At 62.7% G+C, this 46,209-nt stretch carries 42 protein-coding genes; 17 read left to right on the top strand and 25 right to left on the bottom strand.

Features of this window, described 5'->3' with window-relative positions:
* Positions 1-197: 197 nt before the first annotated feature.
* Positions 198-1,166 carry an SDR family NAD(P)-dependent oxidoreductase gene (locus tag ANI01nite_RS12935; RefSeq protein WP_141358453.1) on the bottom strand — a complete coding sequence of 323 codons (969 nt, stop codon included), beginning with the start codon at positions 1,164-1,166 and terminating at the stop codon, positions 198-200.
* 219 nt (positions 1,167-1,385) lie between these two features.
* Between ANI01nite_RS12935 and ANI01nite_RS12930 the strand changes: the two genes are divergently transcribed.
* Positions 1,386-1,967: a DnaJ family domain-containing protein gene (locus tag ANI01nite_RS12930; protein WP_141358451.1), complete on the top strand. Its 582-nt coding sequence runs from the start codon at positions 1,386-1,388 to the stop codon at positions 1,965-1,967.
* Between the two features lie 61 nt (positions 1,968-2,028).
* Here ANI01nite_RS12930 and rpsN read toward each other — a convergent pair whose 3' ends face one another.
* From rpsN to ANI01nite_RS12890, 8 genes are all read right to left on the bottom strand, one after another.
* Entirely contained in the window at positions 2,029-2,334 is a 306-nt protein-coding gene (gene rpsN, locus ANI01nite_RS12925) for a 30S ribosomal protein S14 (RefSeq protein ID WP_038990287.1), read from the bottom strand.
* A 3-nt stretch (positions 2,335-2,337) separates the two neighbouring features.
* Positions 2,338-2,508 carry a 50S ribosomal protein L33 gene (gene rpmG, locus ANI01nite_RS12920; RefSeq protein ID WP_013349910.1) on the bottom strand — a complete coding sequence of 57 codons (171 nt, stop codon included), beginning with the start codon at positions 2,506-2,508 and terminating at the stop codon, positions 2,338-2,340.
* 2 nt (positions 2,509-2,510) lie between these two features.
* Positions 2,511-2,747 (bottom strand): 50S ribosomal protein L28, encoded by a 237-nt coding sequence (gene rpmB, locus ANI01nite_RS12915; RefSeq protein ID WP_013349911.1) that lies wholly within the window; start codon positions 2,745-2,747, stop codon positions 2,511-2,513.
* Positions 2,748-3,075: 328 nt separating this feature from the next.
* The gene (locus ANI01nite_RS12910; protein WP_141358449.1) at positions 3,076-3,576 is read right to left on the bottom strand and encodes a MarR family winged helix-turn-helix transcriptional regulator; all 501 of its coding nucleotides are present in this window, start codon (positions 3,574-3,576) and stop codon (positions 3,076-3,078) included.
* A gap of 341 nt (positions 3,577-3,917) precedes the next feature.
* Positions 3,918-4,715 (bottom strand): ABC transporter permease, encoded by a 798-nt coding sequence (locus ANI01nite_RS12905; RefSeq protein ID WP_038990285.1) that lies wholly within the window; start codon positions 4,713-4,715, stop codon positions 3,918-3,920.
* 1 nt (position 4,716) lies between these two features.
* A complete protein-coding gene (locus ANI01nite_RS12900; protein ID WP_052253594.1) occupies positions 4,717-5,640 on the bottom strand; it encodes an ABC transporter permease in 924 nt (307 codons plus the stop codon).
* Complete coding sequence (locus tag ANI01nite_RS12895; RefSeq protein WP_141358447.1) at positions 5,637-6,770, bottom strand: ABC transporter ATP-binding protein; 1,134 nt, start codon at positions 6,768-6,770, stop codon at positions 5,637-5,639. The genes ANI01nite_RS12900 and ANI01nite_RS12895 overlap by 4 nt, the downstream gene beginning before the upstream one ends.
* 118 nt (positions 6,771-6,888) lie before the next feature.
* Positions 6,889-8,112 (bottom strand): ABC transporter substrate-binding protein, encoded by a 1,224-nt coding sequence (locus ANI01nite_RS12890; protein WP_141358445.1) that lies wholly within the window; start codon positions 8,110-8,112, stop codon positions 6,889-6,891.
* A 210-nt stretch (positions 8,113-8,322) separates the two neighbouring features.
* On the opposite strand from ANI01nite_RS12890, the gene ANI01nite_RS12885 reads away from it, so the two are divergent.
* The 4 genes from ANI01nite_RS12885 to ANI01nite_RS12870 all read left to right on the top strand — a co-directional run bounded on the left by ANI01nite_RS12885 (position 8,323) and on the right by ANI01nite_RS12870 (position 13,385).
* Positions 8,323-8,790: an Lrp/AsnC family transcriptional regulator gene (locus ANI01nite_RS12885; protein ID WP_066141175.1), complete on the top strand. Its 468-nt coding sequence runs from the start codon at positions 8,323-8,325 to the stop codon at positions 8,788-8,790.
* Positions 8,787-10,166 carry an aspartate aminotransferase family protein gene (locus tag ANI01nite_RS12880; protein WP_141358443.1) on the top strand — a complete coding sequence of 460 codons (1,380 nt, stop codon included), beginning with the start codon at positions 8,787-8,789 and terminating at the stop codon, positions 10,164-10,166. Before ANI01nite_RS12885 ends, ANI01nite_RS12880 begins: the two co-directional genes overlap by 4 nt.
* Positions 10,167-10,323: 157 nt before the next feature.
* Positions 10,324-11,382 (top strand): ImmA/IrrE family metallo-endopeptidase, encoded by a 1,059-nt coding sequence (locus ANI01nite_RS12875; protein WP_038990281.1) that lies wholly within the window; start codon positions 10,324-10,326, stop codon positions 11,380-11,382.
* A gap of 80 nt (positions 11,383-11,462) precedes the next feature.
* Positions 11,463-13,385 (top strand): acyl-CoA dehydrogenase family protein, encoded by a 1,923-nt coding sequence (locus ANI01nite_RS12870; RefSeq protein ID WP_141358441.1) that lies wholly within the window; start codon positions 11,463-11,465, stop codon positions 13,383-13,385.
* Here the strand turns inward: ANI01nite_RS12870 and ANI01nite_RS12865 are convergent.
* The 3 genes from ANI01nite_RS12865 to ANI01nite_RS12860 all read right to left on the bottom strand — a co-directional run bounded on the left by ANI01nite_RS12865 (position 13,382) and on the right by ANI01nite_RS12860 (position 16,725).
* Positions 13,382-14,635 (bottom strand): HNH endonuclease signature motif containing protein, encoded by a 1,254-nt coding sequence (locus tag ANI01nite_RS12865; RefSeq protein WP_255314537.1) that lies wholly within the window; start codon positions 14,633-14,635, stop codon positions 13,382-13,384. The genes ANI01nite_RS12870 and ANI01nite_RS12865 overlap by 4 nt on opposite strands.
* A gap of 66 nt (positions 14,636-14,701) precedes the next feature.
* Positions 14,702-15,136, bottom strand: coding sequence for a hypothetical protein (locus ANI01nite_RS17035; RefSeq protein WP_255314536.1), 435 nt, complete (start codon positions 15,134-15,136; stop codon positions 14,702-14,704).
* 62 nt (positions 15,137-15,198) lie between these two features.
* A complete protein-coding gene (locus ANI01nite_RS12860) occupies positions 15,199-16,725 on the bottom strand; it encodes a PucR family transcriptional regulator (RefSeq protein ID WP_121867224.1) in 1,527 nt (508 codons plus the stop codon).
* 111 nt (positions 16,726-16,836) lie between these two features.
* Here ANI01nite_RS12860 and ANI01nite_RS12855 point away from each other — a divergent pair, with 111 nt between their 5' ends.
* The 5 genes from ANI01nite_RS12855 to ANI01nite_RS12835 all read left to right on the top strand — a co-directional run bounded on the left by ANI01nite_RS12855 (position 16,837) and on the right by ANI01nite_RS12835 (position 22,173).
* Positions 16,837-18,339 carry a CoA-acylating methylmalonate-semialdehyde dehydrogenase gene (locus tag ANI01nite_RS12855; protein ID WP_066141190.1) on the top strand — a complete coding sequence of 501 codons (1,503 nt, stop codon included), beginning with the start codon at positions 16,837-16,839 and terminating at the stop codon, positions 18,337-18,339.
* A gap of 5 nt (positions 18,340-18,344) precedes the next feature.
* On the top strand, positions 18,345-19,709 hold the full coding sequence (locus ANI01nite_RS12850) for an aspartate aminotransferase family protein (protein WP_141358439.1): 1,365 nt from the start codon (positions 18,345-18,347) through the stop codon (positions 19,707-19,709).
* A 60-nt stretch (positions 19,710-19,769) separates the two neighbouring features.
* Positions 19,770-21,128: an FAD-binding oxidoreductase gene (locus ANI01nite_RS12845; protein ID WP_141358437.1), complete on the top strand. Its 1,359-nt coding sequence runs from the start codon at positions 19,770-19,772 to the stop codon at positions 21,126-21,128.
* A gap of 38 nt (positions 21,129-21,166) precedes the next feature.
* Positions 21,167-21,604, top strand: a complete 438-nt coding sequence (locus tag ANI01nite_RS12840) for a hypothetical protein (protein ID WP_141358435.1) — start codon at positions 21,167-21,169, stop codon at positions 21,602-21,604.
* A 92-nt stretch (positions 21,605-21,696) separates the two neighbouring features.
* The gene (locus ANI01nite_RS12835) at positions 21,697-22,173 is read left to right on the top strand and encodes an HtaA domain-containing protein (protein ID WP_141358433.1); all 477 of its coding nucleotides are present in this window, start codon (positions 21,697-21,699) and stop codon (positions 22,171-22,173) included.
* 60 nt (positions 22,174-22,233) lie between these two features.
* Here the strand turns inward: ANI01nite_RS12835 and ANI01nite_RS12830 are convergent, their stop codons facing one another.
* Positions 22,234-23,184 carry a hypothetical protein gene (locus ANI01nite_RS12830; protein ID WP_141358431.1) on the bottom strand — a complete coding sequence of 317 codons (951 nt, stop codon included), beginning with the start codon at positions 23,182-23,184 and terminating at the stop codon, positions 22,234-22,236.
* An 82-nt stretch (positions 23,185-23,266) separates the two neighbouring features.
* Positions 23,267-24,079, bottom strand: coding sequence for a shikimate 5-dehydrogenase (locus tag ANI01nite_RS12825; RefSeq protein WP_141358429.1), 813 nt, complete (start codon positions 24,077-24,079; stop codon positions 23,267-23,269).
* 141 nt (positions 24,080-24,220) lie between these two features.
* Here ANI01nite_RS12825 and arr point away from each other — a divergent pair, with 141 nt between their 5' ends.
* Positions 24,221-24,631 (top strand): NAD(+)--rifampin ADP-ribosyltransferase, encoded by a 411-nt coding sequence (gene arr, locus ANI01nite_RS12820; protein ID WP_038990273.1) that lies wholly within the window; start codon positions 24,221-24,223, stop codon positions 24,629-24,631.
* Between the two features lie 74 nt (positions 24,632-24,705).
* Here arr and ANI01nite_RS12815 read toward each other — a convergent pair whose 3' ends face one another.
* The 4 genes from ANI01nite_RS12815 to ANI01nite_RS12800 all read right to left on the bottom strand — a co-directional run bounded on the left by ANI01nite_RS12815 (position 24,706) and on the right by ANI01nite_RS12800 (position 29,305).
* A complete protein-coding gene (locus ANI01nite_RS12815) occupies positions 24,706-26,118 on the bottom strand; it encodes an aldehyde dehydrogenase family protein (RefSeq protein WP_121867228.1) in 1,413 nt (470 codons plus the stop codon).
* A gap of 25 nt (positions 26,119-26,143) precedes the next feature.
* Positions 26,144-27,574 (bottom strand): APC family permease, encoded by a 1,431-nt coding sequence (locus ANI01nite_RS12810; protein WP_073708001.1) that lies wholly within the window; start codon positions 27,572-27,574, stop codon positions 26,144-26,146.
* Between the two features lie 108 nt (positions 27,575-27,682).
* Positions 27,683-28,606: an AraC-like ligand-binding domain-containing protein gene (locus tag ANI01nite_RS12805; RefSeq protein ID WP_038990270.1), complete on the bottom strand. Its 924-nt coding sequence runs from the start codon at positions 28,604-28,606 to the stop codon at positions 27,683-27,685.
* A gap of 105 nt (positions 28,607-28,711) precedes the next feature.
* On the bottom strand, positions 28,712-29,305 hold the full coding sequence (locus ANI01nite_RS12800; protein ID WP_038990269.1) for a TetR/AcrR family transcriptional regulator: 594 nt from the start codon (positions 29,303-29,305) through the stop codon (positions 28,712-28,714).
* A gap of 130 nt (positions 29,306-29,435) precedes the next feature.
* On the opposite strand from ANI01nite_RS12800, the gene ANI01nite_RS12795 reads away from it, so the two are divergent.
* The 5 genes from ANI01nite_RS12795 (at position 29,436) to ANI01nite_RS12775 (ending at position 35,395) form a co-directional block, all read left to right on the top strand.
* The gene (locus ANI01nite_RS12795) at positions 29,436-31,358 is read left to right on the top strand and encodes a primary-amine oxidase (RefSeq protein ID WP_141358427.1); all 1,923 of its coding nucleotides are present in this window, start codon (positions 29,436-29,438) and stop codon (positions 31,356-31,358) included.
* Positions 31,342-31,794 (top strand): hypothetical protein, encoded by a 453-nt coding sequence (locus tag ANI01nite_RS12790; protein ID WP_141358425.1) that lies wholly within the window; start codon positions 31,342-31,344, stop codon positions 31,792-31,794. Before ANI01nite_RS12795 ends, ANI01nite_RS12790 begins: the two co-directional genes overlap by 17 nt.
* Before the next feature lie 276 nt (positions 31,795-32,070).
* A complete protein-coding gene (locus tag ANI01nite_RS12785; RefSeq protein WP_141358423.1) occupies positions 32,071-33,516 on the top strand; it encodes an NAD(P)/FAD-dependent oxidoreductase in 1,446 nt (481 codons plus the stop codon).
* Complete coding sequence (locus ANI01nite_RS12780) at positions 33,516-33,884, top strand: cupin domain-containing protein (protein WP_141358421.1); 369 nt, start codon at positions 33,516-33,518, stop codon at positions 33,882-33,884. Before ANI01nite_RS12785 ends, ANI01nite_RS12780 begins: the two co-directional genes overlap by 1 nt.
* A gap of 20 nt (positions 33,885-33,904) precedes the next feature.
* A complete protein-coding gene (locus tag ANI01nite_RS12775) occupies positions 33,905-35,395 on the top strand; it encodes a gamma-aminobutyraldehyde dehydrogenase (RefSeq protein WP_141358419.1) in 1,491 nt (496 codons plus the stop codon).
* Positions 35,396-35,404: 9 nt separating this feature from the next.
* Here the strand turns inward: ANI01nite_RS12775 and ANI01nite_RS12770 are convergent, their stop codons facing one another.
* The 3 genes from ANI01nite_RS12770 to ANI01nite_RS12760 form a co-directional block, all read right to left on the bottom strand.
* Positions 35,405-36,433, bottom strand: a complete 1,029-nt coding sequence (locus ANI01nite_RS12770; RefSeq protein WP_170214648.1) for a CDP-glycerol glycerophosphotransferase family protein — start codon at positions 36,431-36,433, stop codon at positions 35,405-35,407.
* Between the two features lie 109 nt (positions 36,434-36,542).
* A complete protein-coding gene (locus ANI01nite_RS12765; protein WP_170214647.1) occupies positions 36,543-37,598 on the bottom strand; it encodes a metal ABC transporter solute-binding protein, Zn/Mn family in 1,056 nt (351 codons plus the stop codon).
* 68 nt (positions 37,599-37,666) lie between these two features.
* The gene (locus ANI01nite_RS12760; RefSeq protein WP_141358413.1) at positions 37,667-38,920 is read right to left on the bottom strand and encodes a YibE/F family protein; all 1,254 of its coding nucleotides are present in this window, start codon (positions 38,918-38,920) and stop codon (positions 37,667-37,669) included.
* 184 nt (positions 38,921-39,104) lie between these two features.
* Between ANI01nite_RS12760 and ANI01nite_RS12755 the strand changes: the two genes are divergently transcribed.
* On the top strand, positions 39,105-40,247 hold the full coding sequence (locus ANI01nite_RS12755; protein WP_141358411.1) for a CPBP family intramembrane glutamic endopeptidase: 1,143 nt from the start codon (positions 39,105-39,107) through the stop codon (positions 40,245-40,247).
* A gap of 89 nt (positions 40,248-40,336) precedes the next feature.
* Here the strand turns inward: ANI01nite_RS12755 and ANI01nite_RS12750 are convergent, their stop codons facing one another.
* The 4 genes from ANI01nite_RS12750 to ANI01nite_RS12735 form a co-directional block, all read right to left on the bottom strand.
* The gene (locus ANI01nite_RS12750; RefSeq protein ID WP_073707992.1) at positions 40,337-41,467 is read right to left on the bottom strand and encodes a baeRF2 domain-containing protein; all 1,131 of its coding nucleotides are present in this window, start codon (positions 41,465-41,467) and stop codon (positions 40,337-40,339) included.
* A gap of 140 nt (positions 41,468-41,607) precedes the next feature.
* On the bottom strand, positions 41,608-42,717 hold the full coding sequence (locus tag ANI01nite_RS12745) for an NADH:flavin oxidoreductase/NADH oxidase (protein ID WP_141358409.1): 1,110 nt from the start codon (positions 42,715-42,717) through the stop codon (positions 41,608-41,610).
* Positions 42,718-42,776: 59 nt separating this feature from the next.
* Complete coding sequence (mgtE, locus tag ANI01nite_RS12740; RefSeq protein ID WP_255314535.1) at positions 42,777-44,087, bottom strand: magnesium transporter; 1,311 nt, start codon at positions 44,085-44,087, stop codon at positions 42,777-42,779.
* Positions 44,088-44,549: 462 nt separating this feature from the next.
* Positions 44,550-45,959, bottom strand: coding sequence for an L-serine ammonia-lyase (locus ANI01nite_RS12735; protein WP_141358405.1), 1,410 nt, complete (start codon positions 45,957-45,959; stop codon positions 44,550-44,552).
* Positions 45,960-46,209 lie beyond the last annotated feature (250 nt).

Here is a 46,209-nt window from a genome sequence, read left to right as displayed (position 1 = left end):
AGTTCGCTACGGTTCATAGCCAATGTATGGTCCTCCTGGACTAGTGATCCAAGACCCTCTTCCGGGCCCGGACGCCGCGCGGTCGCACGGACTTATCAAGAGTTGAACTTACCAGCTGGCGGCGACAAAAAGTGCATCATCATGCGGATTCTGCTGAATTTTTAGCCAAATCAAAGGTGTGAAAGTTCACCCGGGACCTACAGCGCGAACGGATCGAGTCCCTCATTTGCCTTCACGAACAGCTCCCAGGCTTTGCCTTGCAGCTCTTTGCCGCGGGTCGCTTTCGCCGGGCTGGCCAGTACCGTTGGGCCCTTCGTCAGGAATTTCGGCCCCAGGTAGCAGCCTCGTGGCGCGGCATCCAATTCAGGTGCCAAGGCCGCTTCGACCAAGGCCACCGCTCCTTCGTGTTTGCCCTGCGCGAAACCAGCCTGCAATTGGCCGATCAGCCGCTTGGCGTAGTCCGGCTCATTGATGCTGGGCACCTGCGGGGACAGCCCGGAGAGCGCATATCCCGGATGGATCGCCAGCGCACGAGCCGGCAGTTCCAGCTGGCGCAGCCGGTGGTCCAGGGCCAGGGTGAACGCCTGCACTGCCGCCTTGGACTGCACATAGGCGCGGTAGGGATGGTAATCGCGGGCCAAGGCCAGATTCTGCGGATCGGTGGCCAGCATACGTGTGGACATCGACCCCAGGCCGATGAACCGCATCGGCTGGCTGAAGCGGTCGGCGAGTTCGCCGGCCAATCGTGCGTGTCCGATGAAGTTGGTGCTCATAGTGAGCTCATAACCGAGCAGGCCCCCTTGGCGTTCCCGCGGCGCCCGGATGATCCCGGCGTTGGCGATCAGCGCGTCCAGTGGCCGATTGCGCAGCTCTGCCGCCAGCCCCATGGCAGATTCAATGCGTGAGGAGTCGTACTGCATGAATTCGACACGGGCCTCCGGCACGCGCCGCCGGATCTGCCCCATCGCATGTTCTGCGCGGCTCTGGTTGCGGCAGGCAAGAATGACCTGAGCACCGGCCTGCGTCAAGCCGAGGCTGGCGAAGAAGCCGAGGCCGCTATTCGCGCCGGTCACTACGACGGTCTTGCCGTGACCCAGTGTCGCCCACCGCTTCCGGTTCGCGTAGATGTCGGCTGCGGGTTGCGGGTAGGGGGTCGCTGGCTTCATGGTTACACGCTACTACAGGGCGGGCCCTCGAATGCCGGTGGGACATGGCAATTGAGCCAAACCCGCAGACACCTCGCAGCAGCACGTGGTGCCCATGATCTTCGGCGATCCACGCGGACCCGCGGGGATTGATTTTATTCGCCCAGCTCCTGCGTGGATTGCTCTGGAAAGCCTGCACGCGCATTGCCGGGTTCCAGCCCGCGGTGGGATCATTGGAAGATGGAGCATAACGAGGATGCCGCGCTGAATGCGGCCCGGTACAAGATGAAGCAGGACAGCGAGCCGCTGCCCGTGGATGAGTATGCGCAGGCCACCGGGATGGCTCCCGTTGAGAAGCAGAAGACTCCCCTGCAGCTGCATGCCGAGGACGAAGCCTGGGAGGTGGCCAACTCGGTGCTCGATGAGGCCTTCGCCCGCGGCGACTTCGACAATCTGGCTCTCGCCGGACAGAAGATCGACCACATCACCAGCAACGATGATCCCGACTGGTGGCTGAAGTCGATGATGCGCCGCGAGCAGCTCACCGGTCTAGGACCACCTGCGCTGACCTTGCGGGTTGAAGATGAGCAGATGGAGCAAACTCTGGACCGCTTGCCCACCGAGCGTGCCGTGCGGGAGCATATCGAGGATTTCAACGCCCGCATCATTGAGGCACGGCGCCAGCTGCTGGGCGGACCCCCGGTGATCACCGCGTTGCGCGATTCCACTGCCGAGGTGCTTGGCTGGCAACAGCGCCGCGCGGAGAAACCGTCGCCAGCGGAAGAGAATGCACCGCCAAAACGCCGGTGGTGGAGGCGTTAAATGGCGAAGCCGCCCTCCCGAAACGGGAAGGCGGCTTGCTAAGTCAAAAGACTTGCAGGTCTTACCAGGAAGACTTGGTGATGCCCGGAAGCTCACCACGGTGTGCCATGTCGCGGAAGCGAACACGGGAGATGCCGAACTTCTGGAAGGTACCGCGTGGGCGACCGTCGATGGCGTCGCGGTTTCGGACGCGCACTGGCGAAGCGTTGCGTGGAAGCTTCTGCAGGCCTACGCGTGCAGCTTCACGAGCTTCGTCGGTTGCGTTTGGATCAACCAGGGTCTTCTTCAGTTCGAGGCGCTTTGCAGCGTAACGCTCGACAATGACCTTGCGCTGTTCGTTCTTTGCGATCTTGGACTTCTTGGCCATGTCTTAGCGCTCCTCTCGGAATTCTACGTGCTTGCGGACTACCGGGTCGTACTTCTTCATGACCATGCGGTCAGGGTTGTTACGACGGTTCTTACGGGTTACGTAAGTGAAACCGGTTCCAGCGGTGGACTTCAGCTTGATGATCGGACGTACGTCCTTATCCTTCTTTGCCATGTTTAGAGCTTCACACCCTTCGCAATCAGGTCAGCAATAACAGCGTCGATACCGCGAGCATCGATTACCTTGATGCCCTTGACCGACAGGGTCAGGGTCACCTTACGGCGCAGCGAAGGCACGTAGTAGGTCTTCTTCTGGATGTTCGGATCGAAACGACGCTTGTTGCGACGGTGCGAGTGGGAGATGCTATGTCCGAAGGCCGGAGTAGTACCGGTTACCTGGCAAACAGCTGCCATGATCACTCCTCAGTTAGTTAGTAGTAAAATTCGGCGGTACTCGCGCACAGTGCCCATACCTAAATATCGACACGGCTTGATGCGTTATGAGTCCCGCCAACCAGTGAAACACCGTTAATACTGCACACTAGGAAGGTAACCAGGCTGGGTGAGAACCAACCGAAGAGCCTTAAAGTATGTAAGTCGGTGAACTTCGCAACCGGTCGAGCAATTTCCCCGTACTCAGTTGGCCACGATATTCGGTATTACGGGCAACGCGCCGTTGTTCTGCCGTTAGACGGCATAGCAACACACGCGATTAACGCCTGATTAGCTTATCGAGAATTTCTCAGTGTTCCAAATCGGAAGTCTCCGCGTTCAGGATCCAATGATCGGCATCGAGCGATGTCGTGATCTTGCGCGTGATCCGCGTGAGATCTTTAACATCCTTGTCATCAAGGGTATCGAAGAGCAGCCCGCGCACCGAGGCGACGTGATGAGGCGCCATGTGCTGCACAGCTTCCCACCCTTCTTGCGTTAATGAGGCGATTTTCACACGGGCATCTTCTGGGGACTGCTCGCGGATCACCCAGCCGCGCTTCTCCAGCTTCTTCACCACATGCGACAGCCGCGACAGCGAGGCGCTGGTATGCGAGGCCAGTGTCGTCATCGTCAGCTGGTGGTCCTTGGCCTCGGAGAGCATGGCGAGCATGTGATAGTCGAAGAGCGTGATGCCGTCCAGGCTCTGCAGATCGGAATCCAGGGCAGCCGGCAGCAAAGTCATGACTGCATGCAGTCCAAGCCAGGCGTCGCGTTCAGGCTGGGAGAGCCAAACTGGCTTATCACTCATGAAGTTTCCAATCGTTTCGAGAACTGCAATTATCGGGTTGGGAATGTATCAAACAGTAGGGTACGTACTGTAAAGCTAAGTATTTACTATATGTCAGATGCCCATAATTCAGCTCTGTACCAACATTTCCATCCGCTAGCCATCCTAATGGGCTCTCGTCTCGGGCGCTTCCCGCTGGCACGCTTCCTGCGTTGAAGCGGAAGAACTGCCACCGGCCTAAGCGCTTGGCCCGGTCCGTACCAGAATCCTTAATGCCCTCATGAATTTGGCGGACCGGCACGCAGGGCATGCCAAAGGCCCGCGCTTCTGGAGCACGGTCCATTGGCACGACCTCGGGGCAGCTAGGAATTTTCCAGCTGCTTCTTCTTGCGGTAGCTGATTACCTGCCCGATGACCACCACCAGCAGGGCGAGGATGAACATCGCCGAGCCAATGACATTCGCCTGGGCCGGAATGCCTCGGGTCGCTGCCACATAGATGAATTTCGGGAAGGTCTGGAAGGTGCCGGAGTTGAAGTTCGTGATGATGAAATCGTCGAAGCTCATCGCGAAGGACAACAGCGCGGCGGCCACGATGCCCGGCAGCAGCAGCGGGAAGGTGACCTTCCAGAAAGCCGTGCGCGGCGAGGCATAGAGATCGGCGGCCGCTTCCTCCAGTCGCGGGTCCAGCGAGGAAACCCGCGCCCTGACCGTGACGATCACGAAGGACATGCAGAACACGATGTGGGCGATCACGATGGTGGTGTAGCCCAGTTCCCAACCGAGGTTCAGGAACTGCGCCAGCAGCGACGCGCCGAGCACCACTTCCGGCGTCGCCAGCGGCAGGATGATCAGCACGTCGGTGAGCTTGCGGAAACGGAACTTATAGCGGACCAGGCCGATGGCGATCAGCGTGCCCAGGGCGGTGGCGACGATGGTGGCCACCGTGCCGACCTGCAACGAGTGAACCAGCGACTCGCACACTGCCGGAGCGCCGCAGGGGTTCTGCCAATTCGACAGGGTGAAGCCGCGCCATTCCAGGTTGGTGCGGCCTGCATCGTTGAAGGAGAACACGAAGATGTAGGCGATCGGGACCAGGAGGTAGATGAAGGCTAGCCCGCCGACGGCGGGAATGAACCAGCGTCCGATTTTCTGCTTCATGCTACATCAGCTCCTCGGTGCCGAAGCGGCGGATATAGATCGTGACCAGGATCAGGATCGAGACCATCAGCACGAAGCTCAGGGCCGAGGCGCCCGGGTAATCAATGACCTTGAAGAACCTGGAGTCGATGACCTGGCCGATCATCGTCGTATTGCGGTTATTGCCCAGCAGGGCCGCGTTGACGTAGTCGCCGGCGGCCGGGATGAACGTCAGCAGGGTGCCGGCGAAGACGCCAGGGGCGCTCATTGGCAGGGTCACCTTGAAGAACGAGGTCATCGGGCTGGCGTACAGGTCCCCCGAGGCTTCGAGCAGCCGGGTGTCCAGCCTGCCCAGGTTCGCGTAGATCGGCAGCACCATGAAGGGCAGGAAGTTATAGGTCAGGCCGGCAACCACCGCGATCGGCGTGGCGGTCAGGTGCCCGTCGGCCGGCAGGATCGCGAGGAACTTCAGTGTCTGCGCGATGAACCCCTCGTCGGCCAGGATCTGCTTCCAGGCCTGGGTGCGCAGGATGAAGCTGGAGAAGAACGGGGCGATCAGCAGCACCAGCAAGATGCCCTGCAGCAGCGATTTCTCGCGCAGGCGGACCGCCACCAGGTAGGCCATCGGGAAGCCGATGAGCAGGGCCAGCACGGTGGCGATCAGCGCGAAGCCGAAGGAGCGCAGCAGCTCGGGCCAGTAGGCGGCGAGTACCGTGGCGTAGTTGCCGATTTCGAAGCCCGGCACGAACTCGCCGATTTCCGCGCCTTCGGGCTTCACATACAGGCTCATCGCCAGCAGCACGAGAACCGGAAGCGCGAAGAACAGGGCGAGCACCAGCATGCCAGGCGCGATCAGGTAGACGCCGGTGCGCCCCTTGCGCCGTTCCGCCCGGATCTCCTCGCGGCTGCGCAGGTCTGCGATCCCCTTCCTAGTCATCAGCGTCATGTCTGGTCCACCCCCGCGTCCTCATGCTCGGCGCCGGCCAGGCCGAAGGAGTGCTGCGCCTCCCAGGACAGGTGCACGGTGTCGCCCTCGGCGGCCTGCTGCTGGCCGCGGTTCTGCGCGAAGGTCCCGATGGTGCCGATCCCGTCCACCTCGACCAGGTATTCGGTGGTGGTGCCGGTGAAGGACACGTCGATCACGGTGCCTGTCAGGCGGTTCTCCCCCGCAAACCCCTCGCGCGAGATTGAGATCTTCTCCGGGCGCACGCCGACGACCACTTCGCCCGAAGTCTGCACCGCGCGGTCAGCCGGCAGCAGGATTCTCTGCCCATTGACCAGGACGCTGAGAATCCCTGCCTCCTGGCCCGTGACCGTGCCGCGCATCAGGTTGGACTTGCCCAGGAAGTTCGCGACGAACGCGGTCTTGGGCAGTTCGTACAATTCGCGCGGCGGACCCATCTGCTCGATCCGCCCGCCATTCATCACCGCGACCACGTCGGCCATGGTCATGGCCTCTTCCTGGTCGTGGGTGACGTGGATGAAGGTCAGGCCCACCTCGGTCTGGATGTTCTTCAGCTCCAGCTGCATCTGCCGGCGCAGCTTCATGTCCAGCGCACCGAGCGGCTCATCGAGCAGCAGCACCTGCGGGCGGTTGACCAGCGCGCGGGCCAGGGCCACACGCTGCTGCTGGCCGCCGGAGAGCTGGATCGGCTTGCGGTTTGCAAGATGCCCCAGCTCCACCAGCTCTAGACCGGCCTTCGCCTTGTCCATAGCCTGCTTGTCCTTCTTGCGCTTGAGCCCGAAGGCCACGTTCTCCAGCACGCTCATGTGCGGGAACAGCGCATAGGACTGGAACACGGTATTCACCGGACGCTGGTGGCTGGCCAACCCGGTCACGTCCTGCCCGCCGATCGAAATGCTGCCCTCGCTGGGAGCTTCCAGGCCGGCGATCATGCGCAGGGTGGTCGACTTGCCGCAGCCCGACGGACCGAGCAGGGCGAAGAAGGTGCCCGATGGAACCACCAGGTCGAGCTCCTTGACCGCCACGAAGCTGGAAAAGCGCTTGGTGATGCCCGACAGGTGCAGGTCCGCACCGGTGGCAGTGGTTTCAGTACGCGGTGCCAAGATTGTCATGCCCCTATCACTTCCTGGAACTGGTTCTGGTCAACGGTTGGCGCCGAACGGCGAGGCGCCTGGACTGCGCCTCTGCGCGTGCAGATGTCGGCTCGTTGTCTCATGGAATTCCCCGCTTCTAGGCGCCGATGGCACTCTGGAATTCAGAGTTCAACGTGGTCTCTTCATCCGCCTCCAGCGAGCGGAAGACGTGCGCCTTGGCCAGATCGGCGTCGGTCGGGAAGATCAGCGGGTTGCTGACCAGTTCCGGGTCGATCTTCTCCATTTCTTCCTTGGCGCCGACCACCGGGCAGATGTAGTTCACGTAGGCTGCGACCTCCGCGGCCACGGCCGGGTCATAGTAGAAGTCCATGAGCTTCTCGGCGTTGGCCTTGCGCGGCGACGCGACCGGAACCATCAGGTTGTCGCTCCACAGGGTGCCGCCTGCTTCGGGGAGCACGAACTCCCACTGGTCGTCGTTCTCGAAGTTCATCTGCACGATGTCCCCGGACCAGACAATGCCGGCGATCGCATCGCCGGAAACGAAGTCCTCCTTGTAGGAGTTGCCCTTGACCTGGCGGATCTGGCCGTTGTCGATGTTCTCGCGCAGCACGTCGGTCGCGGCGCCGAATTCGCTTTCGCCCCACTGGCCGGCGATGTCCACGCCGTTCTGCATCATCAGCAGGCCGATGGTGTCGCGCATTTCGTCGAGCACGGTGACACGGCCCTTGAGCTTCGGATCCCAGAGGTCCTCGACGGACTTCAGGCCCTTCGGGAACGCCTTCTTGTTCCAGGCGATGCCGGCATATCCGGACTGCCAGGTCAGCGAGTGCTTGCGCCCCGGGTCGAAGTCGACTTCCTTCAGGCTCGGCAGCAGGTTGGCGGAGTTGGGGATGTTCGCCAGGTCCAGTTCCTGGACGTAGCCCTGGCGGATGATGCGCCCGGCCATCCAGTCGGTCAGCGTGACGATGTCCTGGCCGATGTCCTGCCCGGCCCTGAGCTGGCCCTGCACCTTGCCGTAGTAGGTGTCGTTGCCGTCGATGTCCTCGCGGTAGTTCACCGCGATGCCGGTCTTCTTGGTGAAGGCATCGAGGGTCGGATAGGTCTTCTTCTCATCGTCGTAATCCAGGTACAGGGTCCAGTTAGCCCAGTTGACCGTCGGATCGGTTTCGGAAATGTCCTTGATCGACGGGGCTGCTTGCGTGCTGCTGCCACCGGTGCCGCAGGCCGCGAGCAGCCCGGTCAGGCCCAGGGCGCCGGCGACGGAAAGCACCGAGCGGCGGGAGTAGCTGCGCTGGCTCATGGCCTGGACGAGTGCGCGGATCTGCGGGTCTTGCGGAAGTCGGCGTTGCGAGTGCGACATGGCTGGAGTCCTAACGACGAATGTGATCGGCCACACATGAGAGTGTTGACGTTCATCCTGCCAGCAATACGCAGGTGCAACAAGACCTGAACGCAAGTTTCCTTGTAAAAATTGCGTTACTAAAACTGAAATCTTTCGAAAATACCCCTTTCGCAACTGATTCAGTGAAGGTAGGGTCTGTGGAAAGTCCCTTAGACCTAGGAGGTCGATATGACGCTGCCCTCGCATACAGCGCAGGCCATTGATGAAATTTCCAAAGAGATCATCGAGCAGCTGCAGGAGGATGGCCGGCGCTCCTATGCCGCCATCGGCAAGGCAGTCGGCCTGAGCGAAGCGGCTGTACGCCAGCGCGTGCAGAAGCTGGTCGAGAGCCGCGTCGTGCAAATCGTCGCAGTCACCAATCCGCTGGAATTGGGCTTCACCCGCCAGGCCATGATCGGCATCGTCGCCGCCAATGACATCAGCGGCACCGCCGACCGGATCGCCGAATTGCCGGAGGTCGACTACTGCGTGGTCACTGCCGGCAGCTCGGACATCCTCGCCGAGGTCATCTGCTCGAACGATGAAGACCTGCTGCGCGTGATCGGAACGATCCGCGGGCTCGAAGGCGTGGTCAGCACCAATACGTACACCTATCTTTCACTCAAAAAACAGGAATACAACTGGGGAACACGATGAACACACCACGTGGTACCGATCGCCAGCAGGCCGCTCGCGATCACCTATGGATGCATATGGCCCGGCACTCCGGAATTTCCAACGGTGCGCAGGTGCCGATCATCTCGCGCGGCGAGGGGCACAAGATCTACGACGATGCCGGTCGCGAATACTTCGACGGCCTGGCAGGGCTGTTCGTGGTCAACGCCGGGCACGGCCGCGCCGATTTGGCCGAGGCCATGGCCAAGCAGGCCGAGAAGCTGGCCTTCATGCCATTGTGGTCCTACGCCCATGAGCCGGCGATCGACCTGGCCGAACGCCTGGCCAGCTATGCGCCGGGCGATCTGAACCGCGTCTTCTTCACCACCGGCGGCGGCGAAGCTGTCGAATCCGCCTTCAAGCTGGCCAAGCAGCATTTCAAGATGAAGGGCAAGCCGGGCAAGACCAAGGTCATTTCCCGCGCTCTGGCCTACCACGGCACCCCGCAAGGCGCGTTGGCCATCACCTCGCTGCCGGATATGAAGACCCCGTTCGAACCGCTGGTGCCCGGCACCTTCCGCGTGCCGAACACGAACTTCTACCGCGCCCCGGAGGTGTTCGCCGACAACGAGAAGGACTTCGGGCTGTGGGCCGCAGAGCGTATTCGCGAAGCCATCGAGTTCGAAGGCCCCGACACCGTGGCAGCGGTGTTCCTGGAACCGGTGCAGAACTCCGGTGGCTGCTTCCCGCCGCCTCCTGGATACTTCGACCGGGTGCGCGAAATCTGCGACGAGCACGACGTGCTGCTGGTCTCCGATGAGACCATCTGCGCCTTCGGCCGCATCGGCTCCATGTTCGCCTGCAATGACTTCGGCTACGTCCCGGACATCATCACCTCGGCCAAGGCGCTGACCAGCGGCTATGCCCCGCTGGGCGTAATGGTCGTTTCCGACAAGCTGTTCGAGCCGTTCACCAAGGGCGACACCACGTTCTACCACGGCTACACCTTCGGCGGGCATCCGGTGGCCGCGGCGGTGGCGATGGCGAATCTGGACATCTTCGAACGCGAGGGCCTGAACGAGAACGTCAAGAACAATGCCGACGCGTTCAAGTCCACGCTCTCCAAGCTCACCGACCTGGATATCGTCGGCGATGTGCGCGGTGCCGGGTACTTCTACGGAATCGAGCTGGTCAAGGACAAGGCGACCAAGGAAACCTTCAACGACGCCGAGTCCGAACGCCTGCTGCGCGGGTACCTGACCCCGGCACTATGGGAGGCCGGACTGTACTGCCGCGCCGACGACCGCGGCGACCCGGTCATCCAACTGGCTCCGCCGATCACCATCGGGCAGCCGGAGTTCGACCAGATCGAATCCATCCTGCGCACCGTGCTGCAGGAAGCGGCCAGCAGGATCTAGGTGCGACAAGGCCCGCAGGTATCGCCTGCGGGCCTTTTGCACTAGTCAGAGCGTGTTACTTCACGAAGCTACGCCCAATTGGTACTTTGTGGCATAGGCCACTAGTCTGAGGTCATTAGACGATTAAGATCGCCTTTTGGAAGATTGCAGGAACCTCATGACTTTGGAACCGACCAGAATCAGGCTGGCACGCGAACGTGCGGCGCTGAGCCGGTCCGCCTTGGCCGCCTCGCTGGGCATTTGCGAGCGCGAACTAGCTCGTGCTCCCGAGGATCTTTCCCTTGCGCTGGCCGATGCGCTGGACTGCGCGCCGCAGTACTTCCGGCTTCCCGCCACCCGGGGCATCGACACCGAACGGATCTTCTTCCGCTCCCCTCGCCGCACCAGCACCGCGCAGAAGGTGGCAGCCGCCGCCCTGGGCCGCAACGGCGTGGAGCTCTACCACCTGATCACGCGGAACTTCCGGCTCCCGCAAACCGAGATCCCCGAGCTGTGCGGCTTCACCCCGGAAGATGCGGCAGCGCAGCTGCGCACCGAATGGGATCTGGGCTGCGGCGCGCTGCCCGATCTGCTGCACCTGCTCGAATCCCACGGGGTGCGGGTGCTGAGCCTGCCTGCCTCGCTGGACGCGGTCAAGACCTTCAGCTTCTGGGAAGACGGACAGGCCTTCATCTTCCTGGCCGCCGGCAGCCGCAATGCGCAACGCCTGGACATGGCCCACGAGCTGGGGCATCTGCTGATGCACTCCTCGCTGGGCGAGAACCGCGAGCAGATGGCCACCGCCGAGCGCGAGGCCGATGAATTCGCCGCACGCCTGCTGCTGCCCTCCTTGTCCCTGCAGGTCAGGGTTTCGGACTCGCTGCAGATCCCGCAGCTGCTGGTTCTCGAAGAGCACTTCGGGGCACCTGCCACGGCGATCCTGGCCCACGCCCGGGCCTGCGGCCTGCTGGGCGACGGCACCTACCGCTGGCTGTCCCAGGAGCTGGCTCTGGAACCGGCCGCAGGGCACCAGCAACTCGTCTCCCGGGTGTTCTCGCTGGTCTTCCCCTCGCTGCAGCTCGATCATCGGGCCAGCACCGCACGGATCGCCCGCGAATTGGGGCAGACCGCAGCGCAGATCCATGAGCTCACCTTCGGGCAGGCCTACGTGGTGCTCGACGGCGGGAACCTGCATCAAGCCGGCGAGGGAATCCGCGGCCACCTGCGCGCGCTCTAGCAACCCCGCGGATTCGGGGCTACGCTGGTGCCACCAGGCGATGGCGCCGCGGCCGATCGCCGAGCCAAAAGGGGATCGCCATGCAAGCCAACGCCGACACGTCCCGGCAAATCGCCGAGGAATCCCGCGAGCAGTTCAACCGCCCCAGCTTCGCCAAGGGCCTGTACATGGGGGCCGTGGACTTCTCGCTGATCGAACCGCTGCCGGGAGCCGTGCACCCGGAACGCGGCCAGGCCTTCCTGCCGCAGCTCGAAGCGGTGCTCGATTCCATCGACCCGGAACGCATCGAAGCCGAGGCACGCATCCCCGATGAGTACATTGCCCAGCTGCGCCGCATCGGCGCCTTCGGCATGAAGATCCCGATTGAATACGGCGGGCTGGGGCTGAGCCTGCTGGACTACGGCCGGGCACTCATGCGGGTCGGCGTGGTGTGCCCCGCGCTCGGCGCGCTGCTTTCGGCCCATCAGTCCATTGGCGTCCCCGAGCCGGTGAAGTCCTTCGGCACCGAGGAGCAAAAACGCGAATACCTGCCGCGCTGCGCGGCCGGAGCAATCAGCGCCTTCCTGCTCACCGAGAATGATGTCGGTTCGGACCCTGCCCGGTTGGGCACCAAGGCCCGGCTCAGCGACGACGGCACCCACTATCTCCTGGACGGCGCAAAGCTGTGGACCACCAACGGGGTGGTCGCCGAGCTGCTGGTGGTGATGGCCGCGGTGCAGCCGCACGAGGCCGCGGGTGAAGAGCCGGCGGGCCGCGGAGGAATCACCGCCTTCATCGTCGAGGCTGATACCGAGGGCATCGTCGTGGAGAACCGCAACCAGTTCATGGGCCTGCGCGGCATCGAGAACGGGGTGACACGCTTCCGCGAGGTGCGCGTCCCGGTGGCCAACCGGCTGGGCAAGGAAGGCTCGGGACTGAAGATCGCGCTGAGCACCTTGAATACCGGGCGCCTGTCCATTCCGGCGATGTGCGCCGGGGCCGGCAAATGGTCCACAAAGATTGCCCGCGAATGGTCCGCGGCGCGAGTGCAGTGGGGCAAGCCGGTCGGCAAGCACCAGGCCGTCGCCGGCAAGCTCGCCTACATTGCTGCCAGCAGCTATGCGCTGGAAGCGGTTTTCGAGGTTTCGGCCCGGCTGGCCGATGCCGGCACGAAGGATATCCGCATCGAAGCGGCCCTGGCCAAGCTCTGGGCTTCGGAGGTCGCGTGCACGATCGCCGATGAGCTGTTGCAGATCCGTGGCGGCCGCGGCTTCGAGACCGCCCGGTCCCAAGCGGCGCGCGGCGAGCGGGCGGTGCCGGTGGAGCAGCTGTTGCGCGATCTGCGGATCAACCGCATCTTCGAGGGCTCCACCGAAATCATGCACCTGCTGATTGCCCGCGAGGCGGTGGATACCCACCTGCAGGCCGCGGGAGACCTGGCTCGTGCCGGGGCGAGCATAGAGGAAAAGGCTCGGGCCGCGGCATCCGCGTCGGGATTCTATGCCCGTTGGCTGCCCAAGCTCGCCGTGGGCGCAGGCTCGGTGCCGACGTCCTATTCCGGGCATGGCCCCTTGGCGAAGCATCTGCGCTATGTGGAACGGACCTCGCGCCGGCTCGCTCGGCAGACGTTCGCCGGCATGGCACGCTGGCAGGCAGGCATGGAAAAGCAGCAGGTTTTCCTCGGCCATATCGTGGATATCGGCGCGGAGCTGTTCGCCATGTCCGCCGTGATTGCCAAGACCACCGCGCTGCCGCAGTCTCCTGCTGCACAGCGCGACTCGGCGCAGCGCCTTGCCCTGGCCTTCTGCGAGCAAGCTGCGCAACGCTGCGAGATGCACTTCGAGAAGCTCTGGAACAACACGACGCATTCCGACGGGCAGCTCGCCGCCGACCTGCTGGACGGCAAGTTCCAGTGGCTGGAAGAAGGGGTCCGCGATGCCTCTGAAGGCACCGGTATCTGGATCGCCCAGTGGTCCGATGAGGTTGGCGAGGATGTGCGCTGGCCGTATGGGAAGGAGTCTTAAGGCTCGGCGATTTCGACGTCCAGCAATCCCGCACGCCACCGCGCAGTGGTCTCCTCCGCCAACGCCTCAGCCTCCAACGCCTCGGCCGGAGTCATGAAATACGTATTGATCCGCAATTTCTGCTCCGGATCCAACTCCGGCGGCAGCAGCACCATCGGCCGGCTGCCAGGGATTTTCACCGCTTGGAACAACCCGCAATGCCTGGCCGTATGGTGAATCAAGCAATTCAACACCGCAGACTTGATATCAGTGCGCCCGCCCTTCTCCCACGGATCCAGATGATCCGCTTCGCATCTTTGTGCAGGCATGCTGCACCCAGGATACGAACACCCCCGATAGGCTGCCCGCAAAGCACGCACCTGCGCCTTGGAAAACAACCGCTGTGTCCGCCCCAGATCCAACGGCAGGCTCTTGCCGTTGAGCACCACCGGCAAAATCCCCGCAGTGCACAACGCTGTCCTGGCCTCGCCCGGGGAGAGCAGGATCCCCGAGGAAGTCACCGCGAAATCCTCCATTTTCCGTTGCAGCTTCTCCCAATCAAGAATGATGCTCACCTGCGAGCTGGCCAGCCCGGCCTGCTGGTCCGGCGGGCTGCCATTCGGTTTCCGTTCGCTCATCAGCAAAGCCATGAAACCGACAAGCCGCCGCCGCTCGGGTTTCAGCTCTTCCCATTCACCGCTTGCCGGCTCCGGTTCGGAACTATCACCTTCTGGTTGGTGGTCCTCGTCTTCGCCTTCTGGCCGATGATCGTCCGCCTGGGAATGGGGATCCTCTGCGTCTGGATTGAGTCCTTCTTCCGGCGGGTCATCCTCGATGTCCTCGACGTCCTCGTCACCGGGTCTGCCTTTCGCCCAGTCGGGCTTGCTGCCCTCATCATCCCAGCCATTGGTGTCCTCACCGGTGAACTGGGCATCCACGTCTTTCAAGCCCTGCCGGTTGCCGGCAACCGTGGAAGGATTATCCAGATTCGCGAAATACGCATCGATGTATGCGGATTGCGAAGGAAGAACACGGACGAGGTATTCCACCAGGCCTTTGCGCATGCCTCGCTTGAAGATCCCGATCCCGTCCAGCAAGGCCTTGAGCGGGCGCTTGCCGGCCTTGACCTGCGCGACCAGGTCGTTGATGTGCTTGCGCGCCGATTTCGGCTCCGACCGCAGGAACGCCGCGGACTCGGCCTGCAGCTGCTGCTTCTTCGCTTCGGCCGCTTTGCCTTCGCCCAGGTCCTTGCGCACCGAATGCAGCTTCATGGCCGCCGAGGCGACCAGCCGCGGATCAATGTTCGGGTCCTCGAACTGCACGGCAAGTTCCGGCAGTCATGGTTCGGTTGGTTGTCCTGCTTCGTCTACGCCGCCGAGCAGGCAGTCGGCCTGCACCAGCCGGGCGGCCGCCGTGCTGCGCGGGATATCCAGCCAGCCGGTCATCAGCCCTTTGGCATCCTTGAAATGCGTGCGCCCCGTGGTGGTGCGCCCCTTCGCCGCTTCGATCTCTTCGATGGTGGGGTCGGGTCCGAGATCGGTGATGGCCTGGAAGGATTCCTGGTCGAGCTTGTGCGCACCGGTACTCCGCAGGGCGGCAGCCGAGTGGACCTGGGTGCGGGTGAGTTCTTGGGCCATGTCTTCGGTGAGCAGCGCGAAATAGGCGGCCTGGCCGGCGGTGAGTTCGCCTTTGGCCAGGCGCCGGGTCGCTGAAGCGAGCAACGCTTTGGCGTTGGCCAGGTCCTTCAGTGCTTGCGCGATGTCTCTGCTCATGGAAACCAGCTTGCGCCCGAAACGCCATGCCGCTGGTACGCCGGGGCGGAATGTGGAAAACCTCAGCCGTGCATGCGGTACCAGAGCAGCGCGACCTGCAGCGAGGCCCGGGATTCGGCGGAGTCCAGCTGCACCCCCAGCTTTGCTTCGAGCTTGGCCAGCCGGGAATACAGGGTCGGCCGCGAAAGGTAGCCGGCCTTGGCCAGTGCGGTCTTGTTCCCGCCGTGGGCCAGATAGAGATCGAGCAGGTCGAGTCCCTGGTGATCGACCGGGTTGAGCAGGCCGGCGAGCTCGGCTTGCGCGAAGGAACGCATCCGCGGGTCGCCGCCCATGGCCGAAAGCACCCCGCGCAGGCGCAGGTCGGCGAAGCGGTAATAGGGCTGGGCGCGGGTGGGCAAGTGCGGGACGATCTGCGCGACGTGCGCGGCCTCTTCCAGCCCGGCGATGCTGGTGGCCAGCGTGCCTTCGGGGCCCACCCCGATGGCCACCGGGGCGGTGAGCTGCTCGGCCAGCCGCCGGGTGAAGCCCTGCAGGGTGGAGTCCACCAGTTCGCGGGCGCGCAGCGGCAGGATCAGCCCCAGATACCCGGGCTTGAGCGAGCCGGCCAGGATGCCCAGGTGCTGGGCGTCGGCAAGCTGGTCGAGCACTTCGAGCAGGGCGCGGTCGGCCAGCTGGGTTTCGGTGGGCGTGCCGGATCCGGCCAGCGAGATGACCACCGGGACGTAGTAGGGGGCGGCGGCCAGGCCCAGGGCCTGGGTGCGGATGGCGATGTCCTTGTCGCTGTAGCTGTGCCCCGACTGCAGTTCGTGCAGCGTGGAGGTTCGGGCCTGGTAGAGCAGTTCGCGCTGGTCGCGGCCGGAAAGCCGGGCGATGGTCAGCGCCTGGCCGGCACGTTCCAGGACCAGGGCGGCGCGGTCGTCGTCATCCAGCACGGCCGGGACGATCAGCCGGCCCCACCTGCTGCGCACCGCCCCGACCGGGGTCTGCAGCCAGTTCTCGGCGCCGGTGGCGCGCCCGGTGTGCTCCAGGTAGCCGACGAAACGGGAGCGGGTGATCCAGTCTTCCAGTTGCGCGCCGGACTCGGCGAGCACATGGTGGCGGACATCTTCGAGCACCACGGGAGCCGAGAGCAGCTGCGCGGTGCGGGCCACGATCTGCGCCTCGTCGGCCTCGGTCAGCGAGAGCCCGGTGTAGATTTCGTGCACCGTGCGGGAGAACTGCACGGCCTCGAGCTGCTCGGCCACGAGCTTCTGGTGGATGACCTCGGTGATCGACACGAAGCGGGTGGTGGTGCGCAGGGCGATGACCGGCAGGCCTAGGTCGGCGACATCCAGCTCGGCGCCCGACAAGTCCTCGATGATCACCCCGACCGCTCCGGCCTCGCGCAGCGCGGTGATGAAGGCGCGCACATCGCTCACGTTGCGCAGGGTGGTGAGGATCAGCTCGCGGCCCAGCAACAGGTCGATGTTCTCGGTGGATTCGGTGACGTGCACCCAGCGCAGCTGCGCGTCCATCCCGGCGGCGCAGAGCACCTGGGGGTCGGCGGCCTGCACCACCGGCAGGTGCAGCACGTCGTTCACCGTCAGCATTTTTTACACTCCGTCATCGATAGTGCTTAAATCATGACACAGTGATGGTGTTGCCCCTCACATCCATGACCCATGATGAATGCAGGCACCCAACTTCGAAAGGCCGATACGATGACCGCAACGCTGACCGATACCCTGCAGCACTGGATCAACAACACCAGCTACTCCGCCGATGACCGCACCGGCAAGGTCTACAACCCCGCCACCGGCGAGGTCTCCCGCCACGTGGCGCTGGCCTCCAAGGCCACCACCGAGCACGCGATTGCCGCCGCCGCGGACGCCTTCCCGGGCTGGCGCGACACCTCGCTGGCCCGCCGCACCGCGATCATGTTCAACTTCCGCCAGCTGCTGGCCGAGCGCAAGGGCGAGCTGGCGGCGATCATCACCGCCGAGCACGGCAAGGTGCTGGATGACGCGCTGGGCGAGGTAGCCCGCGGCCTGGAGGTCGTCGAGCTGTGCTGCAACGCCCCTTACCTGCTCAAGGGCGAGTTCTCGCAGAACGCCTCCACCGGCATCGACGTGCAGTCCCTGCGCCAGCCGGTCGGCGTCTCGGCCATCATCTCCCCCTTCAACTTCCCGGCCATGGTGCCGCTGTGGTTCTTCCCGGTGGCCATTGCCGCGGGCAACACCGTGGTGCTCAAGCCATCGGAGAAGGACCCGTCGGCCGCCAACTGGCTGGCCGAGCTGTTCACCGAGGCCGGTCTGCCCGAGGGCGTGCTGAACGTGGTGCACGGCGACAAGGAAGCGGTGGACACGCTGCTGACCGATCCGCGGGTGAACTCGGTGTCCTTCGTGGGCTCCACCCCGATCGCGCAGTACGTCTACTCCACCGGAACCGCCCACAACAAGCGGGTGCAGGCCTTCGGCGGCGCGAAGAACCACATGCTGGTGCTGCCGGATGCCGACCTGGACCTGGCCGCCGACATGGCGGTCAACGCGGGCTTCGGCGCGGCCGGCGAGCGCTGCATGGCGATCTCCGTGGTCGTCGCGCTCGACACCATCGCCGATGAGCTGGTAGCCAAGATCGCCGAACGCGCCAAGACGCTGCGCGTGGGCGATGGCACCCGCGGCTGCGACATGGGCCCGCTGATCACCGGCGAGCACAAGGCGAAGGTGGCCGGCTACATCGATGCAGGCGTCGCTGCCGGCGCCGAGCTGGTGCTCGATGGCCGCACCGGCACGGTGGACGCCGATGGCGAGGGCTTCTTCCTGCACCCGACGATGTTCGACAAGGTCGGCACGGACATGTCCATCTACACCGAGGAGATCTTCGGCCCGGTGCTCTCGGTGGTCCGCGTGGACAGCTTCAACGAGGGCATCGAGCTGATCAACTCCTCGCCGTACGGCAACGGCACCGCGATCTTCACCAATGACGGCGGCGCGGCCCGCCGCTTCGAGGACGAGATCCAGGTGGGCATGGTCGGGGTCAACGTGCCGATCCCGGTCCCCGTGGGCTACCACTCCTTCGGCGGCTGGAAGGCCTCGCTGTTCGGCGACCAGCACGCCTACGGCCCGGAGGGCTTCAAGTTCTTCACCCGCAACAAGGTGATCACCAAGCGCTGGCTCGACCCGAGCCACGGCGGCATCAACCTCGGCTTCCCGCAGAACGACTAGGACCCATGACTACCGAAATCAGCGACATCACCAGCGACCAGATCGCTGCAGGCCAGCGCGCCTACGAGCTGGACCGCGAGCACGTCTTCCACTCCTGGCAGGCCCAGGGTCCGTTCACCCCGATGACGATCCTCAAGACCGAGGGCTCGTACGTGTGGGACGGGGAGGGCAACAAGCTCATCGACCTCTCCAGCCAGCTGGTGAACACGAACATCGGCCACCAGCACCCGAAGGTCATCGCCGCGATCCAGGAGCAGGCGGGCAGGATCGCCACGATCGCCCCGCAGCATGTGAACGACGCGCGCTCCGAGGCGGCCAGGCTGATCGCCCAGCACACCCCGGGGCAGCTGGACAAGATCTTCTTCACCAACGGCGGGGCGGATGCGGTGGAGCATGCGGTGCGCATGGCGCGGCTGCACACCGGCAGGCACAAGGTGCTCTCCGCGTACCGCTCATACCACGGCGGCACCCACCTGGCGGTGAACATCACCGGCGACCCGCGGCGCTTCGCCTCGGACCATGGCGCGGACGGCATCGTGCACTTCTTCCCGGCCTACCCGTACCGCTCCTACTTCGGGTCGGCAACGGAGGCCGAGGAGACCGAGCGCGCGCTGAAGCACCTGGAAGACACGATCATCCTGGAGGGCCCGTCGAACATCGCCGCGCTGATCCTGGAGTCCATCCCGGGCACCGCAGGCATCTACCTGCCGCCGGCCGGCTACATGGCCGGGGTGCGCGAGCTGACCCGCAAGTACGGCATCGTGCACATCGCCGACGAGGTCATGGCCGGCTTCGGCCGCTCGGGCGAATGGTTCGCGGTCAACCACTGGGACATCGTTCCGGATCTGCTCACCTTCGCCAAGGGCGTGAACTCCGGCTACGTGCCGCTGGGCGGCGTGGCGATCAGCCCGGAAATCTTCGAGACCTTCCGCGAGCGGGCCTACCCGGGCGGGCTGACCTACTCGGGCCACCCGCTGGCCTGCGCGGCCGCGGTCGCCACCATCACCGCGATGGAGGATGAGGGCATGGTGGAAAACGCCAAGCGCCTGGGAGAAGAGATCATCGGGCCGCGCCTGGCGCAGTTCGCCGCCGAGCATCCTTCCGTGGGCGAAGTGCGCGGAACCGGCGTGTTCTGGGCGATCGAGCTGGTGAAGAACCGGGAGACCCGCGAGCCGCTGGCCGCCTACGGAGGCAGCAGCCCGGAGATGAACCAGGTGGTTGCCGCCGCGAAGGCTGCAGGGCTGCTGCCCTTCGCGAACTTCAACCGGCTGCACGTGGTGCCTGCGATGAACATCGAGGACTCGGTGCTCATCGAGGCGCTGGATCGCCTCGAGCAGGCCCTGGACGTCGCCGACACGTTCGTTCAATAGCACCTGACTGGCAGGACAGCACAGCTGTCCTGCCAGTTGCGCATTATCAAGGAGATCGAGATGACCACCCTCGCAACGAGTCCCGTGCTTGACGCCCATCCCCGGGCCTCGATCGATGAGCAGGATCGCAGGCAGGCCAGCGTGGATCGCTCGGGCTATGTGCCCGAAACCTATGCCGACGGGGTGATCTTCGCGCAGGACATCGACGATGTGGTGCTCGCGATGAAGCTCGCCCATGAGCATGGGGCCATAATCGTGCCGCGCGGGGCAGGTACCGGGCTGGCGGCAGGTTCCAGCGCGCAGGCTGGGCAGATCGTGCTCGATCTGTCCCGGATGGACAAGATCCTTCAGATTGATCCGGTGGAAGCCACCGCAGTGGTTCAGCCCGGGGTGATCAATGCGGCGGTGAACCATGCGGCCGGCGAGCATGGGCTGTTCTATGCACCAGATCCGGCCAGCACCGCGATCTGCTCCATCGGCGGGAATATCGCCACCAACGCCGGGGGCATGTGGTGCGCCAAGTACGGGGTGACCCGCGAGTCGGTGCTCAGCTTGCTGGTGGTGCTGCCCGACGGGCAGCTGCTGCGCACCGGGCGGCGGACCATCAAGGGCGTGGCCGGCTACGACATGAATGCGCTGATGATCGGTTCGGAAGGCACGCTGGGCATCGTGGTCGAGGCGCTGCTGCGGCTGCGCCCCAAGCCCAAGCATACTTCCACCCTGGTCGCCTATTTCCCCGATGAAAATGCCGCGGCAAAGGCCGCCTCGGCGGTGATCGCCGAACGGCTGACTCCCTCGGTGCTGGAGCTGATGTGCGGCAAGACCTTGAAGGCGGTGGATGCGACGCTGGGAACGGATCACCAGTCGCGCGGCGGCGCCTTGCTGCTCGCGCAGACCGATGGCTACGGCGCGCACCTGGAAATGCAGGCGCTGCAGGAGGCGATTGCCCCGCTGGCCGGGCATATCGAGATTGCCCGCGATGAGGCACAAGCCCAAGCGCTTATCGAAGCGAGGCGCCAGGCCATCCCGAGCATGGAGCTGCTGGGCACCGCCTCGATCTGCGATATCGGCGTGCCGCGGCACCGCTTGGCCGAGGCGTTCGCCGGCCTGCAGCGCATCGAGGACGAGCGCGGAGTTTCGATCTTCACCATTGCCCATGCCGCCGACGGCAACCTGCATCCGATCATCGTGGTGCCCGAAGGACAGTCGATTACCAGTGGCGCGCCGAAAGCCGCGCTGGGCGACATGTTCCACCTTGCCCAGTTGCTGGGCGGCACGCTGACTGGCGAGCACGGCATCGGCCTGCTCAAGCAGGATTGGCTGGCCGAGGAGCTGGGCGAGACCTCGCTGGCATTGCAACGACGGCTGCGCGCGGTGTTCGATCCGCGGGGCATCTTGAACCCGGGGAAGGCGATCTGACTCTGGAAGTCAGGCGCTGACGTGGGTAGGGTAAGTACATGGATGAGTATCTACCAGTAGCCTTCGGTCTTCCGCTCATGTCCGTGGCGTTGTCCGTGGTCCTCCTGCTGATCGCGGTGCCCCTGGCAATCCACGCACTGATCCGCCGGAGGGCGTTCGCCGGCTTGCGTGACGGGGAGCAGACCTATGCCCGGCGCTCGTCCATTCGCACCGAGTTCATTTCAGCCGGACTTGCAGCAGTCGCTACAGCCGTCTTCCTGGTCATGGGGATCACCGGCTACAGCACCGCGATGAGCAATCTCGAAGCAAATATCCACAAGGAATACTCGCCGACCAAGCTGGATATCAAGTATTGGAACGGGTCGTGGGCCACTGCGGACATCACCCTCCCCGATGGCACCAGCTACGAGGACGCCCAGATCTCCATGCAGGCCGAATACCGCCCGCTCGTCGAGCCCAAGATGACGAAGGATTAGCTGGCAGAGAACTGCGAACCCGGATCTGACTTCAGTGTGAAATACTGGCCACAGCATTTATTCACGCCGATATCCTGTGGAGGGAAAAGACCATGATCGGAAGTGGCGCGCCAGCAGGCGATCCGTTCCAGCCGCATCTTGAATGGGGCCTGAAGGCTTCGTTCGTGAGCTACATTTCTTCCCTCGCCGACGGACGCATCGAGGCCGCCAACGGGGTGTGGCAGGCAGGCAACGCGTTGGCGTTCCCTGTCTCCCCCGCTACCGAGGTTCCGGAGAATGAAATCTGGTTCAACGGCCGTGTTTCCTTCTCCGGGCACGGAGGCATGATGAAGCTGGATGTCATTGAGCCGCGCATCGTGAACCACGATGACCGCATCACCCTCACCATTGACGAGGCCGGCGAGCGCGTAGCCATTGCCGAGCTTACCGAAACCAGCGTTTCGAACGCTTTTGGCTTGGTCAAGACCCGTTTCTCGGCGGTGCTCACCGAGGCTGGCTCGAAGCTGTTCAACGGCCAATATCCTGCCGGACAGCAGATGGAAGAAGTTGAGGTTGTGCTGCGCGGTTAGCAGCTGACCAGCGGTGAGGGCCCGGCGCGCAAGCACCGGGCTCTCTTGCTTGCTGACCGGTCAGGCGCTGGGAGCCTCTTCCAAAGAACGCAGGTAGGCAAGCCCTGGATGTCCTTCCAACCCATGTGCTCCACGTACTGCCCAGACTGCGGCTACGGCAGCGTATAAACCACCGGTACCTCCTAGTATCAGCGGCTGGGTATCCGGGAACTGCATGATCATCGTGCCCGTTGAGCTGTCGATGTCCATGCTGCTGGCTCCGTGGAAGTAGAAGCTTAGCCAAACGCCATCTTGGCGTCGGCAGATCACCCGGTGATTCGTGATCACTGCTAACACCTCCTGCTGCTCACGCCACTGTTCCTTTGCCAACGCTTCGGCTTGAGTACGACGCGTTCTGTTTCCCCACGCCATAGCCAGTACGCCAACTGCGACGAAAGTTGGATGCCCCATCAGGAATCCCGAACTCTGCATGTAGGTGACATCGGAACCGTAAAATCGCGCATAGTTGGCGTTGGCGGCGCAAATTACAAGTTCATTCGACTCCGTAACAACGTCCCATGGCGGGTCTTGAGGTCGCCATGTTCCGTCATAAAGGTCGCCCGCCAACTGGGCGGCAGCAATCTGTGCCCGCGCAAGCTCCGCTCTTTCATTCACGATCACCATTTCGGATTTCGTGTAGTGTCCCTTAGAACGGCGAAATGCCCGCCAGGCAAGTCGCATCTTCCCGAACGAAGTCATCAAGAAGAAGAGTCCAACACCGAACAGAATAATCGAGCCGAAAGCCATCCCGGCTAGGGCAGTGTTGTCAATCGTGTTGGTGAGCGAAAACGCATTGAGCAGAAGCAACCAACTGGCGCAGAAGAAGAGTAAGGCAGAAGCCACACGGAATATCCACGGCCGGTGGCGCTTCCAAGCTGAATAGTTGTCGTGCTCCATTTCCTTGAGCGTTGATAATTTGCCGCGCAAACTGGCCACCCCTCTGTTGCCTTGACTCTGTTCAGCTGGTTCCAATCACTTTATTCGTGTCACTGGAAAGTTTTCTACCTACTCCGTCTGCAATTGCCGAAATTGGCGCGGAACCGTAGCCTCGTTCCTACTGCCGCGAGAACTCCGACGCGCGCATAACTTGTTCTTCGGTCAGCGGGTGCCCGGTGTACTTCTCGAACTGCGCCGCGGCTTGCAGCGCGATGACCTCGGCTCCGGTGATGACCTGCTTGCCAGCGTCTCGTGCGTTACGTATCAGCGGCGTTTCGCTGGGGAAGGCGACCACGTCGAAGATGCTTTGTGCCGAAGCAATATGCTCAGCGGTGAACGACAGCGTTTCGGCATTCTCCCCATCCATGCCCAATGGAGTGACGTTGACCAGGATCTGGTGGCCTGGAACTGGATCTGCCGAGGCGTGGCGGTAGCCGTACTTGTCGGCCAGCGCTTTGCCTGCGTGCGCATTGCGTGCCAGCACCGTCACGTCGCTGAATCCGGCCTCGCGGAAAGCGGCAACCACTGCCTTGGCCATGCCGCCGGAACCGCGCACCAGGACGCTGCTTCGCGCATTCAATCCATGGCGGTCAATCAGGGCGGCGATCGCTTCGAAGTCGGTATTCGATGCCACGAGCCGGCCATCGTGATTCACAATCGTGTTGACCGAATCGATGGCAGCTGCAGAAGGCTCGATTTCGTCTACCAGTTCCATGACTTCTTCCTTGAACGGCATCGAGACCGAGCAGCCGCGAATGCCCAGGGCACGTACCCCGGCGATTGCTCCTGGCAGGTCCTCGGTGGAGAAGGCCTTGTAGATGAAGTTCAGGCCGAGCTCGTCATACAGGTAGTTGTGGAAACGCGTCCCGATATTCGATGGACGCCCGGAGAGCGAAATGTAGAGGGACATGTCTTTGTTCAAAATGGGCACGCGGGGATCTCCAGTGGTGGTGGCCGGTTCACCTCCAATATACGTGCACTGACTGGTGCATCCCGCAAAGCCGCAACGGCAATCAGGGCACGCTTGGGTTGCTCTTTCGCGCTGCCAGTGCATCGGCTAAGCTCAGTGCGCATGAGCCAAGATCTTGACCAGGGACCTTTTTTCCACGGCACCAAGGCAGCATTGCGCCCCGGGGATCTGCTATCTCCCGGTTTCCCCTCGAACTATCGGCCCGAAGTCATCATGAACCACATCTACTTCACCGCATTAGCCGATGGCGCAGGATTGGCAGCCGAAATCGCTGCATTGGACGGCACTGCGCACGTGTATGAGGTGGAGCCGACCGGGCCATTTGAAAATGACCCGAATGTCACGGATAAGAAATTTCCGGGCAATCCCACCCGGTCCTACCGCAGTGCGCATCCGGTCCGTGTCATCCGTGAGGTCCATGGCTGGACGCGCTTGTCGCCCGAAGCGTTGCAGGACTGGCGTGAACGCATCGCACGGCTCACGAATGATCCAACAGCCGAGATCATCAATTAGCCAATGCATGGGCGGTGCCCGATGCCTGATCGGCACCGGGCACCGCCCGTGGACGTTGGATCGGCTGGCCTATATCAGCCCTTGATGATCTGCGGCTGGGCCAGCGACTTCAAGCCGTCCAGACCGAATTCCAGGCCATAGCCGGACTGCTTGGCGCCGCCAAACGGAATACGCGGATCAATGGTGCCGTGGGAGTTGATCCATACGGTGCCCGCCTGGATCTGCGCGGCAACTTCCAGTGCCTGCTCGCGGTTGCTGCTCCACACCGAGGCGCCGAGGCCTACTTCCAGGGCGTTGGCATGCTTGATCGCTTCGGCGGTGTCCTTGACCTTGATGATCGGCAGGGCCGGGCCGAACTGCTCCTCGACCACGAGGCGGTTGGACGGGTCGATGTCGGCAATCAGCGTGGTCGGGTAGAAGTAGCCGGCGGCGTTCTCGTCCGGGTTGGCACCGAGCAGCACCTTCGCCCCGGAATCCACGGCGTCCTTGACCAGGGAAGCGACGATGTCGTACTGGGCCTTGTTCTGCAGCGGGCCGAGGACGTTGTTCTCATCGAGGCCCACACCCATCGGCATCTTCGCGGCCACATTGGCCAGCGCGTCGCAAACCGCATCGTAGATCGATTCCGGCACGTACAGGCGCTTGAGCGCAGCGCAGGTCTGGCCGGTGTTGATGAAGGCACCCCAGAACAGGTCTTCGGCAATGGCCTGCGGGTCGGCGTCTTCCAGCACGATGCCGGCGTCGTTGCCGCCCAGTTCCATGGTCAGGCGCTTCACGGTATCGGCCGAGGAGCGGATGATGGCCTTGCCGGTAGGAGTGGAACCGGTGAACATGATCTTGGCGATGTCCGGATGCCCCGAGAGCTTCTCGCCAACCTCGCGTCCGCCGGCGACGATGTTCAGCACGTCGGCCGGCAGCACTTCGTTGAGCACATGGACCAGCGCGAGGACCGAGAGCGGGGTGTATTCGCTGGGCTTCATCACCACGGTGTTGCCCATGCGCAGGCTCGGGGCCAGCTGCCAGATGGAGATCATCATTGGCCAGTTCCACGGGCCGATGGCACCGACGACGCCCAGTGCGCGGTAGTGCTTGGCGGCGTAGGTTTCGCCGTCGTCCACAACGACTTCCGGCTCGACCTCATAGGCGGTGGCGGCGCGCAGCCAGGCGGCAGCTCCGCCGACCTCGAAGCGGGCGTTCGGGCCGTTCAGCGGCTTGCCCTGCTCGCGGGAGAGCAGTTCGGCCAGTGCCTCGGCATTGGCTTCGATATTGTCGGCCGCGGCGTTCAGCAGGCGCTTGCGCTCCTCATGGCCCAGGGCATCCCATGCCGGTTGGGCGGCCTTAGCCGAGGCGACCGCGGCGTCGAGGTCCGCGGCGCTTTGCTCGGCGACACGGCCAACCAGTTCACCGGTTGCCGGGTCCAGAATTTCGGTGCCACCGGTTGCCGGCTGGATCGCGTCCAGCAGTTCTTGGGCGTTTGCGTAAGCCATCTTTGAGCTCCTTGGTTCTAGGTGGTTAGCTGACGGGAAGTTCATCGGCCATGGGCGCACGCCGTGTCGACGAGCGGACGACCAGTGCCAGTACCCAGGCGATGACGCCGGGCAGGATCACGATGCCTTGCAGGACATAACCGAGCATTCCCGGTTCTTCCATGCCAAGCAAGATGTCGAAGTTGATGACGATTTGCGCGAAGACGTAGGCCAGCGCAATGCCGGAGACGAGCGGGGCGATCACCCGGGTGGCCAGGGATTCAGAGGATTGCTTGCGCTTGAAGTATCCGATGACGGCAAAGGAGGTCAGCGCCATCAGCAGCACCAGGCCATAGGCCGCCGAGTTGGTCATCCAGGTGAACATCGTGAACACGACGTACATCGGGTCCTTGCCTTGCGAGATCACCGCGAAGATGGCGATGACAACCAGCCCGAGGGTTGACTGCGCCAGCGAGCCGGCCACCGGCGCGTGGGTGGTGCGCGAGGTGATGGCAAGGAACTTCGGCAGGGCCCCGCCGCGGCCCATGGCGTAGAAGTAGCGGGCGATGACGTTGTGGAAGGCCAGCAGCGCGGCGAACAAACTGGTGATGAACAGGATGTTGGCCAAATCGACGAACCATGCTGGGGCGTTGGCGCCGAAGAAAGCGAAAATCAGGTCAGGGCCGAGTTCCGCCGAAGCGCCGATGACGTTCGAGGCACCTTCGCCGACGGCTACGGCGAAGGCCGAGAACGCGTAGAAGCAGGCGATGATGACGACCGCGATCATCGTGGCGCGCCGGGCGGTGCGCGCCGGATCCTTCACCTCCTCGTTGTAGATGGTTCCGGATTCGAAGCCCATGAACGCGGCGATGGTGAAGGCCATGACCGCGCCCATGCCCGGCGCGACAGCGTCGGCCACGTTGAAGGATGCGGCCGGCTGCGGCGCCTCGGGTGCGAAGGCGAAGGCCATGATGTTGTAGATGATGACGACGAGGAATTCAGCGGCGACGACGATGCCCAGCACCTTGACCGAGAAGTCGACCCGGTTCATGCCGAGGAAGCCGACCACTGCCCAGGCCACCAGCGCCATGGCCCACCACGGGATGGCGGTGCCGAAGGAGGCGTTGGCGAAGGATGCGGCGGCGAACCCGAACATTCCGTAGATGCCGATCTGCATGAGGTTGTAGCTGACCAGCGCGACCATCGCGGCGCCGACGCCCGCTGCTCCGCCCAGGCCTTGGGCAATGTAGGCGTAGAACGCTCCGGCGTTCGGTATGTAGCGGCTCATCGCGGTGTAGCCGATGCTGAAGACCAGCAGTATGGCACCGATGATGAGGAAGGACAGCGGCACCGATTCCATGCCGGTCACCGCGTAGTTGGTGGTCACGCCGCCAGCCACGGCGGTGAGCGGTGCGCTGGCGGCAATGATCATCACGACCAGAGCCGGCACCGTGAGCGTGCGTTGTTCGAGTCCCATTCGATCCCCCATTATCCGAGTTCTTGGATATCAGCATCCCGGAGTCCTCGAACTTTTCGTTGGCATTGAGCGCAGGACCATTGGCACCGCGTGCACTTCCGCTGCGTCTCAGGCGGCGTCGCGGTATTTGCCCGGGGTTGAACCGAATTCTTTGGAGAACATGCGGCTGAAGCCCGCGGCATCGGCAATTCCCACCCGGGATCCGATGGCCTGCACTGGCAGGTCGGCCATGAGCGGGTCGCGCAGCAGGCGCGCTGCTTCGCGCATTCTGAGATGGCGGATGAGCGCGGCGACGCTGAGCGGCTGGTGCTCGAACAGGGCGTGCAGGCTGCGTACGGACATGAAGTGGGCGGCCGCGATGCGGGCCGGTCCCAAATCGGCGTCGTCCAGGTGCGCGTTGATGTAGCCGGTGACCAATTCGCGTTGGCGCAACTTGGCGTCCCCATGGCATTCGGCGCCGAGCGCGCCGCCCAGTGCGGTGGCCAGCAGATCCACGGTGTTGCGGGCCAGCTGGTAGCCGCCGAATTCATCCCACTGGGAAAGGTTGGATCCGAGGTGGCGCAGCAGCGGTGCGACGGTCCCCGACAACGGGTGCGATTCCTTGAGCGCAACCGCGGTCAGCTGGCCGACCTGCTGCTGCGACAAGCGGAAAAGATCATGCGGAACCAAGGTGACCAGCACCGATGCAGGTTTCTCGAAGGCCAGAGTGTACGGGCGCTGGGTATCGTAGATCGCCAGGTCCCCGGGTGCCAGCAAGGTTTCGCGGCCGTCTTGGATCAGCAGCCCATAGCCATCGAGCTGGTAGGAGATCTTGTAGAAATCCCCGTCGCCGCTGGCGCTCAGGTCCTCGGTTCGCTTCACCGCGTGGGGTTTGGCATGGATGCGCATCAAGCCGATCTCTCCGAGCATGTTGGCACCCAGCGTAGCGGTGAAATGTCCGCTGGAAATCTGCTCGCTGCGCAGCTTCACGAAGGCGTCGGAAATGAGCCGCGACCACGCGGTGAACGAATCGACGTGCTGAAGTTGATACATGCCTGCCTCCCCATCGAAGCCCAAGGAACTGTGTCGGGCATCACGAATGAGAGTACGCCGAGTGCGCCGAAAAGTCACTTTTTTCGTCGTGCGGAGAATATCCAGCTACTCCGCTGCGCGCAGGCTGCGCAAGGCCTCCAGGCGGTACTGCAGCTGCGCTTCGAGCGCGTCGGCGGTATTGACTGCTTCGTCGAGCACGCTGCTGGTTTGCGCGCCCATCAGGAAATTGATCATCGAGTCGCGCGCCACGGGTGCCGTGGGGTGGTCGGGGCCGAGGAGCTGCTCAAGCCATTGGTCAACCAGCGTGCGCCAGCGGTCCATGGTTCCCGCATTGACCGCCGCCAGCGCCCGATCCCCGAGGGCCAGATGCCAGAAGTGCACCGCGATGCGCGCTTCATTTCGCCGCAGCTCATCGAGCGGAAGCACTTCCCGGGCAAATGCCTCGATGGCCGCGATTCCCGTTTGCCCCTGGCACTTGCGGGCAATGCGCTTGTCGGTCGCCTCGGCGACATAGCGGAAAGTCGCTACCAGCAGCGCATCGCGGGTTGGGAAGTAGGGCTTGAAGGCGCCGTTGGAATATCCGGCGGCAGCAGCCAGGTCGCGCAGGTTGAGTTTCTCGATCCCCTCCCGGGCAATGAATCTCCATGTGACCTCGACGATCTCCCGGCGACGCTGATCATGGTCCACGATTTTCGGCATGCCTCAAGATTAGCGATGAATCATTTATTTCCGCCAAAGGCTTGCGCCTTTGCGAGTCCGCCCGTATTCTCTACAACCAGAGAATAATAAATGCTGCAGATCACATTTCAGCACTAAAGGAGCCGGTCTCATGCCAACCACCACCGCCACGGATTTCACCCTGCTCAGCGAAGCAGAGGTTGCCGCCGCCAAGGACTTGCTGGTCAGCAACCAGCTGTTCACCGAGAACACCCGCATCGCCTACATGGGCCTGGAAGACCCGCGCGCCGACCGCCCCGGCCGCTTTGTCCGCGTGATGCTCATGGACAAGCTGGCCAACTCCCCCAAGGATGTCGTCCTGGACCTGGGCGCCCAGGGCGTGCACTCAAGCGTCGATCTGGATCCGGCCAAGGTGGGGCAGATGCCGGTGCTGCTGGAGGAATTCGAAAAGGTCGAGTCCATCCTGATTGACGATCCGCAGTGGGCGGCCGCTTTGGCCAAGCGCGGGCTGAAACCGGAACAGGTGCGCGTGGCCCCGCTGTCCGCAGGTGTGTACCACGACGAGTACCCGCAGGAATCAGGCCGCCGCATCCTGCGCGGGCTGGCCTTCCGCCAGGACTTCGCCGAAGACTCCGCATGGGCCCACCCGGTTGACGGGCTCGTGGTCTACATCGACACCATCGCCGGGAAAATCGACCAGCTGCTGGATCTGGGCATCGTTCCGGTGCCCGAAACCCACGGCAACTACACGGACCCGGAACTCACCGGCCCGGTTCGCACCACCCAGAAGCCCATCGAGATCACCCAGCCTGAAGGCCCAAGTTTCACGGTGAGCGCCGGCAACCATGTCGAGTGGGAGAAATGGTCGCTGGACATCGGCTTCGACATGCGCGAGGGTCTGGTGCTCTACAACATCGCCTTCAACGACAAGGGCGTGGAACGCCGGATCCTGGACCGCGCCTCCATCGCGGAAATGGTCGTGCCCTACGGGGATCCGTCCCCAGTACGCAGCTGGCAGAATTACTTCGACACCGGCGAATACCTCATCGGGCGCCTGGCCAACTCCCTGGAGCTCGGCTGCGACTGCCTGGGCGAAATCCACTACATCTCCCCGGTGGTCACCGACGCCGATGGCAATGCGCAGACGATCGCCAACGGCATCTGCATGCATGAGGAAGACGCCTCGATCCTCTCCAAGCATGCCGATGACTGGTCCGGAGTGAAGTACACCCGGCGCAACCGCCGCCTGGTGATCAGCTTCTTCACCACCGTGGGCAACTACGACTACGGCTTCTACTGGTACCTCTACCTGGATGGCACCATCGAATTCGAGGCCAAGGCCACCGGCATCGTCTTCACCTCGGCCATGGGCGACGAGCGCTTCTCATCCGAGATGGCTCCGGGGCTGACCGCGCCGTTCCACCAGCACATCTTCGGCGCCCGCCTGGACTTCGCGCTGGATGGCGGCCCGAGCCGCGTCATCGAGGAAGAAGCAGTCCGCCTGCCGATCAGCAAGGAGAATCCGCGCGGCAACGCGTTTACCCGCAGCCACACCGTGCTGGCCACCGAGAAGCAGGCGGTGCGCGACAACAACCCGACGGCCGGGCGCACCTGGGTGGTCACCAACCCCGAGAAGCAGAACTACCTGGGCAAGCCGGTAGGCTACAAGCTGATGTCCCAGGGACTCCCGACCCTGCTGGCCGCCGAGGGATCCTCCATCCACAGCCGCGCGGAGTTCGCTTCCAAGGCCCTGTGGGTGACCAAGCGCCATGACAGCCAGCGCTACCCGACCGGCGACTTCGTGAACCAGAACCCTGGCGTTGACGGCATCGGCTCCTGGATCGAGGACGACAAGAACATCGATGGCGAGCAGATCAGCCTGTGGCACACCTTCGCGCTGACCCACTTCCCGCGCACCGAGGACTGGCCGATGATGCCCGTGGACAAGGTCGGATTCACCATCCGCCCCGAAGGATTCTTCGACCGCTCCCCTGTGCTTGACGTTCCAGCCCCGGTCCAGCACGGCTGCTGCGCCACTACGGAATCCGACGGCTGCTGTGGCAGCGGCGACTAGTCTCACTGCCAGGGTTTCCGCCGGGCACCGCGCGCTGGGCATCGGCTCGCTGTGCCTGGCGGCGGCCCACCTGCTGGTGCTGGCAGTGCTGCCGCACACGCTGTGGTGGACCCTGGCCTTGCTGGCAATGGCGGTCTGGTGCGTCAAATGCTCCTGGTGCGTGCTGCGCGGCGGCTCTCCCATGAGCCTGCTGGTGATGAGCGCGCTGATGGGCGCTTCGCACGTGGCGATGGTGATCGGGATGCCCTGGTTCACCGGCCATCACGGAGCCCATGCGGGGCATGGCACGCACCATGCGCCGGTGATGCTGGGCATCGCGGCTGCCGAATTCCTCGTGATGTTCGGCGCCGCTTGGCTCAGCCGCCACACCGCAGGCAGCGTCCCACGCCGTGCCGATCAACCGGATAGCTCAGAACCCGCGGCTCTTCCCGCCTAGCCAGACCCGGTCTTGAATGCAGCACTCCGCTGTTCTCAAGGCCGGGTTTCTGCCTGCTCCCGGATCTTGACAACCCCGAGATGCACCGGCTTAGATGAGTAATGAATCACATTCAATTTGTGTTCAACTTTTCCGAGAAGAGGGATAGCCTTGACCGCCGACAGGCACTCATCTGGCATCCTCGGTGCCCAGCAGACCACAAAGCCGCAGGGACCATTGGTCGTTCCCCTGCATCGATAGCGTCCACCGAACCAGCTATCTTCGAGGAAAGTACCAATGGCCACCAACAATGAACTGACGTTCGACAGGCATGAAGCCGAAGTCTCCCCCGCCCTGATCGCCCGGGCACTGGCAGATGCCAAGCGCACCAGCTACTGGCTGGACAATAGCCAGCGTCCCACTCCACATCCGGCACTGCACGGGTCAATCGCCACCGACCTGCTGGTTATCGGTGGCGGCTACACCGGATTATGGACCGCGCTTCAAGCCAAGGAACGGGATCCTGCCCGCAAGGTGGTGCTGATCGAGGGGCAGCGCTTGGGCTGGGCCGCGTCGGGTCGCAATGGCGGATTCTGTGAAGCATCGCTGGTCCACGGCGAAGCAAACGGCGCAAACCATCTGCCGGAAGAAAACGAGCTGCTCGCCGAGCTCGGGGCGCAGAACCTCGACGAGTTCGAAGCAACGGTGCAGCGCTACGCCATGGACGTGGACTTCATCCGCCAAGGCTCGATCAACGTGGCCACCGAGCAGCATCAGATCGCTTGGGTGGCCGAGGAAGCTGAAGCCCCGGGCGTCGACTACCTGGACGCCGACGCGGTCAAGCAGCTGATCAACTCCCCGGATTTCCTGGCCGGCTCCCGCGACAATCATTCCACCGCGCTGATCGACCCGGCCAAGCTCGTCTGGGAACTGGCCCGCGTGTGCCGCGAACTGGGTGTTGAATTCTACGAGCACACCCACGCCTTGGAGATGGAGAATACCGGCACGCAGGTCCAGGTGCTCACCGCCGACGGCCAGATCACCGCCCAGCGCGTAGCCCTGGCCACCAACGTCTTCCCCTCGCTGCTCAAGCGCCACCGCGCACGCGTCATCCCGGTCTACGATTACGCGCTGATGACCGAACCGCTCACAGCCCAGCAGCGCGCAGCCATCGGCTGGGCGGACATGGTGGGCCTGGCAGATCTGAACAACCGCTTCCACTATGCCCGCCCCACCATCGATGCCGAGGGGAACTTCCGCATTCTCTACGGCGGCTACGACGCGGTCTACCATTTCGGCGGCAAGGTCCGCTCCAGCTACGACACCAACCAGCGGACCTTCGAAAAGCTGGCCGCGCATTTCTTCGGCAGCTTCCCGGACCTGATGGATGTGAAGTTCTCCCACGCATGGGGTGGCGCCATCGATACCTGCTCGCGATTCTTCTCGTTCTTCGATCTGGCCTATGGCGGCAAGGTCGCCTACTGCGCAGGCTTCACCGGCCTCGGTGTGGGCGCCACGCGGTTCGGTGCCAAGGTCATGCTGGATCTGCTCTCGGGGAAGAAAACGCGGCTGACCGAATTGGAACTAGTGCGCACCAAGCCGATCCCTTTCCCTCCCGAGCCTGCCGCATGGGTGGGCGTGAAACTCATGACCAGCCAGCTGGCCAAAGCCGACCGCAATCACGGCGAGCGCTCGGCCTTCTTGAAGCTGATGGACAAGATCGGAATGGGGTTCGATTCCTGATGCCCGCAAAAGACCTTCGAGCCAGTATCGTCCAGGCCGGCGATGCGGAGCTGAGCCACGAACCGATCGGCGAAGACCAGCGGGCTGACGGTCAGGCACCCGCGACCACAGGCTATGCGGTACTGGGCACCCTCGGGAATGCGGAAGTCGGCATCTGGGAGATGTCTGCCGGAGCCATGCGGGATATCGAATCCGACGAATATTTTGTTGTGCTTTCCGGCCGCGCCACCGTGCAGATCCTGGAAGCCGACGGCTTCGGCGCCCAGGAACTCCGGCTGGTTCCGGGCAGCATTGCCAGGCTTCATGCTGGCATGAGAACACAGTGGACTGTCACGGAAACCCTGCGCAAGTTCTATTTCACCCTCTGAGCATCCCTAGGAGAATCCACATGGCCTACTACGATAGTTCCCTCGGACACCAGTTCATCAACGGCCAGCAAGTCCGCGGGCTCGGCCCCGTGCTGGAACGCGTGAATCCTGCCACCGGGAAAAAGCTGCTGGACGTCGATACCGCAAGCCTTGAGCAGGTTGACCAGGCGGTGCACGCGGCAGCCGAGGCCTTCACAACCTGGTCCAAGCTCACCCCGGGCGAGCGTGCCGACCACCTGCTGGCCTTCGCCCGCGAACTTGAGCAGCATGCCGATGAGATTGCCGCGGTGGAGACCGCGCAAACCGGCAAGAGCATCCGCATGTCCACCCAGTTCGATGTGCCCGGTTCCATCGACAACGTGAACTTCTTTGCTGGCGCCGCACGCAACCTGCAGGGCTTGGCAGCCGGGGACTATGCCGGGAACACCACCTCGATGATTCGCCGCGAAGCCATCGGCGTGATCGGCTCGATCAGCCCCTGGAACTACCCGTTGCAGATGGCTGCGTGGAAGATCCTGCCCGCGATCGCCGCCGGCAACACGATTGTGCTCAAGCCCAGCGAGCTGACCCCGGGCACCTCGGTCCTCTTTGCCCGGGCCGCCAAGGATGCAGGGCTCCCGGACGGGGTGATCAATATTGTGGTTGGCGACGGGCCCAGCGTCGGCGCGCCATTGGTGCGCCACCAGCTGGTGAAGATGACCTCGTTCACCGGCTCCACCGCGGTGGGCCTGAAAATCATGTCCATGGCCGCCGAGAGCGGTACCCGGGTGCATCTGGAACTCGGCGGCAAGGCCCCGCTGGTGGTCTTCGGTGATGCGGATATCGAAGCCGCCGCGCACGGTGCGGTAGCCGGCTCGACGATCAATTCAGGCCAGGATTGCACTGCGGCCACCCGCGCCTACGTGCATTCCTCGGTCTTCGAGCGGTTCACCAGCCGTGTGGCCGAGCTGATGGACGCCATGGTGGTGGGAGATCCCACCGACCCCGATACCGACATGGGCTCAATGATCAGCCAGGAGCACCTGCAGAAGGTCTCCTCGATGGTCCAGCGCGCCAAGGATCAAGGAGCTCAGGTGCTGGCGGGCGGCCATCAGCTTGAGGGCGATGGCTTCTTCTACCGTCCCACCTTGGTGGTTGGAGCTGCCCAGGATTCGGAGATCGTGCAGCAGGAAGTGTTCGGACCGGTTCTGGTGGCCCTGCCATTCAGCACTGATGATGAGGCCATCGAACTGGCCAACGATACCCCGTATGGGCTGGCGGCGAGCGCATGGACCAAGAACGTGGACCGGGCGATGCGTGCCAGCGCCGAGATCCAGGCCGGCTGCGTGTGGATCAACGAGCATATCCTGATCGTTTCCGACATGCCGCATGGAGGCTACAAGGCTTCCGGCATGGGCAAGGACATGAGCCAGTATTCTTTCGATGAGTACACCAACGTCAAGCACGTGATGATCTCCCATGATCCCGCTGCCCACCGTGAATGGCAGGACACGGTCTTCAAGCACCGCTAGGCGCGAAAACTAGAGACTGGAAAGCAGCTGGTTCAGCTTCTTGGTTGCCACCCCTGGTTCGGTGGTGGCAAAGAAGTACTGGGCCAGCTGTTTTTGCGCCCCTGCCACTGGCGAGGCGGCCAGGTCGGCTACCCGCTGGGCCAAGCCGTTCGCGTTGCCCAGCCGCTGGTCCAACGGCAGCCCGGCATGGAGCTTGCTTTCGGGATCCCCCGACAGCAGCAGCGGGATGTTCAGCGCTACCGCGTCATAGGCCATCGCCGAGGTGTCGCAGATGGCCACGTCCGCCCACACCAATGACTGCGCAGCATCGCCGATCGGGTCCAACGTGGCGGCATAATTGCTCTTCAGGCCGAGGACTGCCTTCTTCGCTTCAGCGGAAACATCTCCGGTCTTCGGATGAGGTCGGAAACGCACGTCGAAGCGTTCATCGTTGCTCAGCTGGGCGAGGATCCGCTCCCCCAGGGTCGCCACCGAGGAGTAGGCCATGGCCTGGGAATCGCCTTCCCACGTCGGCGCGTAGAGCACGCGGATCTTCTCGGATGGCTCGGGCCATTCCAGGTTGTCCAGCTGCGGGCGCCCGATCTGCACCAGATGCGTTGGGTCGAAACGGGCAATGCTATCGGTGATGCGCTCGACCGCAGCGGCACCGGCCACGCAGGCGAAGTCGTAGGCCTTGAGCTGGTTGGAGACCATCGACGTCTTTTCACTTTCACCGTGGTTCAGGTGAATGTGCGCTGGCCCATTGAAACGCAGCATCGTGAAGTTCCGCTGGGCGTTATTCACGTAGTTGATGGATTTGGCATCCCACTCGCGCAGGTTGTTCTCGATCTGTTCCATGGAACGCGAGAACATGATCGGCAGAGTCGTCGCTTCCAGCGCATGGCGTGCGCTCAGGGCATCCATGAGCACCACTCCGATGCTCAGGCCCTGGGCAGCCAACCGCTCGAAGGTCCCCAGCCAGACTCCGAGCTGGTAGAACTGGCCGGGGCCTTCGGCGAAGAACAGCACATGGTCGGCTTGTTCGATTCCCCGGTCCAAGTGGGCGATTTCTGCTCGGACAGACCGCTCCGCGAGGAGGGAGCGTGCTTTACCTGTCGCTTGAGTTATCTGGGAAGAGAACAATGCCATGCATTTAGTCTACGTAGGTTTAGCCGTTGATCGCGGAAGCCAAGTCGGAAATGTTGGATTCCATCCATTCAAGGTAGCTGGAGTCATCCTGGATGGTTTCTGCAAAGTCAACCACGGGGATCTGCCCCTGCTCTGCGCTCTTCTTCAGCGCTTTGGTTTCACTGCCTTCAGTCTGCACGTTATAGGCCAGCATGTCGGCGTCGCCTGCGGAAAGCAGGTCTTCGGCCTTCTTCATGGTTATCGGTGCAATGCCTTCGCCCTCTTCAATGGCTTCGCTCAGCCCTTCCGGGGTGGCATCCTCCATGCCTGCAGCATGCAGCAGGTGGAATGGTACCGGCTCGGTCATCACGAAGCTCTTGCCATCCAGCTTCGCGGTTTCGAGCTGTTGCTCCAGCTTGTCGATTCCTTCATTGAAGGAAGCCGCATTCTGCTGGTACTGCTCGGCGTTGGCGCTATCGGCCTTTCCGAAGGATTCAGCCAGCGCATCAGCCAGGTCGCCCATGGATTCCAGGTCATACCAGATGTGCTCGTTGTAGGCCGCGTGGTCGTGGCCTTCATGCGAATCCTCTTCGGCGTGCTGCGCATGCTCTTCAGCGCTTTCGCCCTCATGCGAATCCTCTTCGGCGTGCTGCGCATGCTCTTCAGCGCTTTCGCCCTCATGCCCGGCTGCTTCCGATTCCTCAGCTACCGGCGAGGAATCCACTGCGTGCACGAGCGTGATCTCGCCAGCCTTGCCTTCTGGAATCGAGGAAACCAGGGAGTCCATGAACTGGTCATATCCTCCGCCATTGGCCAGCACCAGCGTGGCATTGGAGATCGCCAGCTTATCTCGGGCTGTTGGCTCGTAGGAATGCGGATCCTGTGCGGCCGAAGTGATGATCTCGCTGACCTCCACGCTCTCTCCGCCAATGGCACGGGCGATCTGTCCGTAGACGTTCGTCGTGGCCACTACGCTGATCGCAGCAGAATCCGCTTCCGTTGATTCGCTGGCCGTGCTGCTACCGCATCCGGCGAGGATCAGTCCAGCAGCAGGCAGGGCTACAGCTGCTGCGAGCAGCGAGCGGTGGTTCTTCATGGGTGTCTCCATCTAAATCGGATCGCTATTGAGAACTATTCTACATTACATATGAGAATGGTTCGCACCTAGGCGTCGGAACCCACGCGTTGCAAGGAGCGTTTGCCGTGGGCTCCGCCGGTGCCGGTCGCCTTCACGACCATGACCGCAATTGCGGTCGTTACCGGAATTGCCAGGACCAATCCAATGGAGCCGATCAGAATGCGGATGACCTCTTCGGCCATGGCGCCGGAGCCCAGGGTGACCCCGAAACTCTGGTTGCTCAATGCGGCAATAGCCAAGACTGGCAGGGCCGCACCAGCATAGGCGAAAGCAATGGTGTAAACGGTCGAAGCGATATGGTCGCGGCCGATGCGCATTCCGCGGAAGAACAATTCCCTGGCCGAGGACTTCGGCGTGCTCTCTGCCAGTTCCCACACGGTAGCCGATTGGGTGATCGTCACGTCATTGAGCACACCCATGCCGCCGACCAGGACACCGCAGATCAGCAAGCCGGGCAAGGATATTTGCGGGGCCACCGTCGACAAGGTGATTGCCGATTCATCATTGGCCCCGGTCAACGCGGCCGCATCGGTCAGCCAGAGCACCATCCCTGCAGTCACCGCAAGACCGAAGAGCGTTCCCAGCAGCGCTGTGGATGTCTTCGCGTTCAGTCCATGGGCGAAATACAGCGCGACGAACATGATGGCGGTAGAGCCTGTGAGTCCCACCACAACTGGATTGCCGCCTTCAAGCAAGGCCGGAACCATGAAGACGATCATGAAGGCGATGCCGCCGATCAGGCCGATCATGGCCCGGGTGCCGCGCCAACCGGCGACGAGCACCACCACCACGCCATAGGCGATGGCCAGCAGTGCCATGGGCAACGTGCGCACGAAGTCAACGAACACGTACGGGCTTCCGCTGGTGGTGTCGACCGCGGAAAGATCTAGGTAGCGGATGCTGTCGCCCGCGCGCGCATCCCGTGATTGCAGCATTTCCGGCGGGATCTCCAACTGGATTTCAGCGCCACCGGATTCAGGCATCACATAGGTGACCTGGCATTCGAGCACCTTGCCGCCTACTTCTTCCAATCCTTGGGACGAAGGGCAATCCTGGATGGCGCTGCGCGTAACTGTGCCAACTTCCATCGTCGCTCCGCCGGTAGTATCCATGGCTCCGTTGAGGGCGAACTTGTCGTAGTTGCCTTGCGGCCACAACAGGATGACCATGACCATGGCCAAAGCACCTATGGGCGCAAGCAGAGCCCAAAGGATGATCGAGGCACGCCGCCGGCGCTTGGGATCCTGCAAAATCGGTTCGTCATGGTGATGATGGCCCACGTGGCGCTGCTCCAAATCAATAAAGGCGAATCGTCCTTACCAAGTCTAAGAGCTTGCCCCTGGGAGTTTCATATGGACGCAGTCCGCGTCTTCCCGCGCTGTTCGTGGACGCTCAAAAGGATGACGCGATAAATCCTCCGCAAGGTTCATGCTTTCCAGCATCGCGGAACGGGAGAATTGAGCCATGAGCTTGCCAATGAATTTGCCACCCGCGCCGCAGGGCGCCGAAGGTGAAATGAGCTATCCGTTCCATCGCCTGATGAGACGCAGTGCGAACTATCGCTGGTGGCGTCCGCTGGCGTTCTCCGGCGTCGGCATTGGCTTCTACCTCGCAGCTTTGCTCATTGCAATGCTGGCGATGTTCGCCGCACTGCTCATGAACCCGATGACGTGGGCTGCCGATAATCCGGAAGAGGCCCCCGACCAATTCCTCATGGATCCAATGCTGAATATGGCTTCGGCGACGGACTTCTCGATGACCATGGCCTCATTGATCATCATGATCCCTGCGGTCTTTTTCGCTTATTTGCTTATCGGACCGAAGCCTGTCGGCCAGTTGATTTCGGTCACCGGCAAATTGCGCTGGCGATGGTTCGGCCTGGCGTTGGCTGCCAGCGCCGTTTTGTTCGCCTTGTATTTCGGGGTGAATTTCGGGCTGGGCGCAGTGGGAATTGGCGCGTCCGAGCCGGTGCCTGCCAGCAGCCTGCCCACGGATCCGCTGTTCTATGCGCTGCTGGTTATCCTCTTGACACCGTTCCAGTGCGCAGCCGAAGAGCTCGTCTTCCGCGGTGCGTTCATGCAGGTCATCGGCAGCTGGCTGAAGCATCCCTTGTTCGCCATTCTGCTACCGGTGCCGCTGTTCACCATCGGCCACCTCTACGATATCTGGGGGCTTCTCGATGTGGCAGCCTTCGCTATCGCGGCAGGCTATCTGACGTGGCGCACCGGCGGCCTGGAAGCGGCGATGGCCATGCACATCATCAACAACACGTTCTTGTTCCTGCTCGGCGCAGTCGGCCTTGTCGATCTGAACGCCACGGAATCCAACCCGGTTTCATTAGTCTTCTCGGTGTGCTTCATGGCCCTGTTGACCTTCATGCTGGTGAAGCTTGCCGATAGGCAGGGCATCGCTCGTACGGCGGGCCCAATCCCGGTTGCAGACCGCCGGCCGTTGCTGCAACCTTGGCAAATGAACCAGCCGCCGCTTCGCCCTAACCAGCCATACTGGGCTCCTCCGGCATATCAGCCAGAGCAGCAGCCATACGCCGGCAATCCGCCGGTGGATTCCCCACCAGCGCCGCGGGCACCCGACCCGTCGGACCGCTAGGATTCACGCGGCTCAAGCGCAAAAACGATCCGCACAGGAGCACCTGTGCGGATCGTTTCGTTTACTGCAATTTCATTTAGTGCGCTTCTTCAGGACTTGGCCCAGCGCAGCAAGGCCGCGATTCCTGCTCCGTCAGGGATCATCGATTCCGGTACGTATCGGATGCTGGCGTCCGTCAGCGCGGTCGCGCGCAAGAGCACTTCCGGCGCTGGCCACTCGCCGACCACCAACTCTGCATGGTCATCCCCATCTTGATGGGCAATCCACGGTTCTGCGCTCAAGGCGCGCAGGGTATGCTCGCTTTGATATTGGCCAACCAGCACCATTTCGGCTTGCGCCGATTGGAGTGCAGTGACGACTTCATTCAATCCGACAGCCAGTTGCGCTCGGCCGTTGCCGGACTGGGCGGCAACCTTCGACTCCAATTCAGCCAGATCCTTGGCTTTGACCTCCTCCACCAGCTTGGTGATCTGGGCATCGACCTGCTTGGCGTCCGCACCTCCGGTACGCGTATGCGAGTCGATGACTTCTACGTATTCCTTCAGTGCCACCGGAAGTGCCCCGAGCACTATTTCACGAGCCTTGATATCGCCGGAAAGAATGACCAGACGAACGTAGTTCTCGGCGGACATCTCGCTGATCAGGCCGGCGACCTCATCAGCATTTCGACGTACCATCTCATCGGCGGCTGCCTGGGCCTTCGGCTGGTCATATTCGCCGGGCACCTTGCGCGCATGGTGGATTTCCTCGGGCAATCCGACTATGCCGCGGCTGCCGAGGCGTTCAGGGGACGCCGTGTTATAGAGGTGCACTTCACCTCCGTCCTTGCTGACTTCGGCTACGAGGTAGGAGAACGATCCGCCACGCGCGCGAGCCAGCGCTGTGAAGTTCGGGAATGGACCCACATCCACCGATGGAGTTTGGACCTTGAGTCCTGGGATGATTTCGTTGAGCACGACTTCGCCGTCATGAACGGCGACGAATCTTGCTACGGGTGCTCGCAAGCCCTCGGCTGGTTCCAGTGCGCCGATCAGTGCTTGGACATCGTCCGGCTGTGCCTGCTGGCTCTTGAGCAGCTTGGCTACGTCGTCCGGAAGCCGATCTGCGGCTTCTTGGGCCGCAGTGGTTCCCAACGATGCGTCCACGAGGGCGGTGCTCCACGAGCCGTTTCTCCGATAAAGCGAAGCGTCGATTCCGTTAGAATCCGCGCGTAGTGCCATGCTGACTCCCTTCCGCACGCGAGCCTTGGCCGCGGTGCGACTAGATCCGTGGCACTAACCTAACATCACTATTCAGTGGCTGGAAGAGGTAACCAGAAACTATGTCGTTGTTTGGATGAAATCAGCATGACAGCAAGTATTTACCAGCGGCCGCGCCAATATTGGGCAGGGAATGCCAGCGGCGCTCCGAGTTCTTTCGCCGCACGGTTGGCCCACTGCGGGTCGCCCAGAGCGGCGCGTCCGATGCTCACGCCGTCGGCTTGCCCGGTCACAACGATGTGCTCTGCTTGCACCGGCTCGGTGATCACGCCCACCGCGGTGACGAAGGCGTCCTGCGGCAGTGAGTCTTTCACTGCTTGGGCCAACGGCACCTGGTATCCGGGACCAGAGGGACCCTTGAACTTGCCGATGCCGGCGCTGGACAGGTCGAAATGGCGAACACCGTAGCCGTAGAGCTCCTTGGCGATTCGAATCGTGTCAGCGATACCCCATCCGTCGTCTACCCAGTCTTCCCCCGAGAAGCGGATGCCCAAGACCTTGTTTTCCGGCCACACGGCTGCCACCGCCTTGATGATTTCACGCAGGTACCGCGTGCGGTTCTCGAAGCTGCCGCCGTATTCATCCGTGCGCTTGTTGGACAGCGGCGAGAGGAACTGGTGCACCAGGTAGCCGTGGGCCGCATGGATCTGGATCAGGTCGAATCCTGCCTCGTCTGCGCGCTTGGCCGCGTCGGCCCAATCCTGAACCGAGTCCCGGATCTGCTCAACGGACATCTCGGTAGCCGGCTTCAGGCCATAGAGCTCGCTTGGAGTGGAAGTGAAGGTTTCCCAGCCGCCTTCTTCATCGCTGATGCTGCCAATTTTTCCGGCCTCTTCGAACTCCTTGAGCCAACCATAGGTCGAGGCTTTCGCGCCGGCATGCGCCAGCTGCACGCCAGCGGCTGCACCATGTGAGCGGATGTACTTTGTAATCGGCTTCCAGGCCTCAGTCTGCTCGTCATTCCATAAACCGGTGTCGCGGTCCGAGATCCTGCCTTCAGCTGCCACCGCTGTTGCTTCGGCGATGACCAGGGAGTATCCGCCATGCGCCATGGACCCCAGATGAGCCAGGTGCCAGGTCGTTGGAACGCCGTCGTGTTTTTCCACGGAGTATTGGCACATCGGCGGGAGGACCACGCGGTTGCGCAGCTTCAGGCCTTCGCCGCTGCGGGTTGGAACGGTAATTTCAGTAAATAGCTTGCTTTGAGGCATACCAGTTACGACGCTGGCGTGCGCGAATTTATTCCGCGCACCCCCAGTGCCAGGTCAAACTAGCCGAGAATCAGTACCGCCACAGAGAGGTAGACAATCAGCCCAGCGGCATCCACGAACGTTGAAATAAAGGGATTGGAGAATACCGCAGGGTCGACCTTGAAGAATTTTCCGATGATCGGCATCACCCCGCCAACAGCGGCCGCAATGCTGCATAGCGCCACGAGGCTGGTGCCAATCACCAATCCGATGCTGGGTTCGAAAATGAGCCCGGCCAAGAACAGGGCGACAAGGCCAAGGCTCAATCCCAAGATCGCCCCGATACGCACCTCACGCATCAGCACCCGCCAAAAGTCGCGGCCCCGCATCTCCCCCATGGCCAGCGCACGCGTAACGGTAGTCGCCGCCTGGTTGCTGGTATTCCCGCCAATGCCCACAATCAGCGGGATGAACAAGCTGAGCACCACCATCGATTCAAGCGTCTGCTCGAAACTGGCGAGGACCTTGACGGTCAAAGTGGCACCAATCGCAAGGACCAGCAACCAGATGATCCGCGCCTTCACCAGTTGGCGCAGCGGCGTACCCAGGTACGGGCGGACGAGCGGTTCCGCCCCGGGATCGTTCGCAGTGCGTCGCTCCTCGGCATCCTCCAGGATCCCGAGCGCCATGGGCAAGGTCAGCACGCCCAGCAGGCGGTCTTCCCGATCAAGTACCGGGAGCACCCCTGCCTTCCGCCCCACGGCCAATCGTGCTGCGCTTTCCTCCGGCTCGCAGGCTTGGACGCTGGAGCCAGGGGTGCACAATTCTGCGACCGTCATCGTGCCCGGTTCGACGAGCAGCTCGCTGAGCGTGATGGTGCCAAGCAGCCTGCGTTCATCATCGATCACCAAGATGTGCTGCGCGTCCTTGCAATGCGCGAAACGCTTGCTGATGCGTGCCAGGGATTCTGCCACGGTTAGCTGCGGATGGGTGGCGATGAAGTCCGGGGACATCGCCCTGCCGGCGCTTGCTTCGGGGTAGCCCAGCAGGTCTCCGATGTCTTGGCGTTTGGCCTTCGATGCACCTGCCAGCAGTTTCGTTGCCACGATGGCTGGCAACTCATCGAGCAGTGCTGCGCGTTGTGCGGCGGAGAGCTGGGAGAAGGCATCGACCACTGCTTCTGACTGCAGCGCCCGAATCAGTTCGGCTTGCACCTCAGCGTCGAGGTCCTTGAAGAGAAGCACGGCGGCCTGCTTGTCGAGCAGGCGGTAGGCCAAGGCTGCTTCGGTGGCATCCAGCGCTTCAAGGTGCTCGATAGCCTCAGCGGTATGCAGCTCCCCCAGCAGCCGTGCTGCTTGCTGGAATTCGCCGTGGTTGAGGTGGGAGCTCAAGGAGCGCGAAATAGTAGAGAAGTCTACCTTTTCTGGAGAAATCATGATGTGGGTCCAAATGGTTCATTTGGCGCAGGAATACAAGCCTGCCAGCAAATTCTCACCGCTGGAGCACCCCGTGAAGACAGGGAGATAAATCAGTCAGTATTTGCGTGCAGGTTTCTGCGCCGGTGACATGTGCAGGTGTCACGAACTCATGGGAATCCCATGGCAGGATGCAGCCCTATTCGGCAGATTCGGCTATGAGCACCCAGGTGAGTTCGTGGGCATAGATCGACTTGAACTGTCGTCCACGACGCTCACCTCCTCGAAATCGGTTTGCGCTCACGCGCATCGGGCCTTGACCAAGTTCTATCAGCAACGGCTGGGAAATGCCCGCTTTGGGGATCGATATCACGTTTAAATGGTCCAGGAGGCCTGCGGTGCAGGCCTCCTGGACTTGGTTCTCGCGGTGCTATGAAATCAGCATTCCACCACGTTCACGGCCAAGCCGCCCATGGCAGTTTCCTTGTACTTGTCGCTCATGTCCTTGCCGGTTTCGCGCATGGTGATGATGACTTCGTCCAAGGTGACGTGGTGTTCGCCGTCGCCCATCAGTGCCATCTTCGCCGCATTCACTGCTTTCGAAGCGGCAATGGCGTTGCGTTCGATGCATGGGATCTGGACCAAGCCGCCGATTGGATCGCAGGTCAGTCCCAGGTTGTGTTCCATTGCGATTTCCGCGGCGTTCTCCACCTGGGCTGGGGTGCCGCCAAGGATTTCGGCCAGGCCACCGGCGGCCATCGAGGAGGCCGAACCGACTTCGCCCTGGCAGCCGACTTCCGCTCCGGAAATCGATGCCTGTTCCTTGTATAGCACGCCGACGGCGCCTGCAGTGAGCAGGAAGCGTACGACTGCGTCATGCTTTTCGTCCTCGTTCCAGTACTTCGCGCCTGGCGCGTAGTGGGTGGCGTAGAACAGCACTGCCGGGATGATGCCGGCGGCGCCGTTGGTGGGGGCGGTGACAACCCGTCCGCCGGAGGCGTTCTCCTCATTGACTGCCAGCGCGACGAGGTTGATCCATTCCTGCCAGTAGACCGGATCGCGGTCCTTGTCTTCCTTGCGCAGGCGTTCATGCCATTCCGGGGCGCGACGGCGGACTTTCAGGCCGCCGGGCAGCACGCCGGTGCGTTCCAGCGCGGAGTCCTTGCAGCCTTCCATCACTTCGTAGATGTGGATGAGGCCTGATCGGATTTCCTCGCGGGTGCGATAGGTTTCCTCGTTGGCCATCATGATCTCGGCAATGGACAGGCCGGTTTCCTTCACATGCTCCAGCAGTGCGGCTGCTGTCGTGAACGGGAAGGGCTGCTTGTTCAGCTTCTCCTCGAGGTTCTTCTCGATGCGGTCTTCGGCGCCTTCGCGCACGATGAAGCCGCCACCGACGGAGAAGAAGGTCTCGTTGACGATTTCATTGCCTTCGGCATCCAGGGCAATGAACTTTACCCCGTTGGTGTGGCGCGGCAGCACGGTCAGCGGGTGCTGGATCATGTCCTCGACCTTGTAGTCCAGGTCCTTGCGCTGGCCCAGCTGTTCGGCCAAGCGCAGCACGCCGGTGGCTTCCATGTCTGCCAGGCGCTCATCGACCTGTGCTGGCAGCACCGTTTCAGGTTCGAAGCCTTCGAGCCCGAGCATGATGGCGGTGAAGGTACCGTGGCCGCGGCCGGTAGCGGCCAGGGATCCATAGACGTCCACACGGATATTTTCCAGTGCGTCCAGTTGGCCTTCTCGGATTACTTGGGCAATGAATGCGTGCGCTGCACGCATTGGTCCCACGGTATGGCTGGAAGATGGTCCGATGCCAACCGAGAAAAGATCGAATACGCTAACCGCCATGCGGGTCACATCCTTAGAACTTGGGTAATCCGAGAGCTAGGGCTCCGGATCTATGAAGTGTGGTTCCAAACTCCCCCCCCCGGGCCGCCGCAGGTATCGCGGCGGCTGGTGGAACTTTGGATGGTGAAAGACTGCGGGCCCGAAAAGCGCCTAATTCCACCTTCCGGGCCCGCATCTTCGCTAGCTTGCTGCTACTCGGAAACCTTTGGCAGGTCCGGGTACAGTGGGTGCGCTTCAGCCAAGGCCAGCA

It is taken from the genome of Glutamicibacter nicotianae (genome assembly GCF_006539525.1).
Lineage (GTDB): Bacteria > Actinomycetota > Actinomycetes > Actinomycetales > Micrococcaceae > Glutamicibacter > Glutamicibacter nicotianae.
The sequence above is the reverse complement of the archived record's forward strand: the minus strand, read 5'-3'. Positions and strand labels throughout refer to the sequence as shown.

Excerpts from the sequence above, each read along its gene's own strand:
- ANI01nite_RS12800 (WP_038990269.1), bottom strand. The coding sequence starts at position 29,305 with ATGCCGAAAATCGTGGACCATGATCAGCGTCGCCGGGAGATCGTCGAG.
- rpmG (WP_013349910.1), bottom strand. The coding sequence starts at position 2,508 with ATGGCAAAGAAGGATAAGGACGTACGTCCGATCATCAAGCTGAAGTCC.
- ANI01nite_RS12880 (WP_141358443.1), top strand. The coding sequence starts at position 8,787 with ATGAACACACCACGTGGTACCGATCGCCAGCAGGCCGCTCGCGATCAC.
- ANI01nite_RS12895 (WP_141358447.1), bottom strand. The coding sequence starts at position 6,770 with ATGACAATCTTGGCACCGCGTACTGAAACCACTGCCACCGGTGCGGAC.
- ANI01nite_RS12935 (WP_141358453.1), bottom strand. The coding sequence starts at position 1,166 with ATGAAGCCAGCGACCCCCTACCCGCAACCCGCAGCCGACATCTACGCG.
- ANI01nite_RS12780 (WP_141358421.1), top strand. The coding sequence starts at position 33,516 with ATGCCCGCAAAAGACCTTCGAGCCAGTATCGTCCAGGCCGGCGATGCG.
- ANI01nite_RS12885 (WP_066141175.1), top strand. The coding sequence starts at position 8,323 with ATGACGCTGCCCTCGCATACAGCGCAGGCCATTGATGAAATTTCCAAA.
- ANI01nite_RS12745 (WP_141358409.1), bottom strand. The coding sequence starts at position 42,717 with ATGCCTCAAAGCAAGCTATTTACTGAAATTACCGTTCCAACCCGCAGC.
- ANI01nite_RS12750 (WP_073707992.1), bottom strand. The coding sequence starts at position 41,467 with ATGGCACTACGCGCGGATTCTAACGGAATCGACGCTTCGCTTTATCGG.
- ANI01nite_RS12795 (WP_141358427.1), top strand. The coding sequence starts at position 29,436 with ATGCCAACCACCACCGCCACGGATTTCACCCTGCTCAGCGAAGCAGAG.
- ANI01nite_RS12865 (WP_255314537.1), bottom strand. The coding sequence starts at position 14,635 with ATGAAGCTGCATTCGGTGCGCAAGGACCTGGGCGAAGGCAAAGCGGCC.
- ANI01nite_RS12840 (WP_141358435.1), top strand. The coding sequence starts at position 21,167 with ATGGATGAGTATCTACCAGTAGCCTTCGGTCTTCCGCTCATGTCCGTG.
- ANI01nite_RS12930 (WP_141358451.1), top strand. The coding sequence starts at position 1,386 with ATGGAGCATAACGAGGATGCCGCGCTGAATGCGGCCCGGTACAAGATG.
- ANI01nite_RS12860 (WP_121867224.1), bottom strand. The coding sequence starts at position 16,725 with ATGCTGACGGTGAACGACGTGCTGCACCTGCCGGTGGTGCAGGCCGCC.
- ANI01nite_RS12845 (WP_141358437.1), top strand. The coding sequence starts at position 19,770 with ATGACCACCCTCGCAACGAGTCCCGTGCTTGACGCCCATCCCCGGGCC.
- ANI01nite_RS12855 (WP_066141190.1), top strand. The coding sequence starts at position 16,837 with ATGACCGCAACGCTGACCGATACCCTGCAGCACTGGATCAACAACACC.
- rpmB (WP_013349911.1), bottom strand. The coding sequence starts at position 2,747 with ATGGCAGCTGTTTGCCAGGTAACCGGTACTACTCCGGCCTTCGGACAT.
- ANI01nite_RS12835 (WP_141358433.1), top strand. The coding sequence starts at position 21,697 with ATGATCGGAAGTGGCGCGCCAGCAGGCGATCCGTTCCAGCCGCATCTT.
- ANI01nite_RS12785 (WP_141358423.1), top strand. The coding sequence starts at position 32,071 with ATGGCCACCAACAATGAACTGACGTTCGACAGGCATGAAGCCGAAGTC.
- ANI01nite_RS12870 (WP_141358441.1), top strand. The coding sequence starts at position 11,463 with ATGCAAGCCAACGCCGACACGTCCCGGCAAATCGCCGAGGAATCCCGC.
- ANI01nite_RS12900 (WP_052253594.1), bottom strand. The coding sequence starts at position 5,640 with ATGACGCTGATGACTAGGAAGGGGATCGCAGACCTGCGCAGCCGCGAG.
- ANI01nite_RS12905 (WP_038990285.1), bottom strand. The coding sequence starts at position 4,715 with ATGAAGCAGAAAATCGGACGCTGGTTCATTCCCGCCGTCGGCGGGCTA.
- ANI01nite_RS17035 (WP_255314536.1), bottom strand. The coding sequence starts at position 15,136 with ATGAGCAGAGACATCGCGCAAGCACTGAAGGACCTGGCCAACGCCAAA.
- ANI01nite_RS12815 (WP_121867228.1), bottom strand. The coding sequence starts at position 26,118 with ATGGCTTACGCAAACGCCCAAGAACTGCTGGACGCGATCCAGCCGGCA.
- ANI01nite_RS12810 (WP_073708001.1), bottom strand. The coding sequence starts at position 27,574 with ATGGGACTCGAACAACGCACGCTCACGGTGCCGGCTCTGGTCGTGATG.
- ANI01nite_RS12735 (WP_141358405.1), bottom strand. The coding sequence starts at position 45,959 with ATGGCGGTTAGCGTATTCGATCTTTTCTCGGTTGGCATCGGACCATCT.
- ANI01nite_RS12910 (WP_141358449.1), bottom strand. The coding sequence starts at position 3,576 with ATGAGTGATAAGCCAGTTTGGCTCTCCCAGCCTGAACGCGACGCCTGG.
- ANI01nite_RS12775 (WP_141358419.1), top strand. The coding sequence starts at position 33,905 with ATGGCCTACTACGATAGTTCCCTCGGACACCAGTTCATCAACGGCCAG.
- rpsN (WP_038990287.1), bottom strand. The coding sequence starts at position 2,334 with ATGGCCAAGAAGTCCAAGATCGCAAAGAACGAACAGCGCAAGGTCATT.
- ANI01nite_RS12765 (WP_170214647.1), bottom strand. The coding sequence starts at position 37,598 with ATGAAGAACCACCGCTCGCTGCTCGCAGCAGCTGTAGCCCTGCCTGCT.
- ANI01nite_RS12850 (WP_141358439.1), top strand. The coding sequence starts at position 18,345 with ATGACTACCGAAATCAGCGACATCACCAGCGACCAGATCGCTGCAGGC.
- ANI01nite_RS12755 (WP_141358411.1), top strand. The coding sequence starts at position 39,105 with ATGAGCTTGCCAATGAATTTGCCACCCGCGCCGCAGGGCGCCGAAGGT.
- ANI01nite_RS12805 (WP_038990270.1), bottom strand. The coding sequence starts at position 28,606 with ATGTATCAACTTCAGCACGTCGATTCGTTCACCGCGTGGTCGCGGCTC.
- ANI01nite_RS12890 (WP_141358445.1), bottom strand. The coding sequence starts at position 8,112 with ATGTCGCACTCGCAACGCCGACTTCCGCAAGACCCGCAGATCCGCGCA.
- arr (WP_038990273.1), top strand. The coding sequence starts at position 24,221 with ATGAGCCAAGATCTTGACCAGGGACCTTTTTTCCACGGCACCAAGGCA.
- ANI01nite_RS12875 (WP_038990281.1), top strand. The coding sequence starts at position 10,324 with ATGACTTTGGAACCGACCAGAATCAGGCTGGCACGCGAACGTGCGGCG.